47 protein-coding genes (2 of these 47 running past the window's edge) are annotated in these 57,413 nt (G+C 66.9%); 30 read left to right on the plus strand and 17 right to left on the minus strand.

The genetic code is table 11. The features are described 5' to 3' along the window. From AADV74_RS14925 to AADV74_RS14950, 6 genes are all read left to right on the plus strand, one after another. Positions 1-223, plus strand: the 3' end of a protein-coding gene (locus AADV74_RS14925; RefSeq protein ID WP_342115505.1) for a hypothetical protein. Its footprint begins 374 nt before the window's first position; 223 of the gene's 597 nt are visible here — the last part of the coding sequence; its start codon lies beyond the left edge, outside the window; the stop codon is at positions 221-223. A 198-nt stretch (positions 224-421) separates the two neighbouring features. Next, on the plus strand, positions 422-700 hold the full coding sequence (locus AADV74_RS14930) for a hypothetical protein (protein WP_342115507.1): 279 nt from the start codon (positions 422-424) through the stop codon (positions 698-700). A gap of 85 nt (positions 701-785) precedes the next feature. Then, a complete protein-coding gene (locus AADV74_RS14935; protein ID WP_342115509.1) occupies positions 786-1,187 on the plus strand; it encodes a ChaB family protein in 402 nt (133 codons plus the stop codon). 184 nt (positions 1,188-1,371) lie between these two features. Further along, complete coding sequence (locus AADV74_RS14940; protein WP_342115511.1) at positions 1,372-2,352, plus strand: G5 domain-containing protein; 981 nt, start codon at positions 1,372-1,374, stop codon at positions 2,350-2,352. A gap of 29 nt (positions 2,353-2,381) precedes the next feature. After that, a complete protein-coding gene (locus AADV74_RS14945) occupies positions 2,382-3,305 on the plus strand; it encodes an HNH endonuclease (protein ID WP_342115513.1) in 924 nt (307 codons plus the stop codon). 111 nt (positions 3,306-3,416) lie between these two features. Then, entirely contained in the window at positions 3,417-4,223 is an 807-nt protein-coding gene (locus AADV74_RS14950; protein ID WP_342115515.1) for a glycoside hydrolase family 16 protein, read from the plus strand. Between the two features lie 417 nt (positions 4,224-4,640). Here the strand turns inward: AADV74_RS14950 and AADV74_RS14955 are convergent, their stop codons facing one another. The 4 genes from AADV74_RS14955 to AADV74_RS14965 form a co-directional block, all read right to left on the minus strand. Then, a complete protein-coding gene (locus tag AADV74_RS14955; RefSeq protein WP_342115517.1) occupies positions 4,641-7,982 on the minus strand; it encodes a type ISP restriction/modification enzyme in 3,342 nt (1,113 codons plus the stop codon). Continuing rightward, positions 7,979-11,065: a helicase-related protein gene (locus AADV74_RS14960; RefSeq protein ID WP_342115519.1), complete on the minus strand. Its 3,087-nt coding sequence runs from the start codon at positions 11,063-11,065 to the stop codon at positions 7,979-7,981. The genes AADV74_RS14955 and AADV74_RS14960 overlap by 4 nt, the downstream gene beginning before the upstream one ends. Before the next feature lie 283 nt (positions 11,066-11,348). Then, on the minus strand, positions 11,349-12,218 hold the full coding sequence (locus AADV74_RS16915) for a YDG/SRA domain-containing protein (protein ID WP_425287313.1): 870 nt from the start codon (positions 12,216-12,218) through the stop codon (positions 11,349-11,351). Positions 12,219-12,340: 122 nt separating this feature from the next. Continuing rightward, positions 12,341-13,051, minus strand: a complete 711-nt coding sequence (locus AADV74_RS14965; RefSeq protein WP_342116383.1) for a (deoxy)nucleoside triphosphate pyrophosphohydrolase — start codon at positions 13,049-13,051, stop codon at positions 12,341-12,343. A 42-nt stretch (positions 13,052-13,093) separates the two neighbouring features. Here AADV74_RS14965 and AADV74_RS14970 point away from each other — a divergent pair, with 42 nt between their 5' ends. From AADV74_RS14970 to AADV74_RS14980, 3 genes are all read left to right on the plus strand, one after another. Then, positions 13,094-13,738: a hypothetical protein gene (locus AADV74_RS14970; RefSeq protein ID WP_342115521.1), complete on the plus strand. Its 645-nt coding sequence runs from the start codon at positions 13,094-13,096 to the stop codon at positions 13,736-13,738. A 188-nt stretch (positions 13,739-13,926) separates the two neighbouring features. Further along, entirely contained in the window at positions 13,927-15,564 is a 1,638-nt protein-coding gene (locus AADV74_RS14975; protein ID WP_342115523.1) for a DUF885 family protein, read from the plus strand. Positions 15,565-15,662: 98 nt separating this feature from the next. Beyond that, entirely contained in the window at positions 15,663-15,968 is a 306-nt protein-coding gene (locus AADV74_RS14980) for a hypothetical protein (RefSeq protein WP_342115525.1), read from the plus strand. Here AADV74_RS14980 and AADV74_RS14985 read toward each other — a convergent pair whose 3' ends face one another. Next, positions 15,969-17,417 carry a nuclease-related domain-containing protein gene (locus tag AADV74_RS14985; protein ID WP_342115527.1) on the minus strand — a complete coding sequence of 483 codons (1,449 nt, stop codon included), beginning with the start codon at positions 17,415-17,417 and terminating at the stop codon, positions 15,969-15,971. A 182-nt stretch (positions 17,418-17,599) separates the two neighbouring features. On the opposite strand from AADV74_RS14985, the gene AADV74_RS14990 reads away from it, so the two are divergent. The 3 genes from AADV74_RS14990 to AADV74_RS15000 are packed head-to-tail and all read left to right on the plus strand — an operon-like array spanning position 17,600 to position 20,547. Further along, complete coding sequence (locus AADV74_RS14990) at positions 17,600-18,733, plus strand: NAD(P) transhydrogenase subunit alpha (protein WP_342115529.1); 1,134 nt, start codon at positions 17,600-17,602, stop codon at positions 18,731-18,733. 6 nt (positions 18,734-18,739) lie between these two features. Beyond that, entirely contained in the window at positions 18,740-19,099 is a 360-nt protein-coding gene (locus AADV74_RS14995) for an NAD(P) transhydrogenase subunit alpha part 2 (protein ID WP_342115531.1), read from the plus strand. Positions 19,100-19,101: 2 nt separating this feature from the next. Next, complete coding sequence (locus AADV74_RS15000) at positions 19,102-20,547, plus strand: NAD(P)(+) transhydrogenase (Re/Si-specific) subunit beta (protein WP_342115533.1); 1,446 nt, start codon at positions 19,102-19,104, stop codon at positions 20,545-20,547. A 53-nt stretch (positions 20,548-20,600) separates the two neighbouring features. Here AADV74_RS15000 and AADV74_RS15005 read toward each other — a convergent pair whose 3' ends face one another. Then, positions 20,601-21,242: a TetR/AcrR family transcriptional regulator gene (locus AADV74_RS15005; protein WP_342115536.1), complete on the minus strand. Its 642-nt coding sequence runs from the start codon at positions 21,240-21,242 to the stop codon at positions 20,601-20,603. 98 nt (positions 21,243-21,340) lie between these two features. Here AADV74_RS15005 and AADV74_RS15010 point away from each other — a divergent pair, with 98 nt between their 5' ends. Continuing rightward, a complete protein-coding gene (locus AADV74_RS15010) occupies positions 21,341-22,648 on the plus strand; it encodes a glycosyltransferase (protein WP_342115538.1) in 1,308 nt (435 codons plus the stop codon). 166 nt (positions 22,649-22,814) lie between these two features. Continuing rightward, entirely contained in the window at positions 22,815-23,546 is a 732-nt protein-coding gene (locus AADV74_RS15015) for a hemerythrin domain-containing protein (RefSeq protein WP_342115540.1), read from the plus strand. Between the two features lie 37 nt (positions 23,547-23,583). Here the strand turns inward: AADV74_RS15015 and AADV74_RS15020 are convergent, their stop codons facing one another. Then, the gene (locus AADV74_RS15020) at positions 23,584-25,050 is read right to left on the minus strand and encodes an amino acid permease (protein ID WP_342115542.1); all 1,467 of its coding nucleotides are present in this window, start codon (positions 25,048-25,050) and stop codon (positions 23,584-23,586) included. A 336-nt stretch (positions 25,051-25,386) separates the two neighbouring features. Between AADV74_RS15020 and AADV74_RS15025 the strand changes: the two genes are divergently transcribed. Together AADV74_RS15025 and AADV74_RS15030 are read left to right on the plus strand one after the other, a co-directional pair. Further along, positions 25,387-26,277, plus strand: coding sequence for a Rieske (2Fe-2S) protein (locus AADV74_RS15025; RefSeq protein WP_342115544.1), 891 nt, complete (start codon positions 25,387-25,389; stop codon positions 26,275-26,277). Between the two features lie 152 nt (positions 26,278-26,429). Next, on the plus strand, positions 26,430-27,923 hold the full coding sequence (locus AADV74_RS15030; RefSeq protein ID WP_342115546.1) for an HNH endonuclease signature motif containing protein: 1,494 nt from the start codon (positions 26,430-26,432) through the stop codon (positions 27,921-27,923). Between the two features lie 166 nt (positions 27,924-28,089). Here the strand turns inward: AADV74_RS15030 and ppk2 are convergent, their stop codons facing one another. The 3 genes from ppk2 to AADV74_RS15045 form a co-directional block, all read right to left on the minus strand. Beyond that, a complete protein-coding gene (ppk2, locus tag AADV74_RS15035) occupies positions 28,090-28,911 on the minus strand; it encodes a polyphosphate kinase 2 (protein ID WP_342115548.1) in 822 nt (273 codons plus the stop codon). A 52-nt stretch (positions 28,912-28,963) separates the two neighbouring features. After that, positions 28,964-29,950 (minus strand): diacylglycerol/lipid kinase family protein, encoded by a 987-nt coding sequence (locus tag AADV74_RS15040; protein ID WP_342115550.1) that lies wholly within the window; start codon positions 29,948-29,950, stop codon positions 28,964-28,966. 212 nt (positions 29,951-30,162) lie between these two features. Continuing rightward, a complete protein-coding gene (locus tag AADV74_RS15045) occupies positions 30,163-36,093 on the minus strand; it encodes a GH92 family glycosyl hydrolase (protein WP_342115552.1) in 5,931 nt (1,976 codons plus the stop codon). A gap of 228 nt (positions 36,094-36,321) precedes the next feature. On the opposite strand from AADV74_RS15045, the gene AADV74_RS15050 reads away from it, so the two are divergent. Both AADV74_RS15050 and AADV74_RS15055 read left to right on the plus strand, forming a co-directional pair. After that, positions 36,322-37,374: a LacI family DNA-binding transcriptional regulator gene (locus AADV74_RS15050; protein WP_342115553.1), complete on the plus strand. Its 1,053-nt coding sequence runs from the start codon at positions 36,322-36,324 to the stop codon at positions 37,372-37,374. Between the two features lie 49 nt (positions 37,375-37,423). Further along, entirely contained in the window at positions 37,424-38,200 is a 777-nt protein-coding gene (locus AADV74_RS15055; protein ID WP_342115554.1) for an alpha/beta fold hydrolase, read from the plus strand. A 170-nt stretch (positions 38,201-38,370) separates the two neighbouring features. On the opposite strand, the gene AADV74_RS15060 is transcribed toward AADV74_RS15055, so the two are convergent. Together AADV74_RS15060 and AADV74_RS15065 are read right to left on the minus strand one after the other, a co-directional pair. Then, positions 38,371-38,715, minus strand: a complete 345-nt coding sequence (locus AADV74_RS15060; protein ID WP_342115556.1) for a hypothetical protein — start codon at positions 38,713-38,715, stop codon at positions 38,371-38,373. Positions 38,716-38,932: 217 nt separating this feature from the next. Next, positions 38,933-41,146, minus strand: coding sequence for a glycosyl hydrolase 53 family protein (locus AADV74_RS15065; RefSeq protein ID WP_342115559.1), 2,214 nt, complete (start codon positions 41,144-41,146; stop codon positions 38,933-38,935). 383 nt (positions 41,147-41,529) lie between these two features. Between AADV74_RS15065 and AADV74_RS15070 the strand changes: the two genes are divergently transcribed. The 8 genes from AADV74_RS15070 (at position 41,530) to AADV74_RS15105 (ending at position 50,522) form a co-directional block, all read left to right on the plus strand. After that, positions 41,530-41,958 carry a PGPGW domain-containing protein gene (locus tag AADV74_RS15070; RefSeq protein WP_342115561.1) on the plus strand — a complete coding sequence of 143 codons (429 nt, stop codon included), beginning with the start codon at positions 41,530-41,532 and terminating at the stop codon, positions 41,956-41,958. 72 nt (positions 41,959-42,030) lie between these two features. Next, the gene (locus AADV74_RS15075) at positions 42,031-42,525 is read left to right on the plus strand and encodes a hypothetical protein (protein ID WP_342115563.1); all 495 of its coding nucleotides are present in this window, start codon (positions 42,031-42,033) and stop codon (positions 42,523-42,525) included. A gap of 223 nt (positions 42,526-42,748) precedes the next feature. Next, positions 42,749-44,245 carry a DUF222 domain-containing protein gene (locus AADV74_RS15080; protein ID WP_342115565.1) on the plus strand — a complete coding sequence of 499 codons (1,497 nt, stop codon included), beginning with the start codon at positions 42,749-42,751 and terminating at the stop codon, positions 44,243-44,245. A 225-nt stretch (positions 44,246-44,470) separates the two neighbouring features. Then, complete coding sequence (locus AADV74_RS15085) at positions 44,471-45,805, plus strand: L-fuconate dehydratase (RefSeq protein WP_342115567.1); 1,335 nt, start codon at positions 44,471-44,473, stop codon at positions 45,803-45,805. Then, entirely contained in the window at positions 45,802-46,764 is a 963-nt protein-coding gene (locus tag AADV74_RS15090; protein WP_342115569.1) for an aldo/keto reductase, read from the plus strand. The genes AADV74_RS15085 and AADV74_RS15090 overlap by 4 nt, the downstream gene beginning before the upstream one ends. A gap of 136 nt (positions 46,765-46,900) precedes the next feature. Continuing rightward, on the plus strand, positions 46,901-48,427 hold the full coding sequence (locus AADV74_RS15095) for a sugar ABC transporter ATP-binding protein (RefSeq protein ID WP_342115571.1): 1,527 nt from the start codon (positions 46,901-46,903) through the stop codon (positions 48,425-48,427). Then, a complete protein-coding gene (locus AADV74_RS15100; RefSeq protein WP_342115573.1) occupies positions 48,424-49,482 on the plus strand; it encodes an ABC transporter permease in 1,059 nt (352 codons plus the stop codon). Before AADV74_RS15095 ends, AADV74_RS15100 begins: the two co-directional genes overlap by 4 nt. 44 nt (positions 49,483-49,526) lie before the next feature. Next, entirely contained in the window at positions 49,527-50,522 is a 996-nt protein-coding gene (locus tag AADV74_RS15105; RefSeq protein ID WP_342115576.1) for an ABC transporter substrate-binding protein, read from the plus strand. Between the two features lie 67 nt (positions 50,523-50,589). Here AADV74_RS15105 and AADV74_RS15110 read toward each other — a convergent pair whose 3' ends face one another. The 3 genes from AADV74_RS15110 to AADV74_RS15120 form a co-directional block, all read right to left on the minus strand. Next, positions 50,590-51,282, minus strand: coding sequence for a FadR/GntR family transcriptional regulator (locus AADV74_RS15110; RefSeq protein WP_135119163.1), 693 nt, complete (start codon positions 51,280-51,282; stop codon positions 50,590-50,592). A gap of 63 nt (positions 51,283-51,345) precedes the next feature. Beyond that, positions 51,346-52,080, minus strand: a complete 735-nt coding sequence (locus AADV74_RS15115; protein WP_342115580.1) for a sortase domain-containing protein — start codon at positions 52,078-52,080, stop codon at positions 51,346-51,348. A gap of 15 nt (positions 52,081-52,095) precedes the next feature. Further along, positions 52,096-53,016 carry a DUF4397 domain-containing protein gene (locus tag AADV74_RS15120; protein WP_342115582.1) on the minus strand — a complete coding sequence of 307 codons (921 nt, stop codon included), beginning with the start codon at positions 53,014-53,016 and terminating at the stop codon, positions 52,096-52,098. Positions 53,017-53,294: 278 nt separating this feature from the next. On the opposite strand from AADV74_RS15120, the gene AADV74_RS15125 reads away from it, so the two are divergent. After that, complete coding sequence (locus tag AADV74_RS15125) at positions 53,295-54,542, plus strand: low temperature requirement protein A (RefSeq protein WP_342115584.1); 1,248 nt, start codon at positions 53,295-53,297, stop codon at positions 54,540-54,542. 17 nt (positions 54,543-54,559) lie between these two features. On the opposite strand, the gene AADV74_RS15130 is transcribed toward AADV74_RS15125, so the two are convergent. Continuing rightward, positions 54,560-55,282, minus strand: a complete 723-nt coding sequence (locus AADV74_RS15130; RefSeq protein WP_342115586.1) for a histidine phosphatase family protein — start codon at positions 55,280-55,282, stop codon at positions 54,560-54,562. Positions 55,283-55,331: 49 nt separating this feature from the next. On the opposite strand from AADV74_RS15130, the gene AADV74_RS15135 reads away from it, so the two are divergent. Continuing rightward, positions 55,332-56,117 carry an SDR family NAD(P)-dependent oxidoreductase gene (locus AADV74_RS15135; protein ID WP_342115588.1) on the plus strand — a complete coding sequence of 262 codons (786 nt, stop codon included), beginning with the start codon at positions 55,332-55,334 and terminating at the stop codon, positions 56,115-56,117. A 4-nt stretch (positions 56,118-56,121) separates the two neighbouring features. Here AADV74_RS15135 and AADV74_RS15140 read toward each other — a convergent pair whose 3' ends face one another. Beyond that, positions 56,122-56,709, minus strand: a complete 588-nt coding sequence (locus tag AADV74_RS15140; protein ID WP_342115590.1) for a dihydrofolate reductase family protein — start codon at positions 56,707-56,709, stop codon at positions 56,122-56,124. Between the two features lie 190 nt (positions 56,710-56,899). Here AADV74_RS15140 and AADV74_RS15145 point away from each other — a divergent pair, with 190 nt between their 5' ends. Beyond that, positions 56,900-57,352, plus strand: a complete 453-nt coding sequence (locus AADV74_RS15145) for an SRPBCC family protein (protein ID WP_342115592.1) — start codon at positions 56,900-56,902, stop codon at positions 57,350-57,352. Between the two features lie 28 nt (positions 57,353-57,380). Beyond that, positions 57,381-57,413, plus strand: the beginning of a protein-coding gene (locus AADV74_RS15150) for a metallophosphoesterase family protein (RefSeq protein WP_342115594.1). The gene runs 510 nt beyond the window's last position; 33 of the gene's 543 nt are visible here — the first part of the coding sequence; it begins with the start codon at positions 57,381-57,383; the stop codon falls past the right edge of the window.

Genomic DNA, 57,413 nt, shown 5'->3' on the forward strand with positions numbered 1-57,413 from the left:
GCAGACGATCACCGCGAGCTGCGACTCCATTCCGGGGCGCATCGCGACCGGCGGTGGTTTCGGCTGGGTGGGCGGGCCCCTGGACGGATGGAATGTCCTGCGATCCGAGCCGCACTTCGATGCTCAGTCGACGCCGACCGGGTGGGACGTGCAGGTGAACAACCCTGGAGGTGCCCAGCCCGTCACCATCAGGGCGTGGGTGATCTGCGTGCCCATCGGCTGAGCTGAACTCCCTGCCGGTAGTGCGGTGAACCGTCTGCCGGCAGAGCACCGGACGCGGCCGCGGGTCGGCCTGGACGGGCCGAGACATCGGCACGATTCAGCTCCGGATGCAACCCCCAGCCGAGACGCAACGGGTGAGCGCACACTGAAGCTGTCGCCAGAGCGGCGGCGTGATGACGGCGCGATGAAGGAGGGTCCCATGGCGGATCAGGGCGGACTCGGCGACGAGACCAAGGACTATTCAGACGCGGACAAGAGCGCATCGCCGAACGCGACGGGGTTCGCCATGCCGGGAGCCTCCGCTGAGGCGGTCGACAGTGCGGTCGGTGGTGCGGCTGATGATGAGAGCGATGGTGCGGGCGAGGAGTCGACCACCGCAGTCGACAACCGCAGGGCCGGAACGGATGACTCGACCGACGCGGCCGACGACCAGATCGGCGCCGCCGACAGTGCGGTGAACAGGTCGGTCGGGCTGTAGGAACGACGAGGGGTGGCCGGTGGCCGGCGGGCCGCATCCGTTGGCATCGGCGTACCGTGAGCACGAGGAAGCGCGAGGAGGAACGATGCCCGGACGCGAGGAGCTGCCGTCGACGATCGCCCGGTCGCCGAAGCACGCGCAGGAGATCTGGCTCGAGACCCACGATGCCGCGGTGAGGAGTTATGGCGAGGGCGAGCGGGCGCACCGCACGGCGTTCGCAGCGCTCAAGCACCAGTACGAGAAGGTCGGCGATCACTGGGAAGCGAAGGCCGAGTGGGGTGCGAGCGACGAGGGTTCGGCTCAGCCTGGCCCCGCCGGCGACACCGCGGGCGGGGTGGATGCGAACGCCTCCAAACGCCATCTCTACGACCTCGCCAAGCGCCTCGACGTGCCGGGCCGCTCCACCATGACGAAGGATGAGCTGGTCGAGGCGATTCAGAAGGCCAACGATCGCGAGACCCGCCGCAGCCGCGAGCGAGAGGGGTGAGTAAGGGGCTCCGTGGCGTTTCGCGCCCCCCTCTCGCTTGAGAGGATCGCCGCCCGCGCTTAGGTCGCCGCTCGCGAGGCGGGCGATCTTCGCGCGTGCGCGACGCCGTCGCCCCCGGACTGGGACATGAATACGGCCCGCAGAACTCGTTAGCCTCCGGTGCACCCTCCGAAAGGCAATGACAATGGCGAATTCTCCCGCAGGCTGGTTTGACGACGGATCCGGACGCCAGCGATGGTGGGATGGAAACGCCTGGACCGAGCGCTACCTCGACGAGTACGCGACGCCGGTGACTTCGACTCCGACCGCGAAGGTCAAGGCAGCAGGCTCGACCGTCAAGATGCCCGGTGGTCGCTCTCCCAAGCTCCTTCGTAACATCCTCTTCGCCGTCAGTGCGCTGGTGGTCATCATTGTCCTGGCCTCATCCGGATGGGCGGGTCTGCTTCTGCTCATAGGAATCGCGGTCCTGGCAGCAGGTATCTACGCCCTCGTGATCGGCTCGTTCAAGGCGATACGCGTGAAGTCGCGAGCGGGGGCAGTTCTCGTTCTGGTCGTGGGCCTCGCTGTCGTCAGCGCGGGCGGATCGGCGGTGGCCTCGGCCAACCGACCGAGCCAGCAGCTCGCAGCGAGCCAGGTTGAGAGCACGGCAGGACCGACGGCAGCGAAGAAGTCTGCAACACCGACACCGACTCCCACTCCGACCCCGGTTCGCACCACCAAGCAGGTGGAGGAGCGCACTCCCATCCCATACACGTCGTCCACCGTTGACGACGCGAACCTCGACGCGGGTGCGACCGCCGTCGCCGTCGTCGGCGTCGCTGGCGAGAAGCTCACGACCTGGTCAGTCATCTACCAGGACGGTGTAGAGATCTCGCGATCCGTCGCATCCGAGGTCACCAGCGTAGAGCCGGTGAATGAGGTCATCTCGAACGGAACCCGCCAGCCGGCGCCGGCGCCCGTACCGGTCGCCGAACCGGCTCCGGCTCCTGCCCCCGGCGGTGACTGCGACTCTAACTACGCAGACGCGTGCGTGCCGATCTCGTCTGACGTCGACTGCGCAGGCGGCAGCGGCAACGGACCTGCCTACGTGGCGGGGCCCGTGCGCATCGTCGGAAGCGACATCTACGACCTCGACCGAGACGGCGACGGGATCGCCTGCGACTAGATGGGTCGTTCGGGCAACAGCCCGGGTGAGTGCTGATTCCTGTAGGACTGGAGATAGAAGTAGTGCCGTTTCACCCGCAGTTAGTTGTCACTGACGACGTCGCCATCACCGATGTGACCACACTTCCCGGATTGCTCCCGGTTCTTATCCTGGTTCTCGCCGGGGTGTTGATTGCCGGTGTTTGGATCGGCGTCATAGTCCACCGGCGGCGAGTTGTAGCCAAAGCGAGTACTGCTTTGGTCCGTCTGTCGGGGCTGAATTCAACATACGCATCTCAGGTAGTGACGCTGCCGCCGATTCATCTCCACTTCGCCGATGCCGTGAGCTCGAAGGCAAAGTTCGATCGCTACGATCTAACTGCCTTAATGCTTCGGAGCGTGCTCGAACAGGAACATTCGATTCAGGCGGAAATCGGCGCGCGAAACGCGGCAACTAACCATTACGTGGAGTATCAGCGGGAGGTTCAGCAGCTCGTTGTCTCGTCGCTGGGCAGGAGCTTGCACCCTCATGTGTCTGCGGAGCGTTTCGAGAAGATCGAGGCAAGACTTTTCAAACGGCGCCAGATGTCCTTCCCGACCCCCACTGCAAACATTCGGTCTACCGTTCGGTACACAAGTCCTCAGGGAAGGAACTCCTACTCCGGGACATTGAACTGGGACTTTGATGAGCTGCGAAGGGGGCTCGCGGCAGCACGGATGGAGCGAGACAGACAGTCAACCGCCCAATACCTGCGGCAGCGGGAGCGAAGCTTGATGACGCCGAAGGTCCGTTCGGACATCCTGCGGCGGGACGGATACCGCTGCCAGATGTGTGGCGCAACGAGTAGGGAGGGCGCTCAACTGCATATCGACCACATCCTCCCGGTCAGCCACGGTGGGACAACGACACCAAACAATCTTCAAGCTCTATGCCAACCGTGCAATCTTGGGAAGAGCAACCGGTTCGTCGGCTAGAACTCGAGTCCCCCCGAGCCGCTCGTCGAGGGATGCGGGCTGAGGTTCGCACGCGCTGAGGCCCACGTGTTGTGGCGTCCGCGACTGAAGCTCACCAGCCAAGATGGACACGTGACCACTCCCGGCGAATCGTTCCCGAAGCCGCCCACCCGCGCCCCCGACGTGCACGACGACTTCTCCTCACCGACCCTGCGGAGTGACCTGTGGGTACCCGACTACCTCCCCCACTGGACGACCCCCGAGCGATCCCGCGCCCGCTACGAGATGACTGGCGCATCCGGCCTTCGCCTGCTCATCGAGCACGACCAGCTCGACTGGCGGGAAGAGGATGCGCCGCTCCGCGTGTCCAACCTGCAGACGGGCGTGTTCTCGGGGCCGGTCGGGTCCGAGCGCGGAACCCACCGCCATCGCCCCGACGGGCTACAAGTGCGAGCCGAGACGCCCGAGCGGATGTTGTGGGCTCCGGCATCCGGCCACATCGACATCACGGTCAGTGCGAGCCTCAACGACGGATGCATGCTCGCCGCCTGGCTCGTCGGTGCCGAGAACCTCTCGCCGCAGCACAGTGGTGAGATCTGCATCTTCGAGATCGATGCGACGGCCATTGACCCGCACGAGACCCGAGTGCGCTGCGGGGTGAAGGCCCACGGCGACGACTCCCTCGTGACCGACATGGTCGAGGTGAACGTTCCGGTGGATGCGTCTCGTCCGCACACCTGGTCGGTGATCTGGGGACCCAAAGGAACGCTGATCGGATGCGAGGGCGTCGTCGTCAAGCGCTCCGCGCAGGCGCCGGACTACCCCATGCTGCTGATGCTCGACCTCTTCGAGGTCGGGCCGCGGTCGACGGCGGAGGGGGTATATCCCAAGTCCGCGTTCATCCACTCCGTTCGCGGATGGGGAGGTCCCGTTCAGTAGCCCGCAGCACGAGGGTCCGCGGGGCACGCTCTTAGCTCGCCTGATCCGCGCTCCGACTCGTCCACGCGCAGAGAAGTCCCGCCGGATGCGGATACCGCGATGAGCGACGAGGTGGACGTGGTGCTCTTCGACTCGTTCGCGCAGCCGGAATCCGACCACCACGAAATCGCTGGTCTGGTGGCCAACCCGCGTGCGCGTCACGTGGTCGTCTACACCTAGAACCAGCAGGAGCTGATCGACTCCGGGGACCCAGGGTCGCACATGGGCGAATTGGATTGCCCCTATGGGTAATCTGTCGCTCGGGTGGATGACCAATGTAGGAGCGGGACTTCGGACTCCTGAACAAAGATGCGGGGCTTAAGGTGGACCATCCTCCAGACCCTAATGGGCTGCCTATGTCTTCGTGGACTCACCGACTCAGTTCAGCTCATCGGCAGCGAACACCTCGCCGGCGAGGACGCGTTGGAGGAGCTCTGCAGCGTGAGGCGTGAGGTCAATGGTGCGCTGCAGGATGTTTATCACTAAGAGCAACTCCTCGGTGAAGGTCCATTCCTCGTACGTGATCGCATCGAGCGGGCTCGAAGTACGGCCTTGGCGATGGGCCATGCGGTAGCCAAGCCACTTCTGCAGTGGTTTCATCCCGGAAACTTCGAAATCCCAAACTTCGGGCGAGACCGGCGCGATGCTGCCGTTGCCGACAGTTAGCGTCATGGTCGGGGCGTCGTAGGTGAAGCCCTGCGGTTTCCCAGTCACTGGCGAAACTTCGGCGGCCGCACCGGGAGAGAGCGGTGCGATCGTGTATCGCTCACCCCAAGTGTGCCAAGAGAGAAGCTCCTTGCCGAGGGCTACGACCTCGTCGAAAAGGCCACGATCCTTTGTGATAGGCAGGTGGACTGGACCCGCAGCGATAGTGAGCTCCGCTCCGAACTTTTCACTGAACGCGGCGGTGCCTGCGATGCCGTAGAGGTATTGCACGACCTGATCGGCACCAATACCGTCGTCGCCCATCGCGTCCGAGAGTTTCTCGAGAACGTTCGGTCTTAGGTTCGCGTCCGTCGCGTTTGAATCCCGCCACATCGGGAATACGTCCTTCGCGCCCCTCCCTCGGAAATGGTCGAGGTCGGGTACGTATGGCGTCGCGGTTAGCACCGGCCCGCGGCCGAGCGTCGTAGATGTGAGCGTGGTCAGGTAGATCTGCCTCGCACTCCGCACTGCCCATAGCTCCGGGCGTGGGTAGTCGAGGAGGCGCGCATCAGCGAGCAGCAACTGCCGGTCAAAGCTCCGATATGCATAGGGCTCGATAGGCTCGGGAGGGGCATCGACCTTCACGTGCTGCAATGCGGGCAGACGCTTCGCGGAGTTGAGCGCGACCGGCGCCGACCGCAGGGTGCGATCGCGTGTTTCCTTCATCGCTGGCGCGCGATCCGTCGCATTGAGGAGACCTTCCCAACGGTGCTTGAGCACTTCAGCCGATTGCGATATTGGCCAAGTGCGCTTTACCTGCGAGCCGCTGTGCGACCACGGCATGAGGTCGTCAAGGCTCGGCCACTCCGAATAGTCCCCGCCCGCGACTGGGGCAAGCGAATCGAGGTGCGTTCCGGGTATCTCGACGAAGCCGATTGCATCGAAGCCCCGCTCCAGCCAGTCGAACTTATCGGAACGTGTACCGGTAACTCGGACGTAGTACACGTTGCACTTGGTCGGCTTCGAGGTGCGCCGGACGCCAATCCCAATAGCGACCGGAGTGAGGATGTCGAAGACGTTCTCTTCCGTGTTCGCGCCCCGCCCTTCGCCGCCGAGGTCGATGACGTAGAAGTCGTCGAACACGGTACGGAGATGAGCGCGGAGGCCGCTCATCGACTTCCCGCTCAGGTACGAGGACGCTGTGATCATCGCGACGATGCCGGGTCCTTCGCCGAGCTCTTGCGTGGCCCGCCAGGTCGCCCAGCGCCAGAAGTAGACGTAATCGTTGTAGAGGTTCTTGATGTGTACACCTTGGCCGGCGTCACTCATCGGCTTTGTCAGGTCTTCGATGAGCGGCCTGATTCCGGGTACGCCATAGCGCACTACACCGCCGCTGCGCTGTTCGCCAGCGGCAGTACCCTGCTCGCGGTTGTATGGCGGATTTCCGATGACGACCGTGAACCGCTCGCGGGTCTTTAGCTCGTCAGCGCGGGCCGCTTCGATCGCGATCGGATCATCGGGCTCGTCTGCGAATAGCGTGTCAAGGACGAGCGGCGGCTGCTGCAGGGTATCCGATAACACAATTGTCGGCTCAATGTCGTCGACTCCGGCCGCATGGCCCTCGACTGCGAACTTTAGATGAGCGATCGCGTAGGGCGCAAGCATGAGCTCGAAGGCATGCATCGAGGGCGCGACGTGCTCCTCGAAGTGCCTGGCCCAGCCCGCCTCACTATGCTCCTGGAGATAGGAGGCCTTCGCGACACGGATCCACTCCATGAGGTAGGTGCCGGTACCCGTCGCGGGGTCGACCATTGACACGAACGGGCGGTCGGGGACCGTATCGTCGGGGAGCACGATGCCTAGGTGGTGGCAGACACTTGACCAAGGCGACGAGTCGGCGATGCCAAGGGGCAGCCCGAACTTATCCTTCAGGATGTGATCTACAGATTTCGTCATGAAATGAACCACGGGCAGCGGTGTATAAAACGCGCCGGCATCGAGTCGCTGACGTGGGTCGTACTGCTGCAGGAATTGCTCGTAAAGGTAGACGACCGGATCCATCCGCCGATCCTTAGAGCCGAAGTCGGCGAGTATCTGCTCGACATCCGTCTTCGCGAGTTCTGCGGCGAGTTCACCGAGTCCGAGCTCGTCGACATCGAGCTCACCGGCTGATTGCTCTCGGAAACGCGCGTAGATCGAGTCGAGCAAGTCATTGGAGAAGCGGATGCCGAGCAGCGGGCTAGATCCTTCAAAAAGTTCAGGGTGCATGACGCGAGCCGAAAGTAGACCGTAAACCATGGTCTGCGCGTATACGTCGGCGAACTTGGCCGGAGTCAGGTCCGGAAGGAGCCGCTCCTGAAAGTCGACGAGTAGCGTTCTCATCGGCCCGTCGGTGGCCTCAATCTCGAGGAGCTCGACGACTTCTGCACGGAGATCTCGAGCAACGTCGGCCATTCGGGTCGCGAGGGAAGCTGCAGACCTAATCGACTCGCGGTAGGCACCGAATCCCGAACTGCTCGACAGATTCTCGGTGAGGGCGGGCCCGTGGTCGCCCCAACGAAGCTCAGGCAGCCCGCGCTGCTGGATTAGGGCAAGTCGGCCTTCGGTCGAGTCTTGCGCCCATGACAGAACACGGAGCACGCGTCGCTCTCCGTCTCTGCGGATGCCGACTGCGTGCACAGCTTTGTCGTGTGGCGAGATGCAGAAAACGAGGATCCGGTCTTCTCTCCATGCTGGTAGGGCACCGCCGCCGATGTGTCCGCGTGGCTTATAGATGAATCGCTCGATGACGCGTCGGACGGCACCGATCGGGAGGCGTTTGCCGTCGAACTGCATAACCAGGATTCCGACATCTTGCCCAGTCTGGATATTCAGTTGGTAGATCTTGCTGAGAGCGCCGACCTTGTCTGGATCAAGATACAGCGACGCGGGATCCCACTCTGGGACGTCTTCCTGCCACACCAGTCCTGGCGGAATCGGCCAGTTCAGTCCACCAACCAGGAAGTCGCCGAACGCTTCGATTGACTCACCGGCATTGCGCAGTAGATTCTCTTCGCCTGAGTTCGCGGGGCTCATCGCACTTCGATCCAGCAAAGCGTTTCGGGGGCCGGGGCGTCGAGCGGGAGCTGGACATCCTTCCGGAGCTGCTTCGTCTCGGCGCTCTCGAAGCGTCGGAGTGCCGATCGCACGGTTGCGCGGTCGCTGAAGCTCAGGGCCTTCGTGTCCGCGTCCGCCTCGATTGCGGCGTCTATTTTCAGCAAGCCGCGCGCCACTTCACCGGTCCCTTCCAATACCCATTCGATCCGGCCCGGATCCAGGCTCCATTCCGCGTCGCCGTCATCTGTTGGCTTGGTGAGGACGGGAACGCGACGGCAAAGGAAGATGCCCTTGGGGTCGCCGACTTTTGCGACCGAAATGCCATCAGGAAGGCGGCTGACCAGGTCGTCAAGTGACGGGTCTGCTTTCGTGAGCTCGAGCCATTTGAGGCGGAGCTCTTCGATCGGGGCGATGTCGCCGTTGTACTCGTCCTTGAACGCCTGGAATACCTTCACATCGTCATAGAGATCCGTCTCATCTATGAGCTTTCCCCCGGGAATGCCGAGCGTCTTCGAAATCATCAAGGTCTTGCCCTGCACCCGGTTGTAGAGCCTGATCAAGCTCTCGATCTCGGCTGGCGGAAGAAAATTGCGGATTTGGATATGACCACGTGATTTCTTTACAGCCGGGTGCTCCTTGACGAGGGCGGCTTCGATCGCCGGGTTCATCCGGCGGTCGACACGGCCGATGCGCTGCATAAGCCGGACGGGGTTCCAGTGGATGTCGTAGTTGACCAGAAGTGTGCCGTCTTGGAGATTCACGCCCTCACTGAGAACATCGGTCGAGACAAGTACGCGAAGCGGTTGGAGTACCTTCCGACCGTCCGCATCAACCTTGTTATAGAACGGCGCAAAGCGTTTGATCATTGCGTAGCGGTCATTCCCACGGGTGCCGTCGATGCGGTCCACATTGGTGAGGCCGTCGGCACGAAGCCGCTCCTCAAGGTAGCGTGCGGTGTCGGCGAATTCGGTGAAGACGATTACCTTCTCGGTCTGGAATTCACTCGTGAAAACCGCCGCGTCGAGCGCAGCCTTCCCCGACTTCGCCGAGCCGAGAAGGAGAGACCGCAACTGAAGGTACTTGTCGTCGACGCCGGCGCCAGCGAGGACGAGATCCATGAATCGCTGCAGCTGGTCGAGGTCGCCGAAGGCGGCGTCGACCATCTCGCCGAGGTTGAAGCTGCCGCCGACGAGGTTGTACTCGAGCTCTTCCAGTTCCTCCTCGGTGAGGTCCTCTTCATGCCAGACCTCCTCGAGAGTGGAGCGGTAGGTGTCATGGATCTTCTTAAGAGTCGGCTCGTTCGCTGCGCGCCAAGCGGCGAGTTTCGCCTCATTCGGGGTGTCGCCTTTCACGTTCACGTCGAGCCACCTAAGGACCTTCGCCGAGAGGTCGAGGCAGGAGCCGGCGAATGCGGCGAGGCTTGACTCGAAGCGCTTGAGGAAAATCGTGCGGATTAGGGCGACCACCTGTTTTTGCCGGTTCTCGGCAATCGTGTCGATCTTGGAATCCGTTGAGAACGCGAGCGGGTAGTACATCGGTAGGACAAAGAGCGGCGTCGATCGGTTGAAAGCTGCTTGGATCTCCTTGAAGAGCGGCCCATAGAGAAGCCCAAACTCGTAGGGCACCACCTTCGGTACCTGGGTCTCCGGGAAGATCACCTCAGCTCCTCCAGCGAGCTTGGCGCTATCGATCGCATATCGGCGACTGTTCTGGTGGATGATCGCCTGGAACAGCTTGTCCTTCGCCATGATCGCGTCGATGGCGATGTGGTCGGGAACCGCATTCTTAAACGGTTTTTCGAGGTCGACAATGTATTTCCGGAGGCTGTTGACACCGACGCTTGCGAAATGGCTATCCGCATCCACACCAGTGAAGAGCTCGGCCTCGTGAACAAGGTCGAAGAACGAGTTGTTGATCGGCGTCGCCGTCAATAGGAACACGGTCTTGCCCTTGCAGATCTCTTGCATTCGCCACCATCGAGAGCCCCACGGGTTCTCTTCAGTAGGTTTCGCTCCGTGATTCCTGAAGTTGTGCGCCTCGTCGATGATAATGATGTCCGCACGCTTCGCGAGGTGCTCGATCGCTTCCGCACCGGTCTTGGTAGTCAAGTCTGTGTGCGCCTTGACGATGACATTCGAGAATTGGCCGCCGTACAGATCCGGCAACCTGTCCTTGATCTCCGGGTTCCATACCGCATCCTGGCCGGTCTTCGTCGCCATGATGAGGACATTCTTTCGCTGCCGGACAGCGAAGTACTCAGTGAGCATGAGACCGACAAAGGTCTTGCCGAGGCCGACGCCGTCTGTCAGGAATCCACCGCCCCACTGCTTCGCCATCTCGATGAGCGAGTGGAACGCTTCCTGCTGGTACGGGGCGAGCTTCGGGTAGATGACAGACTCGGATTCTTCCCAGCCCTTGTCGGTCGGATCGGCATTCGCAGTTAGCGCCTGGAGCGCCTTCGCATAGACCTCAAAGGGGGTGAACGCGCGAACGTTGTGGTTGAGGATCGCGAGCAACTCCGGGTTGACCGGGGTTGCCTGCGCCCAGTGCTCCTCATACCAGGCTTGCAATTCGACGACTTCGGGACCCTGAAAGCGGACATTTAGCTCGACGTTCCTGGTAAGCCCGGGGCCGGTGAAGTTGGACGATCCGACGAGCGCCGCTGCGCCCACGACCGGGTTACGCGCGTGGGTAATGTATGCCTTAGCGTGAAACTTTCGCGGTTTATAGACACGGATTTCAACTTTGCCCGTACGGATGCCGTCGACGACCGCGTCTGCGCCGGTGAGGAAAGCGTCACCATTCTGCCGCTCAATTTTTATAGAGTTGTCGAGCGCCGCAGCGATCGCATCGGCCGTCGTGCGGCTCGTCTCGCCGCCGATAAGTAGCCGGATCTTGTCAACTTTTTGCCATTCGCCGTCTAGGGCGAGGAAAGCGCCAATCTCGAAATGACCGGTCGCAATGTCGATCGCACTGCTGAGCTCGCACCACGCGCGGACATACTCAAGGGCCCTCCAATCCTCGCTCGTATTGTCAACGATGAAGCTGTCTGGTGTCGCCATGTTTCTACCCTCGCTCAGGCCAGTGTCCTTAGAATCACTCATTGGGAGTGACGGTCGCCACACGCGCTACCTCGTGGTGATCGATGATCGGCCCGCCGTGAAAGTCATGACCGCAGCGACGCGACACGGTCCAGGATAGCGGCGACCTCCGACGGCAATTCTTTGCCTCCGATGGAATTGCGGTTCCTGGTCGTAGCGCCCTCGGAAGGCGCGATGGTACAGGTGAATTGGCCGCCGCATGAATTACTCCGAGCCTCGGTCGGATCGTGATTCAAACAAATGATCACCGCGTCCATATGTCCCGGTGGTATCGCGCATTCTCTGGGTCAAGCCGATGGCTACGCCGCCAGCCAAGCTCCGAGATCTCGTCGCCATTAGCTGAGTCGATGACGACCATGTCGTTGCGGATGACGATGCCTCCGACGTCCAGCTGGGTGTGGTGGTTAGGACATAAGCAGAGGAGATTGGTCGCTGCATCGGCGCCGAGGTGAGGGCGACCCAACGGTCGTACGTGTGCTCCCTCTGAATAGGGCCGGCCCTCGAACCCCACAATCTGAGTCCCGCACATCTGACAGCTGTCGTCGTAGAGCCTTTTCAATTCGCGGGACAATGCTGAGTCTCGGATTCGGCGGACCACCGTTGTAGTGGCGAAGGCGGGGTCATACTCAATAGCGATTTCCGCTAGGAGTGGTGGCTGTTCGTCGAGGCGATCGAGTCGGAAGCGCACGATCTGGAAGCCAGCTTGTCCACGAACAAGCTGCCAAGAGGTGACCAGATAGAGACCGGAGTATCTAAATCCAATGTCTGGCGCATAGGGTGACGCCTTGCTCGCACCGCGAACTACTCGCACCGGCAGACCCTCAACCATGCTCGTAATTAGACCGGCATTTCCTGGTGATGCTGGAGTTTGATCCATGATCTGACGACTAGTGTTCTGATCTCTACCGCCGTGCCCTGTATAGAAGATGTACTCGCCGTGATCTACGTCGTCTGCATAGCCGCCCGAGACAACTATCGAGTCTGCGCCTTCCAATCGGGTTCCGCTAATTCCGGCCTGAAGGGGCCGATGAACACCAGCGTCGTGCAGTTGTCGCCTGTCAGCGAACCACTGCCCGACGGTGATCTCACCAGGCGTGCCAAAGTACCGTGCCACGTGGTCCCCCGATTGTTGGATGTTAGCCCGAGCATGGCAGCGTCCACGGGCCCACGAATACTCCCCCGATCGGGACTAACCATTCAGACGCTTGCTGGTCTCGGATCGAGCCACAGTGTGCGCTAAGCCAGGCCGGCACTCACTAGCCGCATGGCGGGGACGTCTGCCGGAGCCCAAACAAGACGGTGCAACTCCGTCGGCGGAAGCCACGTGACGGCCGCGTGCTCGGTCAGTTGAGGGCTGCCCGTGACCACGGTGCAATAGAAGGTGGTGAGGCTTACGATGCCGAAGCCATACTCATGCGTTGTCGTAGTCACGCGTTCGCCCACTTTAACCTGGCAGCCCAGCTCCTCCGCGATCTCCCTTTCGAGTGCTTGTCGCGGGGTTTCGTCGACTTCGACCTTCCCCCCGGGAAACTCCCACAGGCCGGCGAGGCTTCCATCTCCGCCACGTTGGGCGCAGAGAACTCGTCCACTGTCAACGATTACGGCTCCCACTACCGTGAAATGTCTCTTCACCCTCTGCCACCCTCGCTCGAGGATCAGCCTAGGGTCGCGGGGCATTTTTCGAGGTTGTTGCGGCTGGACTTTTCGTGCTTCTTGGGAGTCTTGGACCCACCTAGGCGTCGCGGAACACGTCTTCTGGATCGAGCCGCAGGTGTTCGCCCACGCAGTGCGAATCGCCGGTGGTCTCGCCGAAGCCCGTCTACCCCTTGTTGTCGATTGACGATAGGTACATTGTCTGGCGCGTCGGGTAGGGCTGCCGGCGCGCCCGAGCGCTGAACTCAGTGTCCATCGCCCGAGTCTCAAAAGCAGTTGTTTCGCGGCCATCATGGTCAACGCGGCTACCGTTGAGGCGAGATATAGGAGTTTCAGATGGAGCCAGGTTCGATCGCTGATTGGGTGATGGTTGCCGCAACCCTCGGCGCAGTCGTCGTCGCCGGTATTGCTCTACGGTTCAGCCGCAAGGCGAACCAGTCGAGCACAGAGGCGAATCGGATAGCCCAGGCGGTGTACGCCGACGACGTTCGCGCGCGGAACGAAGCTCAGGCGCGGCTCGTTTTCGCCTCCACTCTCGGAGCCTCGGTCTATCGGAAGGATGAGCCGATCCCACAGCACGACGGAGAGCACTCGATGACACAGGTGGGCGGAGGTGTCCTCGGCACCTCAAATCGTCCGGGCGAGTTCGTCGCGCTCGAAGACATGCAGATCATCGACCTAGAGATCTTCAACGGCAGCACCGAGGTGATCGGCGCATTTCAGACGCAGTTGTACGACCCTAGGAACCAGACGATCGTGCCCGGTTCCGTTGGCTCGGAGTTCATTCGACCGGGGGAGAAAACCCCGCGCATTCGCGTAGCAGTTCCGGGGGTCACGAGTCACTATGTCCCCGAGATTTCATTCCGGGACTCCGCGGGGCTGTTCTGGTCGCGACGGGGGTATGAGCCAGTGCAACCGCTCGATCAAGCCCGCCGCGATCTGTTCGACAGCTTGGATCGCCTGCGTGGAGGACGCTTGTAGACCGGGATGCTCGCGACTGAAACCCCGCCCGACCTCGTACCGTCGTGGATTGAGGCGATTGCGACCCTCGTCAGTATCGACATCCCAGGTCCCGTTTGGGGTTGCCCCGAGGATGAGCCGAGTAACCGGGCCGGCCCTGCCGCATCACCCCTGCCGCCGCGATCGGCGGCGCGCAATACGCTGATGGCATGTCTGCGACGACGGATCTCGACCGGCTCGGCTCCGAATTCTGGGGATGGAAGGCGGCGAACGGCTTCCACACCTCCGACGACGTTCCGCGGATGGCACGGCCCGCGGGGTGGGTGGCGTCGTTCGACGCCGCATCCGTCGCGGAACGGATTGTGCAGCTGCACGTGTTCGTCGACCGACATGCCGCCATCGACGTGAGCGCCGAGCCCGTCTCGGTGCAGGTCGACCATCGGCTTCTCGGCTCCGCCCTCGCACGAGTGCACTGGGAGCTCGACGTGCTCCGCAACTGGCAGCGCGACGCGGTGTTCCTCTTCGGCCAGATCGTCGGCCCGTGGTTCGACCTGCTGCTGCAGCCGCTGCCCTTCCATGCCGAGCGCCGAGCCGACCTCGTGACGGTGCTCACCGCGGTTCCGGATGCCGTGGACGGGGCGATCGCCAACCTCGCCGAGCATGGCGTCGCTTCGCTGGCCCACGTGGCCATCGGGATGCTGGACGACATCGGAGATCGCATCGAGGCATCCGTCACGGCAGTCGCCGAGCAGGTCGACGACGAGACAACAGTTGCACTCATGGCAGCGCTCCCGGCCGCCCGCGACGCCCTCGAGCACTATCGCGCCTGGCTCGAGCGGAACGCCGACGGCCTCGGGCCCGACGCAACCGTGGGCCGGGAGGCATTCGTCTGGTACCTGCGCCATGTCGCACTGATCGCCAGCGAGCCTGAGGAACTGGTGCGCGCTGCCGAGCAGGACTATCGACGCGCGGTAGCAGCTGAGGCAGCCGCTCGGGCGAGCTTCACGGGGGAGCCGGACCCGCTGGTCGCGGCATCCGTCGGCGAAGAAGTGGCGGCCCAGATCGATGCAGAGCGGGAGGTGCGGGCGTTCTATGAGAACCACGATCTGCTCAGTCAGCCCGAGGGCTTGCGGCACTACGAGTTCGCCGCGACGCCCGCCTACCTGGCGCCCTTCGCGATGTTCGGCGTGACCGACGACCTCGGCAGTCATGCCCGGAACGAGACGGCCACCTCGTACATCCCCGAACCGTCGACCGACCTGCCCTACTTCGACGCAGCGAACGCCCGTGATCCGCGGCTCGGCATCATCCACGAGGCCGTGCATGCCCAGCAACTCGCGCTCTCCTGGGGCAATCCGCGGCCGCTGCGGCGTCACGTCTACGATTCGGTGCCCAACGAGGGCCTCGCGCACTACAACGAAGAGCTCATGCTCACCGCCGGACTGTTCGCCGACGCCCCGCACTCGCAGGTGATCGTGCACAACTTCATGCGCCTGCGGGCTTTGCGGGTGATCGTCGACGTCAACCTCGTCACCGGTGTCTTCACCCACGCGGATGCTGTGCGCTTCTTCGTGCAGCGCGTGCCGATGGATCTCGCCACGGCAACCGAAGAGACTGCCATGTACGTCGCGACGCCGGGGCTCGCGATGTCGTACAACGTGGGCAAGCACGAGGTGCTGCGGTTGGTGGCTGATGCGGCCGTAGCGGGTGGTGGTGGTGGCGATGCCTTCGACCTGCGTCGCATGCACGATTTCCTGTGGGAGAACGGCAACGTGCCGATGTCCCTCCTGCGCTGGGAACTGCTCGGTGATCGCTCGGATGTCGACGTGCTCGACGCTGCACCGTGACACGCCTCCCTCGGACGGGCGAAGGCGAGCGGATGAGGTGACCGCGAACGGGGGCGAGAGATGCGGCGGGCCTGCTCGCTAGCATCAGACCCGTGCGGATGACTCGACCTGCGGCCGTGGCCCTTCTGATCGGTATCGCGATGACGTCTGCGGGGTGCAGCGCCGGCGTCGCCTCGTGGGGCGTCAACGGTGTCGATCCTGACGCCCCCGCGCCAGCGCCCGCGGCATCCGTCTGGACGTGCAGCTACCTGCCGACGATGGACGACGACTGGCACAACGACGTGCTCTGCACCAACGGCACTGAGGAACAGCGGCCCTACCTCCTTGAAGGCGACGACTTCATCACCGAGGACGAGATCATGCAGGCGGCCCGCGAATACGAGACTGTGCTCAACGGAGGCTGATCAGAGCGCCGCTTCCCCGCTCGGCGCCGGAACCGTCACCGTGCTCGCATACTCGGGCCCCGTCAGCGTGAGGGAGTAGGAGGCACCGTCCGCGCTCACCGCGTAGGCGGCTGTCGTTCCGTCGGGTAGGTCGACCAATGTCACCCCGGCATCCGTCTGAAGTACGGATGCGCCCGGCGTCACGATGAGTGCAGTCGGGCGTATGCCGTCTGGGCTGTTCGCGTCGAGGGCTGCGGCAGCAGACGATGCGGCCGTTTCAAGTGCGAGCTGCTCGGCACTCTGAGAGGCGAACTGTTGGGCGGTGACATCCTTCTGTGCGTTATTCGACACGGATGACACGACGCCCCACACGATGAGTAGGACGACGAAGCCGCCGATCATAGAACTGGGAGAAGACTCCTTCTTCTTGCTCTTCTTACGCTGTCTATTCGTCGGTCGCGGCGGTCGTTGAGTCGTCGGCCGAGCCTGACGAGACGGCCGGGCTTGCGACGGCGAACGAACCGTACGCGGTGCCGGCATAGGTACCGTGCCGATATACGCATGGATGCGCTCGAACTCGGCGTTCAGTTCGGCGCCGGTCGCGGTCGAGAGGGGGTCACGCGACCACGTCTCGGCGCGGGCCGCCGCGGCGGCGATCTGGGCAACCTGCTCGTCGCTGTAGTTCCGGCGGTGCGTGCGGAGGAAGGAGAGGAGCTCGTCATCACTCACCACGTCCACGAGTGCCCCGTCGACCTCGGGCTCGGCGCGAATCGTCAGATTTGCCCCGACAACGACGATGATGCCGAATACGTCGACCGAGAGCCCTCCTGCGTGGGAGAGTAGGCGCTCTGCACGTCCTGCTTCGTGTGCCGCGTTCGTGAGGTAATGCTGAGGCCGGTTGCTGACTCGGAACGCACGCCCTGCCACCCATACCGCTTTGCCCGGGTGGTGCTTCGTGTTGAGGGTGAAGACCCCGGGTGGGCCAATCAGCACATGGTCGATGTCGCTTCCGTCGGAGCCGACGGGAACAGAATGCAACACGGTCCATTCGGGTCCGAGCTGTGACAGAACTCCGGCAACACGGCGCTCGCCGATCGCACCTGTGTGCCACGATCGCATCTCCGCGTACTGGCCGGCGTCCCGAAGTTCGATGAGCTTCTCGATCACTGCGTGGGCTGGTATCCGGGCGCGAAGATCGTTCGGTGCGAGGGAGACGGATTGCGCCACCACGCGAGGTTCGGTCGGCTCGTTCTTCGCGGGTGCGGCCGGTGCATAGTCGGCACCGACATCAGGATCACGTGGAGACCGGTAGTCCGCCCAAGCCGCACCGGTCCACCAGCGCCACTGTGACGCATCCGTCTGGTCCGTGTACCAACCCTGAGGCGGTCGTGGGGGCAGCGGCGACTCGAGCGCGAGCGCCTCGTCTGCGACGTCATCTTCGACTGGAGCTGAATGACGACCGGGAGGCATCCGCCCACGCTATCGACGCCTCCGTCGAACGCGCTGGCCCCAGAGCGGGCGACTTACAGAGGTTTTACAGCAGGTGAACTGGGCCTTCCTAGGCCGTGCCTGGCCACCATCCTTTGTTCATCGGAAGCCCGCATCGGCCGGTCTGCGCGGAGAGTGCGCTCGCACAGCGTAGGAATAGCACTATGAACAATGAGGTTTCATCGCTCCGCATCGGAGTGGTCCGGGAATCGGCCGCGGGTGAGAGGCGGGTGGCCCTCGTGCCGAAGGCCGTCGCCGGGCTCGTCGCGAAAGGGCTCGAGGTCGTGGTCGAGGCGGGCGCGGGCAAAGGAGCGCTCATCGACGACGCGGCCTACGCGGCGGCGGGCGCGAGCATCGGCGATGCGTGGCAGGCCGGCGTGGTCGTCAAGGTCGCTCCCCCGAGCGACGCCGAGATCGCGCGGCTCGCTCCGGGCACCACGCTGATCGGCTTCCTCGCTCCGCGCAACGCCGACACGAAGGTGCCGGCGCTCGCCGCGGCCGGCGTGCAGGCCTTCGCGGTCGAGGCCATCCCGCGCATCTCGCGGTCTCAGGCGATGGATGCGCTGTCGTCGCAAGCGAATGTGGCGGGCTACAAGGCGGTCATCCTGGCGGCATCCTTGTCGACCCGCTTCTTCCCGATGCTCACCACCGCTGCCGGAACCGTGAAACCGGCGATGGTGCTCGTGCTCGGCGCGGGGGTGGCGGGCCTGCAGGCACTCGCCACCGCGAAGCGGCTCGGTGCCCGCGCGACCGGCTACGACGTGCGCCCCGAAGTCGCCGACCAGGTGCGCTCCGTCGGCGCCCAGTGGCTCGAGCTCGGCATCGACGCCCGCGGAGACGGCGGGTACGCCCGCGAACTCACGGGGGCCGAACGTGCAGAGCAGCAGGTTCAGCTCGAGAAAGCGATCTCGGGCTTCGACGTGGTGATCACCACCGCCCTCGTGCCGGGCCGCCCCGCCCCACGGCTCGTGACCGCGGCGGCCGCCCTCCGAATGAAGGCGGGCAGCGTCGTCGTCGACCTCGCCGGCGAGACCGGCGGCAACTGCGAGCTGACGGTGCCCGGGGAGACCGTGGTGCGCGACGGCGTGACGATCGCCTCGCCGCTCAACCTGCCCTCGACGATGCCCGAACATGCCAGCGAGCTGTACTCGAAGAACGTCACGAACCTGCTCGAGCTGATGCTCGACGGCAACCGGCTCGCCCCCGATTTCTCCGACGAGGTGCTGGCGGCATCATGCGTCACGCGCAACGTCAGCGCACCGGTCAGCCCATCCGTCACCCGAATAGAAGGCAACTGAATCGCCATGGATTACACCGGATTCCTCGCGAACATCGCCATCCTCGTGCTCTCGGGTTTCGTCGGATTCGCCGTGATCTCGAAGGTGCCCAACACCCTGCACACGCCGCTGATGAGCGGCACGAACGCCATCCACGGCATCGTCGTGCTCGGCGCTCTGATCGTGCTCGGCACGGTGCGTGACCCCGACCTGCTGATGAGCGTGATCTGCTTCGTCGCCCTCGTGTTCGGAACCGTCAACGTCGTCGGCGGCTTCGTCGTGACCGACCGGATGCTCGCGATGTTCAAGCCGAAGCCGGGAACGGATGCCGCACGCTCAGGTCGCGCAGCCATCGACGGCGCCACCTCGGCGAAGGACGGGAAGTAAGCATGGACGACACCCGGTACCTCGTCTACGGCCTATACATCATCGCCTTCGCGATGTTCATCTACGGCCTCATGGGCCTCACCGGGCCGAAGACCGCCGTTCGCGGCAACAAGATCGCCGCGGCCGGCATGGTGATCGCCGTGATCGCAACGCTCATCCAGATCCGCGACACCGGCAACTGGATCCTCATCATCGCCGGCCTCGTCGTGGGCGTGGCACTCGGCATCCCGCCCGCGCGCCGGGTGAAGATGACCGCCATGCCGCAGCTCGTCGCGCTCTTCAACGGCGTGGGCGGCGGAACGGTGGCGCTCATCGCCTGGGCTGAATTCATCGAGACGGATGGCTTCGCCGGACTCGACACCGCGGAGTCGCCGGTCGTGCCGATCATCGTGGCCTCGCTGTTCGCGGCGATCATCGGCTCGCTGTCGTTCTGGGGCTCGGTGATCGCCTTCCTCAAGCTGCAGGAAGTGCTGCCCGGCCGCCCGATCAGCCTCGGCCGCCTCCAGCAGCCCGTCAATCTGCTCCTGCTCCTCGGTGCGATCGCCTGCGCGGTCGTGGTGGGCGTCGGCGCCGCATCGGGCGGAGCGCAGATGGTGTGGATCATCGCGGTGCTCGTGCTGGCCGGCATCCTGGGTCTCGCCGTGGTGCTGCCGATCGGCGGCGCGGACATGCCCGTCGTGATCTCGCTGCTGAACGCCCTCACCGGCCTCTCCGCCGCCGCAGCCGGACTCGCGTTGAACAACGTCGCGATGATCGTGGCTGGCATGATCGTGGGCGCATCCGGCTCCATCCTCACGAACCTCATGGCGAAGGCGATGAACCGCTCGATCCCCGCGATCGTCGCGGGCGGGTTCGGCGGAGGAGGCGGTACGGGGGCCGGTGACGGGGCCGGTGCTGGGGAGGGCCTCGAGGGCCGCACCGTCAAGGCGACCTCGGCGGCGGATGCTGCGATCCAGATGGCCTACGCCAATCAGGTGATCGTCGTCCCCGGTTATGGTCTCGCGGTGGCGCAGGCGCAGCACGCCGTGAAGGACCTCGCGAAGCTGCTCGAGGCGCGCGGTGTCGAGGTGAAATACGCCATCCACCCCGTCGCCGGACGGATGCCCGGGCACATGAACGTGCTGCTCGCCGAGGCCGATGTCTCCTACGACGCGATGAAGGAGATGGACGAGATCAACGACGAGTTCGCCCGCACAGACGTCACCCTGGTGATCGGTGCCAACGACGTCACGAACCCGGCGGCGCGGAACGACCCGTCGTCTCCCATCCACGGCATGCCGATCCTCAACGTCGACAAGTCGAGGTCGGTGATCGTGCTGAAGCGATCGATGAACTCGGGGTTCGCGGGCATCGAGAACCCGCTGTTCTTCGCCCCGACCACCTCGATGCTCTTCGGTGATGCGAAGGCGTCGGTCGCGCAGGTGGCGGAGGAGCTCAAGGCGCTGTGATTGCGGGTTACGCCCGGTTCAGGCGAATCGGCGCCAGAGCGGATCAGCGGCACTCACTCCACGAAGTGTCTCCGCGCCGCGGCGGCGAGCCAGTGCTCGTAGCGGCCCATCGCCCACCCGCCCTGCAGCACGAGCTGCTGGTGGCCCTCGGGAGACCAGAGGAACGACAGGGTGGCGGCGGCCGACTCCACGTCGTCGACGCCAGTCGCGATGCCGCGCTGGATGAGCTGTTCGACGACCCCGCGGTAGTCCGCTCGGCGCCGGGCGAGCAGGTCGTCCAGAGCAGTGGCAACTAGGCCGTCAGCGTTGGCCGCCGCCAGGAACTCGATCCAGAGCACGCTGGTGCGGGCGTTGGCTGCGGCGACGAAGGAGGCGGTGGCGGTGAGGAAGGCATCCGCATCCGTCATCGCCAGAATCTCCTGGGCGGGATCGCTGGAGGCGACGGACGCGGAGCCCTCGGTGCCGGCGAAGGCCTGCTCGAAGGCTCCGAGGAGGAGTTCGCGCTTGGGGCCGTTGTTCTTCACCGTCTCGGGGGAGACGCCGGCGCGGGCGGCGATGTCGGCGAGCGAGGTGCCGCTGTAGCCGTTCTCGGTGAAGCAGGCGGCCGCGGCCTCGAGGATGCGCCGGCGGGTGGTCGCCGCCTGCTCGGTGCGCAGGGTCGAGACGTAGCTGCGGGTAGGGGCTTTCCCTGACATGTCGCCACTCCTATTGCTTAACCCAAGAGGGTGGTGAATACTGCGTGAGGCAGTTCAATCGTAGCCGCCTTCCACACGACCCGAGGAATTTCGCAACCATGCCATCCGTGCTCATTACCTCCACGCCCGTCCACGGGCACGTCACACCCCTGCTCGCCATCGCCGCCTCACTCGTCGCCGCGGGCGACCGCGTGCGCTTCCTCACCGGTGCGCGCTACCGCGATGCCGTGGTCGCGACCGGCGCCGAGTTCCTGCCGCTGCCGGATGCCGCCGACTACGACGACAGCGACATAGACGCCGCGTTCCCGGGGCGACGTGGGCTGCGCGGGCCGGCGGGCATCCGGTACGACATGATCGAGATCTTCCTGAAGCCCGTGCCCGCGCAGCTCGCCGCCGTGCGCGAGGCTCTCGCGGCTGAGAAGACGGATGCGATCCTCGCGGAGTCGATGTTCGCCGGCGCCGCGATGCTCAGCGGGCTGCCGCGCTCGCGACGTCCGCTGCTGGTGAACCTGGGCATGATCCCGCTGGGTCTCAAGCACCCTGACATCGCACCGTTCGGCCTCGGCATCAAGCCGATGCCCGGCGTTCTTGGGCGAGTGCGCAATGCGTTCCTGACCGCGAGCGCCGAGAAGGGCGTGTTCGCGCCGGTGCAGCGCTACGCCAACGAGATCGCGCGCGCCGAGATCGGTCGCGACCTGCCGCGCTTCTTCCTCGACTGGCCGAGCGGTGCCGACCTCGTCGTGCAGTTCACGGTGCCCGAGTTCGAGTATCCGCGGGCGGGTCTGCCCGACACCGTGCACTTCGTCGGGCCGGTGTCCCGTTCTCGTGCGTCGACGGTTCCGCTGCCCTCGTGGTGGGGCGATGTACTCGCTGCCCAGGGTGTGCGCCCGGTGGTACATGTGACGCAGGGGACCGTCGCAAACTCGGACTGGAACCTCGTCGAGCCGACGGTGCGGGCGCTCGCCTCTGCGGATGCGCTCGTCGTCGTGGCGACAGGCGGCCGACCGGTCTCCTCGCTACCTGACTCGCTTCCTTCGAATGTCCGAGCGGCCTCGTTCCTCCCTTATGACCAGCTGCTGCCGCTCACCGATCTCATGGTGACGAACGGCGGGTACGGCGGCGTGCACTACGCGCTCGAGCACGGCGTTCCGCTGGTGGTCGCTGGCCGCACCGAGGACAAGACCGAGGTGAGCGCCCGCGTGGACTGGGCAGGGGTCGGCGTGAATCTGAAGACGGATACGCCGTCGGCAGCGAAGGTGGGCGCCGCGGTGCGGCGAGTGTTGGGGGACCATCGCTACCGTTCGCGGGCGGCTGCAATCGGCGAGGCGATCCGGCGCTCGCCGGGTCCGGATGCCGTGCACGGGATCATCGCGGAGGCGCTGGCGAAGAAGCGGCAGGTCGCCTAGAGCACTTCGACCGCGGGCTTCGCCCGGGCCTCTGCGAGCGGACGTGGGGCGACATCAGCCATCGAACTCTTGCGCTCGGTGCAGCATCCGGAGTTCTCTTACAGGTACGGATGCCGCCACCTCGGCGTCCGCGACGTTTCGTTCTCCGACCCGAATGGAGTTCTTCATGTCTGCAACGATTCTTCCGCCCAGCGGTGACGTGCCCGAGCGGCCCGGCGGCGCTGCCGGGCCCGGTTCCCGAGGCGCAGCATCCGTCACCTGCGATGCCTCGGGGATGGAGGAGATCCACCGGATGTTCCGCGCCGGCTTCGCCGAGGGGCCCGATCTGGTGGCAGCGGTGGCCGCCGGCGATGTCGCGCATGCCGGGGTGGTCGCCGATCACCTGGCGCTGCTGTCGACCGGGCTGCACGCGCACCACGAGGGCGAGGACGCGGCGCTCTGGGACAAGCTCGAGCAGCGGGCGCCCGCGTGTGCGGCCCACGTCTCGCGCATGAAGGCGCAGCACGCCGAGATGCTCATCTACCTCGACGTGCTCGACGAGGTGCTGCCCGCCTGGCGGGCGAGTGCATCGCCGACGGATGCCGCCGCGGTGCACGGAGCGCTCGACGGCGTGAACGCGGCGCTCGCCGTTCACCTCGGCGACGAGGAGGCGAACATCGTGCCGGTGATGGAGACCACGCTCACCCAGGAGGAGGTCGACTGGTTCGGTGAGCACGGGCGAAAGGCGACGCCGAAGGGGGCGATGTTCCTGCAGCTCGGCGCCATCCTCGCCGCCCAGCCCGACGGCGGTGTCGAGTGGCAGCACAAGCACCTGCCGGCGCCGGTGCGCGTGATCTGGAGGGTCGTGGGCAAGCGGAAGTACCTGGCGAATCGGGCAGCTCTGGAGGGGAAGCGCTGACGCAGGTGGCGCCGTGAAGGATCGGTGCGAGCGACGCTCAGCGCTTCTCGTCGGCGTTGGATGCGGCATCCGGAGTCGCCGCATCCGGACCCGACGGAGCCTTCTCGCCGAGCCGCAACCGCGAGTGGCGGATCGAGTACGCGAAGTAGATGATGAGCCCGGCCACGAGCCAGCCGCCGAACCGCACCCAGGTCTCCCACGGCAGCTGCGCGATGAGGTAGCCGCAGAGAAGGATGCCGATGAGCGGCACCACGGGCGAGCCAGGCACCCGGAACGGCCGCTTCATGTCGGGGCGCGTGCGGCGCAGGATGATGACGCCGACGTTCACGAGCACGAAGGCGAACAGGGTGCCGATGTTGACGAGTTTCACGATCTCGTCGAGGGGCACGAGCGCGGCCAGGATGGCGATGAGCACCCCGAAGCCGAGCGTGAGGCGGGCCGGGGTTCCGTAGCGCGGATGCACCTTCGCGAGGCGGCGCGGAAGCAGTCCGTCGCGGCACATGGCGAAGAAGATGCGCGTCTGGCCGTAGAGGAGCACGAGTATGACGCTGGTGATGGCGATGAGCGCGCCCGCCGCCAGCACGCCGCCGGCCCACGGGATGCCTGCGCCCTCGTTGAGTGCTGTGGCGAGCGGGGCGTCGCTGCCCGACAGGGTGTCGACGGTGGCGACGCCGACGGCGGCGATGGCCACGAGAACGTAGAGCACCGTGGAGATGAGGAGCGACCCGATGACGGCGATGGGCAGGTCGCGTCCGGGGTTCTTCGATTCCTCGGATGCGGTGGTCACGGCATCGAAGCCGATGTAGGCGAAGAAGATCACGCCGGCCGCTGAGGCTATGCCGCCGAATCCCTCGGGGGCGAACGGTTCGAAGTGATCGGACTGGAAAGCCGTGAACGCCACGACGATGAAGAACACCAGGATGAGGATCTTGATGACGACCATGACGGCGTTGAACCGCGCGCTCTCGCGGGTGCCGAGGGTGAGCAGGATGCTGATGAGCATCACGATGAAGACGGCCGGAAGGTTGACCACGCCGCCGTCCGACGGGGAGGTCGAGATGGCGGCGGGCAGCTCGATGCCGAGCACGGAGTCGAGGAACTCGTTGAGGTTGCCGCCCCAGCCGACCGCGACGGCCGCGACGGCGACGCCGTACTCGAGGATCAGGTCCCAGCCGATGATGAACGCGACGAACTCGCCGAGCGTGGCATAGGAGAAGGTGTACGCGCTGCCCGAGACGGGCACGCTCGACGCGAGCTCCGCATACGAGAGTGCCGAGAAGCCGCAGGTGATCGCCGCGAGGATGAAGGCGAGGAACAGGCTCGGGCCCGCCAGCTTGGCGCCTTCGCCGATGACCACGAAGATGCCGGTGCCGATGATCGCGCCGACACCCAACGCCGTGAGCCCCACCGGCCCGATGCTGCGCCGGAGTCTCTCGTCGCCGTACTCGGTCTCGTTGATCAGGTCGCTCACGGAGCGGGTGACGAACAGGTCCTTGACTCGCATGGCGGTTCCTCCCGGTGAGGTCGAGCGCTCATTCCGCCGCGCGGTCGGGCGCGCCGATGAGTGCGCCCACGCTGCCACCGTTCGGGGTGCCACCGAAAGGGGCTTACCTGACGGATGCTCAGGTGCGTAACATTGTGGGGCTGCGTGGGGGCTGCGCTTGGCCGGGCGAACGGATGTGGCAGCACGCGGATGCCGCGGCACGGGGCGCTTCGGCCGCGGCTTCGCCGGGCCTCAGCGAGCGGGTTGGGCGATGGGGCATCCGCGCGGGCCAGCCACGGGGAATCGGCGCTCGTCAAGCCCCTCACGGCGCAGGTTCGCGAGGCCTATCGTCACAACATGCTCAGCGCCAGCGCCAATCGCATAGTGACGAAGATCTTCGCCCCGGTGGAGAACACGACCGCGCTCGATCCGCTCATCTCCGGCCTGCAGAAGGTCGTGCGAGCTCTCGTGCCGCCGGGGGAGGTGCGCGATGTGCTGCACGGAGTTCCAGCGGGGCATCCCGTGCATCCGGTGCTCGTGCAGATTCCCCTGGGAACGTGGTCATCCGCCGCCATCCTCGACCTGATGCCCGGAACCGAGACCGCGAGCAGAAGGCTCATCGGGGTCGGCGTGCTGGCGGCCGCACCGGCAGCATTGGCCGGCGCGACCGACTGGTCGGAGCTGCACGAGCAGCAGATGCGCACGGGCGTCGTGCACTGGGCGGCCAACCTCGCGGCCGTCTCCCTCTACGCGGCCTCGTATGTGCAGCGCCGCCGCGGTCGGGATGCAAGGGGCAAGGTGCTCTCCTACCTCGGACTCGCCGTCGCCTCCGCCGGAGGATTCATCGGCGGCCACCTCGCCTACCACCAGGCCGCCGGCGTCAATCACGCCGAGGAGGTTCCGCACGTCATCCCGACAGGGTGGAACGCGATCGGCACACTCGAGGACTTTCCCGAGGGACGCGTGACGAGAAGCGCGGTGGGCGACGTGTCGATCCTCGTCTTCCGCGACGGAGAACGCCTCTCCGTGCTGGCCGATCGGTGCAGCCATCTCTCGGGTCCGCTGAGTGATGGCGAGCTGGTGACGGATGCCGACGGCTCGCGCTGCATCCAGTGCCCGTGGCACGGCAGCACGTTCTCACTCCTGGACGGCAGCGTGCGGCGGGGGCCGGCCACCGCGCCACAGCCGACGATGCAGGCCCGCCAGACAGGTGGACGCGTCGAGGTGAGGATGCCCGACGCCGGGTGACGAGTCTGCGCGGGGCGACGAGTCCGCGCGGGTGGGTCCGTCTGACCGGTTTGGCTGAGTCGGTTCTTCGTTCTAATGAAAGAGAAAATCGGGTTATCCACATTCGAAGAAGAAGTCGAGGAAATGTCAGTGGGTCGCGCCAGAATGGTGTCATGAAGAACCACTTCCGGCTCCTGCGCAACAGCCTCGCGGCGTTGCGTTCGGCGTGGAGGGGTGCGCTGCCCGAGGTGCTGATTCCCGGCTCGGATGCTGCTGCAGCGGTGCGGTCGATGAGCGACGCTGGGCTCGTGCGTGTGGTTGATGCGTTGTCGGCGTTGGCGCGGGCGGTGGGGGCGTTGCAGGTGCTCGTCGCCGGCGAGGTGGCGCGCCGGTCGCGGCCGGAGCTGGGTGCCGAGGGGTTGGCGAAGGTGCAGGGGTTCTCCTCGCCAGCTGGGCTGTTGGCGGCGAGTGCGGGTGCGTCCGTGGGGGATGCGACTGCTTTGATCACTGTGGGTGAGGCGACCGCGGGGCGGGAGTCGTTCACGGGCGAACGGATGCCGTCGAAGCATCCGTTCCTGCAGGCTGCAGTGGCGGCGGGTCATATCAGTGTGGCTGCGGCGGCGATGATCACGCGCATGCTCGACAAGGTCGCGCTCCGGGCCGACCCGCAGCTCCTCGCAGAGACGGAGGAGACACTCACAGTCGCGGCGGCTGAGCTCAGCCTGGGCGGGTTGTCGGTGGCGGTGAAGTACGCCGAGGGTCGACTCGATGCTGACGGCGTCCAGCCGCGGGAGGACGAGTTGCGGGCGGGGAGGTCGTTGTCGATCGTGGAGGAGAAGTCCGGCGCCGTGGTGCTGCGCGGCCACTTCGCGCCCGTCGAGGGCGCCGCCATCACCGGAGCGATCAACGCGCTGGTATCGGCCGAGCTGCGGCGGGCGCGTGACGCGTTCGGACCGTCCCACACGTGCAGTTGTCCAGACGGGACACCCACCGACGCGTGCACGTGTGCTGATCCGGCGATCGTCGAGCAGCGCACCCTGGCGCAGATGCGCGCCGACGCCCTGACGGATATCGCCCGGCACGTGATCGGCTGCGAAGAGACCACCATCGATGCGACGACTGCTGTCGTCGTTCGGATGGACGTGGACGACCTCGCCGATCCCGACAGTGTCGGAGTGGCAACGATCGATGGCGTCGCCCAGCCCATCTCAGCCGCAACGGCCCGCTGCCTGGCGGCATCCGCCGGCATCATCCCGTTGGTCCTGGGCGGTGACTCGGTTCCGTTGGATCTGGGCCGGTCGCAGCGGTTGTTCTCGAGGTCGCAGAAGATCGCCCTCGCCGAACGGGACGGCGGATGCGCGTTCCCCGGCTGCACCCGCCCGCCGCAGTTCTGCGAAGCGCACCACATCCGCTGGTGGGACCGACACCACGGCAGAACGGACATCGCCAACGGTGTGCTGCTCTGCTCGTACCATCACCATCTGCTGCACCGCGAAGGATGGGCCATCCGGGTGGTCGAGAACCGCACCTGGTTCACGCCACCGGTGCACATCGACCCAACTCAACGACCGAGACCCGGCAACAATCTGCGACGGCTGCTCCCGCGGCCGATGGTTCCCGGCGCGGGCGAGAACGACGCGGGTGCGGCTGATGAACGAGCGGCGTGACCTTCCCGCTCGCTGAGGCCCGGACGAAGTCCGCGGTCGAAGCGCCTCGAGGAGAGCCGCTTCGGGCGGTCGCTGCGCTCGGCCCTCTGCGAGCGGAACTCGGGCGGTCGCTTCGCTCGGCACTCTGCGAGCCACGACGGGAGCGAGCGGTTAGGGCCGAGCGCCCCTACAGTGTCGCCGCGTGGTCCGGCACGAACTTGTGCTTCTCGATCGGCGGGCGCACGGCTTCCGCCGCGACAGGCCTCTCGGGGAAGTGCACCTCTTCCGGGTCGATGGTGTCGTAGGGGATCTTGCTGAGCAGGTGGTTGATGGTGTTGATGCGGGCGGCGCGCTTGTCGTCGCTGTCGATCGTCCACCAGGGAGCGTCTTCGGTGTCGGTGACGTCGAACATGGCGTCCTTGGCACGGGAGTAGTCCTCCCACTTGGTGATCGACAGCAGGTCGGTGTCGGAGAGCTTCCAGCGGCGCATCGGGTCGTTGAGGCGCGAACGGAACCTCTTCTCCTGCTCGATGTCGGAGACCGAGTACCAGTACTTCAGCAGGATGATGCCGTCTTCGACCAGCATCCGTTCGACCGTCGGAACCTGCACCAGGAAGCGCTCGTACTCCTCGTCGGTGCAATAGCCCATGACCCTCTCGACGCCGGCGCGGTTGTACCAGGAGCGATCCATCAGCACGATCTCGCCCTTGGTGGGCAGCCGCTCGACGTAGCGCTGGAAGTACCACTGCCCCTTCTCGCGCTCGCTCGGCTGCGGCAGCGCGACCACGCGCGCTGTGCGGGGGTTGAGGTACTGCATCACACGCTTGATGGCACCACCCTTGCCGGCCGCGTCACGTCCTTCGAAGATCACCAGGATTCGGGCGTCGGATGCCGTGACCCACTGCTGCATGGCGACCAGTTCGATCTGCAGCCGCGTCAGTTCCTTCTCATAGGCCTTCTTGTCGACGCGCTTGGACTTCTTCTTCGAGTGCTTCTTCTTGTCGGACATGGGACTCCTCCAGTAGTACGTGGGTGCGACGCGTGCGTGAGCTGCGGGCGGGTCAGGCGGCGGCTGCGTCGGCCGGAACACGCACGTTGAGTGCGCCGGGTTCGATCCAGGCGTTGAATGCCGTGGCCTTGCCGAACTCGTCGCCGTCGAGCTCGATCGTCTCGGGACGCGACAGGCGGGCGGTGAAGCGGGTGCAGGTCTCGTACTGGAGGTCGCCGTCGTTGCGGCGTTCGCCGGCGAGAGCCCGACCGGCCTTGGTGCGGCGCACGACTCCGTTGGTCCAGGCGACCTTCAGCCAGACGCGGATCCAGCCGAGCGCGCCGCCCGGGCGCATGAGCATGAGGTCGAACAGTCCGTCGTCGACGACGGCATCCGGCAGCAGGAGGATGTTGCCGGGGAGCGACCCGCAGTTGCCGAGGATGACCGTGTGGACGACAGCGCGCTTGGGCTGCTTGTCGTCGAGGCGCAGACGCAGGTGCAGTTCGTTCGGATCGCGCAGCGACGCGACGATCGCCTTGATGTAGGCGGCCCAACCGGCCTTGGCCTTCAGGTCCTCGTCGGTGTTCTCGATCATCTTCGCGTCGATGCCCATGCCGGCCATCACGACGAACACGTGCTCGGTGCGGCTCTTGTCCTCGCGCTCGATCTCGAGGACGCCGAGGTCGATGCTGCGGTCGACTCCGCTGAACGCCGATTTCACCGAGCCCGGCATGTCGTCGAGGGTGAGCTTGAGGTTGCGGGCGAGGAGGTTTCCCGTGCCCGACGGGAGAAGCGCGACGCTGACGCCGCTGCCGCGCACGGATTCAGCGACCGCACGCACTGTGCCGTCGCCGCCGGCGGCGATGACGAGGCTCGCGCCATCCTTCAGGGCCTGCGCGGTGACGCCCTGGCCGACGTCCTCCTTCGAGGTCTCGTACCAGGTGGGTTCCGCCCAGCCTGCTGCGCTCGACTCGGCGATGACCGCCTCGCGCAGGGCGTCGAGGTCGACCTTGATCGGGTTGTAGATGACAGCAGCTGTCTGGGGCTTCTCGTCGGTCACGCTTGTCTCTCGTCTTCTCTTCGGTGCGGGGGCAGGGACCGGCGCGTTGTACAGCAAACTCCAGTCACGGCAATCGAGTGATGGCCTTGCCGGGTGGGGGCTGGGTGGGTACCCTGCTTCGGCACACGCGAAGAGCCGGCGCCGACACCCGAAGTCGACGCCGGCTCGTTCCGCGAAGCGGAGGGCGGCTGAGTGCGCCGGAGCGCTCGCTCCTACACCTCCGTCTCGCCGCTGTTTCCCGCAGCCCGGCGGCGGCGCACGAACAGCAGCACAGCGCCGAGGAGCACGAGCAGCCCGGCCACCCAGCCGGCCGTAGCCAGCAGGGTTCCGTTCACGCCGGTGCTGCTCAGCGAGCCCTGCGCCACGACCGACGGGTTCTTCGGCCCATCGGCGCCCGTGCTGCCGTCACCGGGAACCTGGGGCGCGAGCACCTCGAAGGCGAACGACACCGGAACGTCCGAGGTCTCACCTGTCACGACCACCTCGTGGTCGCCGACGGGAATCTCCGGCACCTCGAAGGTGAGGCTGAACGCACCCTGCGCTGTGGCTACCGCGGTGCCCACGACCACGGGGTCGGAGCGCATCTCGACGGTGATCTTCTCGCCGGGGGCGAAGCCCTCGCCGGTCACGGTCACGTCGTCACCGGGACGACCAGAGGTCGCGTCCGAGTGCACCTGCGGCGTGTAGACCGGTGTGGTCTCCTCCGGCACCACGTTCACGGTCGCCGTCGCGGGCATCCGTGAGTCGGCTCCCGTGGCGACGAGAGCGTAGACGCCGGGAGCGGCATCCGTCGGCACGGTCACCGTGGTGGCGATCGTGCCATCGGAGCCGGCCTCGACCGTGGCCTTCACCGGCGTCGCCGTCTTCAGCTCGACCGTCACGGACTCGCCGGCCTTGAAGCCGTCGCCCGTCACCGCGATGTCGGTGCCCGCGAGCACCTCGTCGGCGGGGTCGGCCTTCACCGTCGTGGCGTAGACCGGGGCAGAGGCGATCTCGGCGGCGAGCGTCAGGTGCGTCGTGCGTGCTCCATTCGCCACGGTCACCGAGACCGTGTAGCTCCCGGCCGCCGCGTAGGTGTGGCCTCCGGTGACGGTGAGTCCGTCGTCGGATGCCGCGACCTCGGCGTTCTCGGTCACGGTGCCGTCGCCCCACTGGACGCGCACGATCGGCGCATCGGCAGCGGCATCCGCCTGGGTGATGCTCGCCAGAGTGGCATCGAGAGCCTCACCGGCGGTTCCGGTGATGTCGTCGCCGACAGTGGCCTCGAAGTCGAGATCGGGCTGCGCGCCGTTCGACGCGATCGCGAAGACGTGCACGCGGCCGGTGACTCCGGGCTCACCCGGCTGGACCGGCATCGTGATGCTCTCGACGGTCAGTCCTTCCGGGATCTCGTAGGGAACCGTGGAGAAGAAGTACGACGCCGTGTTCGAGGGCGATGCCCCGACGAGACGGTACGCCGACTTCACGACCTCGATGTTGCCGAAGGGCGCCGTGGCGTTGGCGTTGCCGCCCTTCGTCCAGTCCGAGAACTGCAGAGGGGTGGTCGCGGTCGTGCCGTCGGTGAAGTTCACCGTGACCGTCGTGTCCTGGTTCTTCTCGGTCGCCGCTCCGATGAAGGAGAGCTTGGTAGCAGCATCGCCCAGGTCGAGGGCGATGGTCTGGCCTGCGCCCGTCGCGTTGTCGGGAGCGCCGACAGGAACAACGGGCATCGTGAAGGTGAGGTCGGTTCCCGGCACGTCGTGCTCGACCCCGGCGGTGAGACCGCCGTCGGCCAGGCCCTGGCGGGGGTACGAGATGCCCTTCGCGTCGCAGTTGCCGCCCACGCCCTCATCCGCGATGCAGACGCTGTCGAACGCCGCGCGCAGTCCACCGGGCTCGACGTAGTCGACGGTGATCGGAACGGTTCCCGCGAAGCTCGACACTCCGTCGGTCGCGGTGACCCTGGCCTGGTAGACACCGGGCTCGGCGTAGACGTGGTTCGCCGACACGGGGTTGTTGCCCAGCTGGGCCTCCCCGATCGTCGCGGCCTCCGCGTCGGAGCCGTCGCCCCAGTCGACCGAGGCCGCGTATCCCTCGGCCACTCCGCCCGACAGGATTCCGAGGGCGAAGTCGCTCGCGATGCTCGAGGTGGCTGTGAGGCCATCGCTCGGGCTGAACGTGAGGGTGTTCGCCTCGGCTCCGCTGCCGTCGGTCAGCAGCTCGAACTCCGCGAGGGAGATCGCGGCGTCTCCGCCGGTCACCGACAGGCGGAACTGCTGGAAGGCCGCGGGGTGCGCGATCTTGAACGGCACGGTCTGCGAGCGGTTCGCGAAGTCGCGATCCGTGCGGGAGTCGACCTCGGTCCAGGTGGAGCCGTCGTTGCTTCCCTCGAGCGTCCACGCCGAGGGGTCGGCATCCGTCGTCGCCCCTGCGGTGATCGTGTAGAAGGTCGGCTTCTGCTTGGCGCCCTTGTAGGCGACGGTCACGGCCGGGGTCGCGTCGGCGAAGGTCACCTGCGTGCGCGAGGTGTTGTCGACGAGCGCGGAGGCGTTCTCACCGCCGCGGCTCGTGACAGTGGCGAGCGACGGGTCGGTGGCGTCGACGAGAGGCTTGGCCACGTCGTCCCCTGTGGTGAGTGACGGCAGGCCGTCGTCGACCCCGGTGCCCCAGGCGCTCGGCTCAGACCCCATGGTGAAGTCGAGCGTGGCGCCGTCGGAGAGGATGCGCGAGTCGATCGACGTGGAGGAGTGCTCCTCGCCGTTCACTCGCAGCGACTGCACGTAGACGTTCTCCGTGCTGTTCTCGGGGGCGTTGATGACGAGCTGCTTTCCGCCGGCCAGGTTCACCGTGGCCTTCGTGAACAGCGGCGAGCCGAGCACGAGCTGGGTCGAGCCCGTCTGCATCGGGTAGAAGCCGAGCGCGTTGAAGATGTACCAGGCGCTCATCTCGCCGTTGTCCTCGTCGCCTGCGTAGCCCTGGCCGATGGCGCCGCCGGCGTAGGAGCGCTTCAGCGCCTCACGCACGATGGCCTGTGCCTTGGCGGGGGCTCCGGCCTCGTTGTACATGAACGGGATGTGGTGGCTGACCTGGTTGCTGACGCCCCACTGGCCGTAGCGGCCGTCGCGGGCCTCGACCTCCTCGTGGATGCTGCCCGTCGACGTCTCCGGGGTGGCGAAGAACTCGTCGAGCTTGTCCTCCAGGCCCTGGTCGCCGCCGTAGAGGTTGGCGAGGCCCTGCGGGTCCTGAGGGGCGTGGAACGCGAAGTTCCAGCCGTTCGTCTCCGTGTACGGACCCCACCACGACTTCGGGTTGTACTGGTCGGCGGGGGTGGCGAAGCTGCCGTCGGCGTTGCGCGCCTGGAAGAAGTCGATCGCGGGATCGAACAGGTTCACGTAGCCGGTCGCCCGGTCCAGGTAGTACTCGCTGTCCTCGCGGAGCTGTTCCACGCGGTCGGCAGGGGTGTTCGGGTCGTCAGCGAGGGCGGCGGCCATGTTGCCGATGCCGAAGTCGTTGATATAGCCCTCTGTTCCCCACGACACGCTCTCGCCCTGAGAGGCCGGCGTGAAGCCGAGGAAGGTCGACGTGGCGAGGCTCTTGCGGCCGACGCTGTCGTTGCTCGACGGTGTGGTGGCGTTCTTGACCGCCGCGTCGTAGGTCGCGAGGGCGTCGGGCAGCTCGACACCGCGCAGGTACGCGTCGGCGAAGGCGACATCCGAGCTGGTGCCCGTCATGATGTTCGCGTAGCCGGGCGATGACCAGCGGGCGATCCAGCCGCCGTCGCGGTACTGCTGGGTGAAGCCGTCGACCAGTTCGCCGGCGAGCTCGGGGTAGAGCATCGAGTAGGCGGGCCAGGTGGTGCGGTAGGTGTCCCAGAAGCCGTTGTTGACGTACATCTTGCCGTCGACGACCTTCGCGCCGGTCTCGGTGGCGGTGCTCGCACCGACCTGGGCCGACACGGGGCTCGCGTACTTGTACGTGGGAGCATCCGCGGTTCCGGTGTTCTCGAACTGCGAGTTGGGGTACAGGTTCAGTCGGTACAGGTTGCTGTAGAGGGTGCGCAGCTCGGTCTCGGATGCGCCCTCGACGGCGATGACGCCGAGGCGGTCGTTCCAGGCGGAGCGAGCAGACTCGCGGATGCCGTCGAAGCCGTCGCCGCCCACCTCGAGGGCGAGATTTTTCGAGGCCTGGTCGAGGCTGAGCAGCGACGTCGCGAAGCGCAGCTCCACGGTCTTGTCGCCCGAGGTGTCGAACGACGCGTACTTCGTGAGCGCGCGGCCGCCGGATGCGGTTCCCGTCGCGGTGGGGGTGGAGTCGAAGCGACCCGAGACGAACATGCGGGTGCGACCGGTGCCTCCTGCTGCGCCGTTCTCGATCCAGCCCGTGACGGTGCCGTCGGCGGCGATGGTGAAGCTGCCGTCGTTGTTCGGAGCGTCGAGGACGACGCTGTTCGCGGCTCCGGTGAAGGTGAACTTCATGAGAGCGGCGTGATCGGTGGGCGTCATCTCCGCCGTGACGCCGTTGTCGAGCTCCACGCCGTAGTAGTCGGGCTGCGCCGTCTCGTTGTCGTGGCCGAACGTCGCCGCCCGGGTGTGCCAGTTGCCGTTCGGTGCACCGGCGCCGGCGACGGGCATGACCGAGAACAGGTTGCGGTCGCCCATCCACGGGCTCGGCTCGTGCGAGATGCCGAGGCCCTCGAAGCGCGTGCGGTTGGCGTCGGTGTTGTCCTGCTGCCACGAGTACTCGCGCGAGGTCGCGCTGGCGTTCGTGACGGGAACGAGGAAGTTGAAGCCGTTCGGCATGGAGGTGATGGCCTCGTTCGAGCCGCGCGAGAAGGCGCTCGACGAGTTGGTGCCGCGTCGGGTGTCGACGAAGTGCGTCAGGCTCGAGCCGTCGATGGTGGCCGGCTCGGCCACGATCGCGATGTCGTCGACGTAGCCGCCGAAGGCCGAAGCATCCGCTCCGCCCGGGTTGTCATAGGAGAACTGCACGGCGGTGATGGTCTTGCCGGTGGCCACGGGGCCGAGATCGATCTCCACCTGGTTCCACTGGTTGGGGTAGAGCACCTTGCCTGCACCCTGGCCGAGCGCAGTCGCGTCGATGCCGTAGACATCCGTCGGGGCGAGGTCGCTCAGCTCGGTGCCGTCGCTGAAGCGCAGGTTCACGGCGGAGTAGGTCGACGGGTACTGCAGGTCGTTCGCCGTGAGGTCGGGGAAGATCATGTACGACAGGCGGGTGCGCTCGCCGACGGGGATGTCGACGTCGAAGAGACGGTTGGTGACGGATGCCGCCCCGTCACCGCTGTGCTCGCCACCGAAGCGCAACGAGTGCGTTCCGGTCCAGCCCACGCGGGCCTTCATGTTGTAGCCGGCGCTCGGGCCGGTGCCGATGGTGGTGGTGATGGGCGCTGCGGGAGCGTTCGGGTCGACAGCGGTGACGAGATCCCAGTCGGCGAGCTGGATGAGCCCGCCGGAGTGGTTCACGATGCCGTCGAGCCGGTAGTAGCTGTACGCGGCCGGCGTCGCGACGGTGAACGACTTCTTCACCTTGCGGTCGGCGTCTGCCCAGGTCTGGTCCGTCTGGGTGTCGAGGGTGGTCCAGGTGGTTCCGTCGTTCGAGCCCTTGAGCACCCAGTTCTTCGGGTCGCGCTCAGGGGCGTCGCCGCCCGAGGTGAGCGAGTAGGTGACGGCGCTGGCCGCAGCGGAGAGGCGGTACTGCAGCCATCCGGTCGCCGAGAACACGAGCCACTTGGTGTTGGGGTCGCCGTCGGCCGCCCAGACTGCGGCCTCACCGGGGGCGTTCTCGCCGCTCGCCGTGACGGTGGTCACGTTCGGGAGCACGCTGCCGCCGCTCGTGCCGTGCACGTTCTGCTGCAGCGGGGCGCCGTCCTCACCGCCCTCTCCGATGCCGAGCTCGACGCGGTTCGCGAAGGGGGCCGTGGCCTCGCCCGGCTCGAACGAGGTCGACCAGTCGTCGGCTGCCGCGGCCGGTGCCGCCACCGTCGCCGCGGAGGCGGGTGACGCCACAGCCAGCGGGATGGCCGCGGCCACGAGGGCTCCGGCGAGCAGGGGCGCGGTGATGCGGCGCAGGAGAGCCGGCATCGGGCGACGAGGAGTGGAGGGTGTGCTGATCGCGGCGGTGAGGCTGCGGGTGGTGCGCTCCGGCATGCGGGGCCTTTCGACACTGAAATGGCTGGGATCGGATGCACGAGGGGCATCCCTGCGAAAACCTAGCGAGGAATCATCGGGTATGTCAACGTTGTCCTATTGATTCGGGGGACAGAAAAGGCCCTTCTGCTCGATCTCAGGTCACTTATGGCCTACGGATGCGCGGGATTGAGCGATTTCGTATGACAGCGCTGTCCTACGGCGCGTCGCGCCCGCTATCCTGACGGGATGACGTCGACACCCCATCGCGCTCGCGCGACCATGAGCGACGTCGCCGCTGCGTCCGGCGTGAGCCTGAAGACGGTGTCGCGAGTGGTGAACGGCGTCGGCTACGTGAGCGCCGAGACCCTCGAGACCGTCCAGGCCGCGATCGAGCAGCTCGGCTTCCGCCGCAACGAGTTCGCGCGTCAGCTGCGTCAGGGCACAACGGCCACCATCGGGCTCGTGCTCGAAGACGTGGCCGACCCGTTCTACTCGGTGCTCACCCGCGCCGTCGAAGACGTCGCGCTCGCGCAGGACTACCTGCTGCTCTCGGCCTCATCGGCCGAGGACGCCGCACGCTCGCGGCGCATCATCGAGTCCTTCTCGTCTCGCGGGGCGGACGGGCTCATCATCGCCCCGGCCCGCGGCACCGACCCGGCGTTCCTGCAGGCCGAGCTCGATGCCGGCTGCTCGATGGTCTTCGTAGACAGGCCGGTTCCCGGCATCCGTGCCGACACCGTACTCGCCGACAATCGACGAGGCGCCGCGAGCGGAGCGGCTCACCTCATCGGCCACGGTCACCGCCGCATCGCCTTCTTCGGGGACGCGGCATCGGTGTACACGGCGACGGAACGTCTCGCCGGTTATCGCGATGCCCTGACCGCTGCCGGCATCGACCACGACGACCAGCTCGTCGTGATGGCGGTTCCGCACGCCGAGGGCAATGCCGCGGTGATCGACTCCGTACTCGACCAGGACGACCCGCCCACGGCGATCTTCGCGGGGAACAACCGCTGGAGCGTGCTGCTGCTGAGGCACCTCAAGGCGCGGGGCACTCGGCCGCTCCCGGCGTTCCTCGGCTTCGACGACTTCGAGCTCGGCGACGTGCTCGACCCCGGCATCACCGTGATCGCGCAGGATCCAGCGGCGATGGGCCAGCTCGCAGCAGAGTTGCTGCTGCGCAGGGTCTCGGGCGACGACCGCCCCACCCAGCACATCCAGCTCGAGACGCGGCTGATCGCGCGCGGCTCGGGGGAGATCGCCGGGCCGTTCACTGCGAGGCCGTCCAGCGCGAGCTGAGGTCTTCGCACCCTTGCCTGTGTCGGCGGGTGGTGGTCTGATGGTGGGCATGCAGCACGCAACGTCAGCGGATGGCACACCGATCGCCTTCAACACCGTCGGGGAGGGGCCGCCTGTCGTCATCGTCGGCGGCGCGTTCTCCACGGCGGAGGCTGGCGGTCCGCTTGCTGCGGCGCTTGCCGATGCCGGGTATCGAGGCGTCACCGTCGATCGACGGGCGCGCGGTGAGAGCGGCGACACGACGCCGTACGCGCCGGAGCGCGAGGCCGAGGATCTCGCGGCCGTGATCGAGGCCGTCGGCGGGGAGGCATCCGTTCTCGGCCATTCGTCCGGTGCAGTGCTGGCGTTGTTCGCAGCCGGCCAGGGCGTTCCGATCAGCCACCTGTTCCTGTCGGAGCCGCCGTTCCACTTCGGTGAGGGCGAGCCGGCCGACGACCTGCCCGAACGGCTGCAGACCCTCGTCATCGATGGTCACCCCGACGAGGCCGTCACCCTGTTCCAGCGCGAGGGCGTCGGATTGCCCGAGGCGATGGTCGAGCAGATCAAGGCGAGTCCGATGTTCGCGACGCTCGTACCGCTGGCCCAGTCGACCGTCTACGACGCCCTGTTGACCCAGGCCGTCTCGACGCCGACGGATGCCATGACTTCAGTGAGCCAGCCCGTCACGATCTTCCGGGGAGAGCCGACCTTCCCGATGCTCGTGCGGGCGGCCGACCTGTTGGCCGAGGCGATTCCGGGCGCCGAGCTCGTGATCGTGCCGGAGTCGCACGACCACAGCGTGGATCCGGCAGGGACGGTGCGGGAGATCGGGAAGCGGCTGGGGTAGGGCTGAGCGCGCTGCTCGCCCGCCTACCCGTCAGGTGCGCGAGCGCCACGCGCCATTTCGCGGGGTAGCGCGCCACCCTATGAGGCGCACGCGCCCACGAAATGGCGTGGCGCTCCATACCGATGCCCCGCGCAGGTGCCCTGTCTTCCGCAGGGCTGCCGCCTGGGGCCTCAGCCGGAGCTGCGGCTGAGGCGAGCCAGCGCCAACCCGAGTGCTGAGACCAGGGGAATCGCGACGGCGATCAGTGCGATCGGGTTCGGGCGGAACGTCGGCCCGTCAGGTCCGCCGACGTAGGCGCCGATCGGCAGCGCGTAGCCGCCTCCGCCACCTCCGCTCCCTTCGCCCCTTTTGTCGGCATCCGGCAGGTCGCCAGACCCCTCGCCGCCGCCGAAGCCGAACACGACGACGGCGACGGGGAGGATCTCGTGGCCGTCGAGCGTGGTCTTGTCGCCGTACGCCAATTTCGCACCCCAGCCGGGCACGGATTCAGCCAGTCTCTCGATGAGGTTGCTCATGGCACGACGGTACGCGCGTTCGTACTCGACCGGTAGATGCAGGGTGCGGGGGCGAAATGATCTGACACGGGTGCATCGGCTCGATCCGCCGAGGTCGTGCCCGGCCGAGCCCCGCCCAGCGCGCTTCGGCCGCGGACACACTTCGAACGCGAACTTCGTTCGGTTCTCAGCGCGAGTCGTCCGGGCCTCAGCGAGCGGGGCTGCCCTCAGCGAGCGGCTAGATCCGCTTGAGCTTCAGCAGGGCGGCAGTCACCAGGAGCGAGCTCTTGATGACGTCGGTCTTCGTCGCCTTCGGGGACGTCATCACGACGGTTCCGATCGCGATCGCCTCGTTGAGGTTGGCGATGGAGGCCGGCGTGAACTTCGCGGGCTTCACTGCGGCGGCCACGGCGAGCAGTGCCTTGATCGGGCGCTTGTCGACCGTGCTCGCCGGCTCCACCTTCACGAGGCGCACGTCGTCGAGGACTCCCCACGCTCCGGCCGAGAGCGAGAAGTTCGCGGCGATGGTGACTGCACCATCGGTACCGACGACGACTGCCGGCAGCGTCGCGGTGTGCAACTCGTTCCACGCCGTGAACTCGAGCGGAGCGCTCCACGTGCCCGCTGACGTCGCCGCCGAGAGCGTTCGCACATCCGTCGCCGGAGAGTTCGTCCCCTGCGTCGTCGCCTGCAGCGTGTAGGTGCCGGCCGGAACGCCCGTGAGCTTCTGCGTCGCCGAGGTCGTGTAGGCGGTGCCGTTCCAGAAGGTGACGGCGAAGTCACCCTCGGAGCCGTCTGCCGTCTGGGTGCGGGCGGCCGGGCCGGTGAAGGTCCAGGCGCTCGTGTCGGCGTCCTCGAAGCCGTGGTTCTTCACGAAGTTCTTCGCGAGCACGGTGACGGATGCGGTGACGCCGATGCCCGTCGAGGTCGTGCCCGGGATCGCGTACGTGCCGGGACCACGGATGTAGCTCGCGGCCTTGCTCCAGGCGACTGTCGGGTGTTCGGTGGTGCTGTCGTTGTAGGTGACGGTGATCGTTGCGGGGAGTACGAGAGGGGCGCCATCCGTCACCGAGATCGCGACCTTCTCGACGGACACGATCTCGCGCGGGGCTGCGGCTCCGGTGCGCACGTACTCGAAGGTGCGGAGAGACTCGAGCGCGGTGCCATCGAAGGCGAAGAGCGCCTGGTTGTCCCACGAGGATCCGCCGTGGAAGTCGCCTACGTTCACGGGGTCGTAGCCCTTGGCGAAGCTCGTGGCCCAGCCGGATCCGTCACGCTCCCAGAGCACCTTGTTGGCGTCGAGCGCGCTCGGCGGGCCGACCGGAATCCACGCGGGCTCCCAGTAGAAGACGCCGATGCCGGCGCTGCCGACGGCGGCCACGGCCGCGATGACGTCGCGGAGTTGGGTGGCCTGGCCCTGAACGCTGGCCGGGTAGGCGTCGGTGATGGTGCCCGCTCCGATGGAGTTGCCGAATCCGTCACCGTCGTCGAGGGTGTGCGCCCACGAGGTCTCGGCCACCATCACCTTCTTGCCGTAGGTGGTGGCGATCTGGCTGAGCACGGCCGTGAGGTTCGCCGGGGTACCGTGCCAGTAGGCGTAGTAGGAGCTGGCGAAGACGTCGTAGTCGACCCCGAACTGCTTCAGGCCGGCAGCGTAGGTGGCGTAGCGTCCAGCGGTCTCGGGGTTGGTGAAGTGCACGGCGACGAGGGCGTCGGGAAGTGTCTCCCGGGTCGCGGTCGCGCCTGCTTGGAGGAGAGCCGCGAACTGCTGGTCGATGGCCGTGCCCGCGCGGGTGTAGCCGGCGATGGCGTTGTTCGTCTCGTTGCCGATCTGCACCATGCTGACGTCGACGTCCGCTGCCTTGAAGGCCTCGAGTGCGTCGGCGGTGAAGTCGTGGAGGGCTGTTACCGTGTCGGCCGGGCTCAGGCCCTGCCAGGCCTTCGGAGCCAGCTGGCGTCCGGGGTCGGCCCAGAAGTCGGAGTAGTGGAAGTCGACGAGCACGCTCATGCCGGCGGCCGTGGCGCGCTCGCCGATCTCGACGGCACGGGGAACGTCGACGGTTCCGCCGCCGTAGCCGTTGCCGTCGGCGTCGTACGGATCGTTCCAGACACGCACGCGCACGGTGTTGACGCCACTGTCGTGGAGGGTCTCGAGGATGTCCTGCGGGTTGCCGTCGGCGTCGCGATAGACGACGCCGCTGGCTTCTTCGGAGAGGACGCTCGACACGTCGACGCCGTTGACGAAGTCGGGGGAGAGGTTCTCCACCTTGTTCACGAAGATGCCGGCTTCGACGGGGCCGTCGGCGTTCGCCGTGTCTGGCGCGTCTGCGGCGGATGCTGCGGTGGCTGCTCCGGCCGGGATCGCGATGGCTGCGGCCAGTGTGGCGGCCAGCGCGCCGAGCGCGAAGCGCCCGCTCGTGCGCCGTCGGCTCCGGCTGCTTCGTGTCCTCACGTTCGACGTTCTCACGTTCGACGTTCCTCTCGAGTCGTACAGCCCGAGCGGGACGCCTCCTGGACGGAGGCGGTGGATCCGCGGCGCTGCGGGGGTGCATCCGTTCGCCCGGTCATGCGACGAGCGGATGCGGTTGGCTGATGGAAGTGCACGAGTGACTGTGTGCGCTCCCAGTTCTATCACACGGATTGTGCTGTGAACAGGGGTGTACTGAGGAGTGCGTTGCGAAACTTGGCAGGGTTTCCTCGGAGCGCTCACAGCGACGGGCGCCTGGTGGGACTGGGGCTGGCGAAGCAGCGGTGCGAAGCGCCAGCGCGGGACGGGGGTGACCGAGAGCTCCGAACTGTGGGCCGAAATCCAGCCATCGCTCGTAGGCTGTGCCCATGAGTCACACCTTCCAGCAGGAGCCGCAGGGCGCCGAGCCGACGCGGCCGACCACGACCCGCCGCGTGGGCGCAGCCCTTGGTCGGGCCACGCGCAGCGCTGCGCACGGAACCCGAGAGACGATCCGCCGCAATCCGACGGTCGACAAGGCCTATCGCGCCGGCGTGGGTGTCGTCGGCGGAGGCACTCTCGCACTCGGTATCGTGATGATCCCGCTTCCCGGTCCGGGCGCGCTCGTCGTTCTCGGCGGGCTGGGCATCCTGTCGACGGAGTTCGACGGAGCCAAGGCGGTCAGCTCGAAGGCGAACGAGGTCGTGAAGAAGGGCGTCGACGTGGCCAGGCACGCGCGCGATCGACGGCGGGCGGCGAAGGATGCCTCTGCCGGGCGCACTCCCGAACCCGAGGTGTGGGTGCAGCAGAAGAGCTGACGCCTGATCGGCTGTCGTCTGGACGCCCGCCCGACCTTTCGCCCGCTCGAGTCGAGTGCCACTATGAGGACTATGGAAGACAGTCTGTGGGTTCTCAAAGACGACGAGCTCGACCTCATCCGTGAACTCGAGCCCGAGCGGCTCGCCGAGCTCGACGAGGACGGCCTGCTCGCCCTCCACAAACGAGTGCGGCGGGCGCGCAACAAGCATGTGAAGCGCTATCGGCGCGATGCCGCGAGCAGGGTCGAGGAGGCCGGGGGGCGAGGGGCGGCGGCACCGACATCGGACAAGGCGCGGCTTCGGGCATCCGTCTTCGAGGAGGCGCTCGCGCGGATCAGCGCCGAGCTGGCACGCGTCGCCCACGAGGAGGCGGAGACCCTCAAGGACGAGCGGCTGGCACGGGCACGCGAGGGCCGATGGGCCGGACCGCAGAGCCAGACCTCGCACACCGGCGGCGTCGGGTCGGAGGGCCGAGCGCGCGAGCATCAGAAGACGAGCGGCGGTGTGAAGCGCGATGCGTCGAGCGCAGCCCAGGGTGCCAAGCGGCAGGCGAAGCGCGACTCCTGAGGTGCGGCGGCCAGTGCTACTGCCGATGTTGCACCGATTGTTGCTGCAGCACCGGTTGCTGCTGTTCTGAGGTGGCGCCGAGCACCTGGCAGCGGTCGAGGTGGTGGTGCGCCCGAGTGAGGTTGGTGATCGTACCTTTGTTCCCCACAATGGGCGGTATCGGGTTATCCACGTTCGAAGAAGAAGTCGAGGGAATGTCAGTGGGTCGCGCCAGAATGGTGTCATGAAGAACCACTTCCGGCTCCTGCGCAACAGCCTCGCGGCGTTGCGCATGGCGTGGAGGGGCGCGCTGCCTGCGGTGTTGATTCCGGGGGCGGATGCTGCTGCTGCTGCGGTGCGGTCGATGAGCGACGCCGGGCTGGTGCGTGTGGTTGATGCGTTGTCGGCGTTGGCGCGGGCGGTGGGGGCGTTGCAGGTGCTCGTCGCCGGCGAAGTCGCTCGCCGGTCGCGGCCCGAGCTGGGTGCCGAGGGGTTGGCGAAGGTGCAGGGGTTCTCTTCACCGGCTGCGTTGTTGGCGGCGAGTGCGGGTGCGTCCGTGGGGGATGCGACTGCGTTGATCACGGTGGGGGAGGCGACCGCGGGGCGGGAGTCGTTCACGGGTGAACGGATGCCGTCGAAGCATCCGTTCGTGGAAGCCGCGGTGGCGGGTGGATGCATCAGTGTGGCTGCGGCGGCGATGATCACCCGCATGCTCGACAAGGTCGCGCTCCGCGCCGACCCGCAGAGGCTGATCGAGACGGAGGAGACACTCACAGTCGCGGCGGCTGAGCTCAGTCTGGGCGGGTTGTCGGTGGCGGTGAAGTACGCCGAGGGTCGACTGGATGCTGACGGTGTCCAGCCGCGGGAGGACGAGTTGCGGGCGGGGAGGTCGTTGTCGATCGTGGAGGAGAAGTCCGGCGCCGTGGTGCTGCGCGGCCACTTCGCGCCTGTTGAGGGCGCCGCCATCGTCGGAGCGATCAACGCGCTGGTATCGGCCGAGCTGCGTAGAGCGCGTGACGCGTTCGGACCGTCCCACCCGTGCAGTTGTCCCGACGGGACACCCACTGAGGCATGCACGTGTGCCGATCCGGTGCTGGTCGAGCAGCGCACGCTGGCGCAGATGCGCGCTGACGCCCTCGCGGATATCGCCCGGCACGTGATCGGGTGCGAGGAGACCACGATCGATGCGACGACTGCTGTCGTGGTGCGGATGGACGTGGACGACCTCGCCGATCCCGACAGTGTCGGTGTGGCCACGATCGATGGCATCGCCCAGCCGATCTCTGCCGCGACCGCCCGCTGCCTGGCGGCATCCGCCGGCATCATCCCGTTGGTGCTGGGCGGCGACTCCGTCCCGTTGGATCTGGGTCGATCGCAGCGGTTGTTCTCGAGATCCCAGAAGATCGCCCTCGCCGAACGGGACGGCGGATGCGCGTTCCCCGACTGCACCCGCCCACCGCAGTTCTGCGACGCGCACCACATCCGCTGGTGGGACCGACACCACGGCAGCACCGACATCGCGAACGGGGTTCTGCTCTGCTCGTACCATCACCATCTGCTGCACCGCGAAGGATGGGCCATCCGGGTGGTCGAGAACCGCACCTGGTTCACGCCACCGGTGCACATCGATCCGGCTCAACGACCGCGGCCGGGCAACAATCTGCGGCGACTGCTCTTGCGGCCGATGGTTCCCGGTGCGGGCGAGAACGACGCGGGTGGGGCTGATGAACGAGCGGCGTGACCTTCCCGCTCGCTGAGGCCCGGACGAAGTCCGCGGTCGAAGCGCCTCGAGGAGAGTCGCTTCGGGCGGTCGCTGCGCTCGGCCCTCAGTGAGCGGTGGGGCGCGCCGAACATCGGAACTCTGAAGCTGGGAGAGCGGCATCCGGTGACCAAAGCGACGGAACCGAAGCGCTTGACAGCGTAGACATCAGATGTCTAGGCTCGGCATCGCCCTCGAAAGGACATCATGAGCACCATCGTCAGCGTTGACACCCGGGACATCCGCTTCCCCACCTCCCTTGAACTCGACGGTTCGGATGCGATGAATCCCGACCCCGACTACTCGGCCGCCTACGTGGCGATCCGCACCGATGCCGAGGACGGACTCGAGGGGCACGCGTTCGTGTTCACGATCGGCCGCGGCAACGACGTGCAGGTGGCGGCACTCGACACGCTGCGTGGTCACCTGGTGGGCCGCGACGTCGAGGATCTGCTCGCCGATATGGGGGCGGCGTCCCGCCTGCTCATGCACGACTCGCAGCTGCGCTGGCTCGGCCCGGAGAAGGGCGTGATGCACATGGCGATCGGCGCGATCGTCAACGCCCTCTGGGACCTTCGGGCAAAGCGCGCCGGCCAGCCGCTCTGGCTGCACCTCTCGACCCTCAGCCCCGAAGAGCTCGTCTCGGTCGTGGACTTCCGCTACCTGAGCGATGCACTCACGCCGGAGCAGGCGCTCGAGATCCTGCGGGCAGCCGAACCCACTCGCCAGGAGCGCATCGCTCACCTGGTCGAGGCCGGCTACCCCGCCTACACGACCACGCCGGGCTGGCTCGGCTACTCGGACGAGAAGCTCGACCGCCTGTGCCGAGAGGCCGTGGCCGACGGCTTCCCGCAGATCAAGCTCAAGGTCGGCGCGAACCTCCAGGACGACATCCGTCGCCTCGGCATCGCGCGGGAAGCGGTCGGACCCGACTTCCCAATCGCCATCGACTCGAACCAGCGCTGGGACGTGGCTGACGCCATCGCCTGGGTGAACGAGCTATCCAGCTTCAACCTGGCCTGGATCGAGGAGCCGACGAGTCCGGATGACATCCTCGGCCACGCTGCCATCGCCCGCGGCGTCGCCCCGGTGCGGGTGGCGACGGGCGAGCACGTGCAGAACCGCATCGTCTTCAAGCAGCTTCTGCAGGCCGAGGGCATGCAGGTGATGCAGATCGACGCGACCCGCGTGGGCGGCGTGAACGAGAACATCGCGAACCTGCTGCTCGCAGCGAAGTTCGGTGTTCCGGTGTGCCCGCACGCCGGCGGCGTTGGACTCTGCGAGGCCGTGCAGCACCTCTCGATGTTCGACTACGTCGCGGTGTCGGCCGACATGGACGGCCGCATGATCGAGTTCGTCGACCACCTGCACGAGCACTTCGTGACGCCGACGGTGATGGAGCGCGGGCGCTACCTGGTGCCGTCGGCCCCGGGAGCCGGCACCGAGATGCTGCCGGCGTCGATCGACGAGTACACGTGGCAGGGCACTTCGGCGGCGGTCGCGGCCACGGCTGCCACGGCTGCCGCGGCGGCCACGATATGAGCGTCACCTCGGCGCGGCGCCTCGGCCCCGTCGGGTTCGGCGGCGCGCCCCTCGGCAACCTCTACCGGGCCGTGAGCGATGCGGATGCCGCAGCCACTGTCGCGGCGGCGTGGGAGAGCGGCATCCGTTACTACGACACGGCTCCGCACTACGGACTCGGGTTGTCGGAGAAGCGACTCGGTGCGGCCCTCCGCGACAAGCCGCGCAGCGAGTTCACCATCTCCACGAAGGTGGGACGGGTGCTCGAGCCGAACCCGGCGTTCGATGGCGGCGACGACCTCGCTGATGCCTACGCCGTGCCGAACGAGCTCGTGCGGCGGTTCGATCCGAGTGAGGCCGGCATCCGGCGCAGCATCGAGGACTCCCTCGAGCGACTCGGCCTCGACAGCATCGACATCGCCTACCTGCACGACCCGGACGTCTACGACCTCGACCGCGGACTCGCCGAGGGCCTTCCCGCCCTGCAGCGGCTGCGCGACGAGGGCATCGTCGGCGCGATCGGCATCGGCATGAACGACGCGGATGCTGCAGCGCGTGCCGTGCGCGAAGGCGACATCGACCTGGTCATGATCGCCGGCCGGTACACCCTGCTCGAGCAGCCGGCGCTGACCGAGCTGCTGCCGCTCTGTCTGGAACGGGGCGTCGGCGTCGTGGCCGCGGCTCCCTACAACTCCGGACTGCTCGCGACCGACGAGCCGCACGCCAGCGCGCACTACGACTACGCCCCAGTCGGCGACGCGGTGCTGGAGCGGGCGCGACGGATCGCGGCGATCTGCCGGGAGCACGGGGTGCCGCTGCCGGTGGCCGCGATGCAGTATCCGCTGCGGCATCCGGCGGTCCGCACCGTCGTGGTGGGCTCGGCGCGAGCGGATGCCGTGCGCGAGAACGTGGCGCGAGCGAAGGCCGCCGTGCCCGATGCGTTGTGGGACGCGCTGCGCGACGAGGGGTTCGCCCCGTGAGCGCGCGTAGTGGAGTCCAGATCCGACCTCTGGGGGCATTCCGCATCACAGATCTCGGAATGGCCTCAGAATCGGCCACAGACATCCGACGAGTAGTACACTCGAGCACACCCATCTCAAGGAAGAGAGGCCCCCAGTGAGCGCGGTACAGACGCCACCACTTCTCGAGCTCGAGGGTGTCAGCAAGGGCTTCCCGGGAGTGCTCGCCCTGGACGACGTGCGACTCGATCTGCGTCACGGCGAGGTGCTCGCCCTCGTCGGCGAGAACGGAGCCGGCAAGTCGACTCTCATGAAGCTGCTCGCCGGCATCTACACCCCCGACGCCGGCGTCTTCCGCATGAACGGCCAGGAGCTGGTGATCGACGGCCCGCGTCACGCGCAGGAGCAGGGCATCAGCATCATCCACCAGGAGTTCAACCTCATGCCCGACCTCACCGTCGCGCAGAACATCTTCATCGGGCGCGAGAAGCGCTCGGCCGGCCTGTTCCTCGACGAGCGCGCCCTCAACGCCCGGGCGCAGGAGCTCTTCGACCGTCTCGGCCTCGCGCTCGACCCCGACGAGCCCGTCGAACGGCTCACCGTCGCCCGTCAGCAGATGGTGGAGATCGCCAAGGCGCTCTCCTTCGACGCCAAGGTGCTCATCATGGACGAGCCGACGGCCGCCCTGAACGACGCCGAGGTCGACGTGCTGTTCGACCTCATCCGCCGCTTCCGCTCGCCGGACACCGGCGTCATCTACATCTCGCACCGCATGGAGGAGCTCGCGCGCATCTCCGATCGCATCTCGGTGCTGCGCGACGGCCGCTACATCGACACGCTCGAGACGGCATCCGCCGACCAGAAGCAGGTCATCTCGCTCATGGTCGGCCGCGAACTGCGGTCCGAGCAGCGGCCGGGCCCTGTGGCGGCATCCGACGCCCCGGTGCTCGCTGTGCAGGGACTCTCGACCAAGCGGCTGCTGCGCGACGTGAGCTTCGAGGTGCACGCCGGCGAGATCCTCGGGTTCGCCGGACTCATGGGCGCCGGACGCACCGAGGTGGCGCGCGCCATCGTCGGCGCAGACCGACGGGACGGCGGCGTCATCACGATGCGCGGCACGCAGGTCGACATCCAGAATCCGGCGGATGCCGCACGGCTGGGCATCGGCTACCTCTCCGAGGACCGCAAGCAACTGGGCGTGCTGCTCGAGCGCAGCGTGCGCGAGAACATCGTGCTGGCCTCCCTCCGCGACTACGTGAGCGGTCTCGGCTTCGTGAACAACAGGCGCATCGAGGCGACGGGCAAGGAGTACGTCTCGAAGCTGCGCATCAAGACGCCGTCGACGGCGCAGCTCGTGCGCAACCTCTCGGGCGGCAACCAGCAGAAGGTCGTCATCGCCAAATGGCTGGCGAAGGACTGCGACGTGCTCATCTTCGACGAACCGACGCGCGGCATCGACGTCGGGGCGAAGGAGGAGATCTACGCGCTGCTGCGTCAGCTCGCCGATCAGGGCAAGGCGATCATCATGATCTCCTCCGAGCTTCCCGAGGTGCTGCGGCTGTCCAACCGCATCGCCATCATGGCCGAGGGCCGCCTCACCGCAGTGCTCGACAACGCCGACGCCTCTCCCGAGGCCGTCATGGACTACGCCACCCGCTTCAGCGCCGAAGGAACGATCGCATGAGCCCCACAACGACACCGACAGCGAACCCGAGCGGGCGACCGAACGCCGATGCGCAGACGCCGTCGACCTCCGCCTACGCGGCGATCGACGCCGGCAAGCCGCGCTTCGCCTGGGTGCGCGGATCCCTGCAGCAGGTCCTCGCCGCCGCCAGCCTCATCGTGATCGTCATCTTCTTCTCGGTCGCCAGCACGCACTTCTTCACGGCCAACAATCTGATCTCGATCCTGACTGCCGCGACAGTCACCGGCATCCTGGCGCTCGGAACGACGTTCGTGATCATCACCGGCGGCATCGACCTCTCGATCGGTACGGTGATGGTGCTCTGCGGCGTGATGGCCGGCGTCTTCCTCACCTACTGGGGCTGGCCCCTGTGGGCCGGCGTGCTCGCGACCATCGTGTTCGGCGGCATCATCGGCCTGATCAACGGCGTGAACGTTTCGGTCCTCGGCATCCCGCCGTTCATCGCGACGCTCGGCATGATGCTCATCGCCGCCGGCCTGTCGCTCGTGATCTCGGGCACCAAGCCCATCTACTTCAACGACACCCCCGAGTTCCAGCAGATCATGAACCTGTCGATCATCCCCGGCGTGCGCTTTCCCCTCGGCGTGGCCATCTTCATCGTGATGATCGTCGTCGCGGCCATCCTGCTGTCGCGCACCATCATCGGTCGCTACACCTTCTCGATCGGCTCGAACGAGGCGGCCACGGCCCTCTCCGGCGTCAACGTGCGCCGCTGGAAGATCATCATCTACACCCTCGCCGGCCTGTTCGTCGGCCTCGCGGGAGTGCTCAGCGCCTCACGTCTCTCGTCGGCCCAGCCGACGGGCGGCATGGGCCTCGAGCTCGAGGCCATCGCGGCCGTCGTGATCGGCGGAACCTCGCTGCAGGGTGGCAAGGGATCCATCATCGGCACCGTCATCGGCGCCCTCATCATGGCCGTTCTCACCAACGGCCTCCGCATCATCTCAGTCCCCCAGGAGTGGCAGTCGGTCGCGGTCGGCATCGTCATCCTGGTGGCCGTCTACCTCGACATGCTGCGGCGGCGCCGGGACTGAGACATCCGTAACACACAGCGAACCAACAACACAAAGGAGTGACCATGTTCACAAAGCGCGCGATGGGGGCCGTCGTCGGCCTCGCGGCGGCAGCGCTCATCCTCTCCGGATGCGCCAGCGACGGTGGCGGAGACAGCTCGGGCGGCAGCGGTGGTGGCGACGGCGACAAGCCGTACGTCGCGCTCGTCTCCAAGGGCTTCCAGCACCAGTTCTGGCAGGCAGTGAAGTCGGGGGCCGAGCAGGCTGCCGACGAGTTCGGCGTCGAGCTGACCTTCGAGGGACCCGACACCGAGGCCGATGTCGACCAGCAGATCCAGATGCTGCAGACGGCGCTCGACAAGAGTCCGGCCGCGATCGGATTCGCGGCCCTCGACAGCCAGGCCGCCGGCCCGCTGCTGCAGCAGGCGAAGGACTCCAACATCCCGGTGATCGCGTTCGACTCCGGCGTCGACAGCGACATCCCTGTCACGACGGCGGCGACGGACAACACCGCTGCCGCGGCTGAGGCCGCCAAGCACATGGCCGACGCGATCGGCAACGAGGGCAAGGTCGCTCTCGTCGTGCACGACCAGACCTCGGTGACGGGTCAGGAGCGTCGCGACGGCTTCGTCGACTACATGGAGAAGAACGAACCGAACATCGAGATCGTCGACATCCAGTACGGCGGCGGCGATCAGGCGAAGTCGGCCGACCTCGCGAAGGCCATCATCGCGGCGAACCCCGACCTCAAGGGCCTGTACGGCTCGAACGAGGGCTCGGCCATCGGCGTGGTGCAGGCAGTCAAGGAGCTCGGCATCGACCCCACGAAGCTCGTGGTGGTCGGCTTCGACTCGGGCAAGGCGCAGATGGACGCCATTCGTGACGGCCAGATGCTCGGTGCGATCACTCAGAACCCCGTCGGCATCGGCTACGAGACCGTGAAGGCCGCCGTCGAGGCGATCGACGGCAAGGATCTGCCGAAGTCGATCGACACCGGTTACTACTGGTACGACAAGGACAACATCGACGACGAGAAGATCGCCGCCGTTCTGTACGAGTAGGGCGCACGAGGGGAACGGGAGAGGCGTCGACGAGAGTCGGCGCCTCTTCCTCGTGGTGTCGACGCCTCTAGAGCCTCGGCGCCTCGGGCCCGAGCGCACTCCGCAGCCACTGCTCGACACCCGAGACGTGCACGACGGTGAGGGCCGAGGCCAGGTCGCCGTCACCCGCCGCGATCGCATCGAGGATGGCGTGGTGCTCCTGCAGGGTGCGGCCGACAGCGTTCTCCTGCGTGATGCCGCGCCAGATGCGTGCACGCACGGTGTGCGAGGACAGCGAGTCGATGAGGCTCGCAAGGTAGGCGTTGCCTGCCGCCTCGGCGATGCCGCGGTGGAACTCGAGGTCGTGCTCGACGAGGCCGGCGACATCCGCCGCCTGATCCACGCTGGCCACGACCTCGCGCAGCTTCTCGAGGTCGGGTTCGGTCGCGTTGCGGGCGGCCAGCGATGAGGCTGCAGGCTCGAGGATGCGACGAACAGCGAAGATCTCGAGCACGGAGTGGTCGTCGTGCAGGTCGACGACGAACGACATCGCCTCGAGCAGCAGTCGCGGCTCGAGGCTGGTGACGTAGGTGCCGTCGCCGCGCCGCACGTCGAGAACCCTGATGACCTCGAGGGCCTTCACGGCCTCACGGAGAGATGACCTGGAGAGACCGAGGCTCTCGCTGAGCTCCTTCTCGGGCGGGAGCCTGTCACCTGGGGCGAGAGAACCCGCAATGATCATCTCTTTGATCTTCAGGATCGCTTCGTCGGTGACCGCCATGCCCCGATCGTAGCGTGCGACCGTGAAGACATCCGATCTCTCACAGGGCCTCTTTTCCCTGTTCTATCCGGGCGGCACCAGCGATGCGAACACCACGAAGTTGTTGGCGTACGACAGCGCAGCATCGTCGTAGGGGCCGTTGCAGGTGATGAGTCGCAGCTGCGCATCGGGCGTCGGGCCGTAGACCTCGTCGGTCGGGAAGGCGACCTTCGACGTGTCGAGCGCTGAATCGACGGCGAAGGTGGCCTGCCTGCCGTCGGAGAGCGTGACGACGATGGTGTCGCCCGCCGTCAGCTCCTTGAGCCGGGCGAAGACGGCGGCCCGCTCGGTGGTGTCGAGGTGCCCGGCGATCACGGCCGGTCCGACCGATCCAGGGAGCACGCCGGCGCTGTACCAGCCGGCATCAGCCCACTCGGTCGGAGGCTGCAGGATGCCGGTGTCGTCGCGATCGATCAGCTCGACGGCGGCGTCGACGTCGATTGCCGGGATCTGCACCCTCTGGACGGTGACCCCGCTCTGGTCGGCCGGCGAGGTGGCGGCGACGGGGTCCTGGATGCGACCGGCCGATGCAGAGCCCGAGGCATCGGCGGCGGTGCTCAGTTCGGGAGTCGCCGGTAGCGGAGAGGAGACCGCGGCGGGCGCGGCATCCGGCGCCAGCCGTGTCGTTGCGATCCAGACTGTCGCGATGCCGCCGACGGCCAGGGTCGACGCGGCGATGACGGCCGTCACCAGCAGGCGGCGTCGGCGTCGGTGTTGCCGGCGACGTCGTGGACGGAGGAGTGGGGTCGGGTCGGTCATGATCGCAGCGTCGGGTCAGCGCAGCGCGGCCGCGGCGGCCTGCGCGAGGCCGGCGAGGAAGCCCGCGATGAGGGTGAGGGGGTCGGTCGCCGTGGTGCTGGTGGCGTCGTCGGCGTCGGCGGCGCCGAACGCCCCCGCGCCGCCGGCGTCGCGCAGGGCTCCTCCGCCGGTGTCGAGCGATCCGTCGGGGGCGTCGCCAGCGGCCGAGCTGTCGAGCACGGGCACGATGGTGAGTCCGCCCGAGGCGTTGTCGAGGACGAACAGCGTGCTGACGGTGCCGGGATCCACAGTGACCGAGGCGTCATAGCTGGCTGCGGCGGGCGTGGTGACGACGAGGTCCCAAGGTCCGTACGGAACGCTCGCGTAGTCGGTGGCCGTGCCCGATGCTGCGCCGGTGGCGATGGCCACGCCGGTGGTCGTGGCGACGTCCACCGAATCCACCTGGATCGATGCCGAGACGACACGGATGCGGGCCTCCCCGGATGCTGGGCTGGTGAGGTCGTCGCCCAGTGCCATCGTCTGCAGGTCGTCGTTCAGGCCGTAGGCCGCCACGGTGCCGGCCTCGCCGGCCGAGATCGTGACCTCGGCCGCGATGACGGGCGTGGTGTCGGCTGGCGCGCCGGCCGGCACCATCGTGAGCTCGTAGTCGCCGGCGGGCAGGGCGGCGTACGGCGACATCTGGCCGTAGGTCACATCGTCGAGCTCGAGCGCTGCCGCGCCGCCGCCGGATGCCGGAGTGAGTCGCACGTCGACCGCGGAAGTGTCTGGCGAGAGGTGTCCGACGCGCACCCAGCCGGCGTCGGCGACGGCCGTGCGGGTGGCAGCCAGCGCTGGAGCGGCGCCGAGGGCGAGGCTTGCGAGAGCGGTTGCTGTGAGGGCGGCCGCGCCTGCGATCAGCAGGCGTCGCGCCGGGGTCCTTCGGGTCGTCCTTCTCATGAGGAGCTTCTCCTTGGTCAACGCTGAGTGGTGGAGCGAGCGGGTCGTGCCGTACTCGAGTGGTGCCGTGCGGCAGGTGGTTCGGGCCACCTGACGCAGCACTGAGATGGAGCTTCAGCGGGCCGCGGGCGAAGAAGGGCAGGCGTCTGCGGTCGTAAGGTGATTCGGAGGCGTCGCCCGATCGGTTTGCGCCGTCTCCCTCAGCTGTCGGAATCCGGCATCGGTGGCCTGGGATCGAACTCTGGACGCCGAAGCGGCGCCGCGCCTAGGCTGCCGCCATGACGGGTTTCCGGGCGATGGTCACGGGCCAACTCCTCACGGCCGAGACCTCCCGCGAGGGTGACAGGGTCACCACGCTGGAGCTCTTCTTCGACCTCGTCTACGTGTTCGCCTTCACCCAGGTGACGCAGCTGATGGCGCATGGGCACAGCGCCGAGAGTGTGCTCCAGGGGCTCGCCGTGCTCGCCCTCATCTGGTGGTCGTGGACCTCGTTCGCCTGGCTCACCAATCAGGCGCATGCCGACCGTGGCATCGTTCGTGTGGGAATCATGCTCGCGATAGCCATCATGTTCATCGTGTCACTCGTGATCCCCGAGAGCTTCGACGATCTCGAGGGTGGCCTGTTCGCACCGATGGTGTTCGTGGTCTGCATCACGCTGGTGAGCATCGTGCACGCCGTCGTCTACTGGATCGCCGCGGGAGCGGATGCCGCGCTCCGGCGTCAGATCCTCCGCAGCGTCGGCATCACCATCGTGCCTGTGCTAGCGCTGACCACGGTGGGCGCGCTCGTCGGCGGTCCGTGGCAGGCGTGGATCTGGCTCGGCACGGCGCTGCTGCAAGGGGTGATCATCTTCGTCACCTCGCACGGCGGCGACTGGCGCATCTACTCCATGGCCCACTTCTCGGAGCGGCACGGGCTCATCGTCATCCTGGCGCTCGGAGAGTCCGTCGTGGCGACGGGCGTCGGGGTCGCTGAGCTCGCCATCAGCGTGCCGATCATCATCGGCTCCCTGTTCGCCATCACCCTCGCCGTGGCCATGTGGTGGAACTACTTCCACCATCTCTCCGGTGGCGTCGAGCATGCACTGCAGCAACGCGAGGGGCGCGACAGGGTGGATGCCGCCACAGACGTGTACACCTACCTGCATCCGTTCGTCGTCGCAGGCATCATCATCGTCGCGCTCGGTGTGGAGCAGTCGATGCACGACGTCGAGTCCCCCGAGGCCATCGGCTACTTCGCGGCCTGGGCGTTGGGCGGCGGCCTGTCGCTGTACCTCGCGACCACGGGCTTCATCTGGGCGCGCGTGTCGGGCCAGTGGTCGCTGCTGCGCTTCGGCGCGGCGGTACTGGCACTCGTGCTGGTGCCGGTGATCGCCGAGCAGATCGCGCTGGTGGCCCTACCGATCCTCGTCGTGGTGTCGGTGCTGCTGGCCGTGCTCGAGGAGGTGCTCGGGCCGCGAGCCAAGGTGCGGCGCCGCCCGCGACCGGGCACGGCTGCAGAGGCCGGGATCGCCACCGCCGACTGACCGACTGGGGATGGCTCTCAGTCGACGGCTGAGCCCGAGGGATGCGGCAGCTCGGCGATGGTGCGCTTCATCGGGTCGACTGCAGACTCGTCCACGAGGTGCGCTCCCATGATGGGCTCGGCGTGCCAGTCGACGAGGGTCCACCGGCCTTCGGCATCCGAGTCGAGAGTGACGAGGCCCGTGTTGTCGAGCTCGTGCGTAGCGGCGTAGTCGCCATCGATGTTCTGCGCGCGCAACCCGGCCCAGGCGCGGATGGCCATGCCGTGGCTCACGACCAGCGCGCAGGAGGCGCCGGAGGCCACGACCTCGGCGATGGCGGCGTCGAAGCGGGCGAAGAACTCGTGGCCGTCGGGTCCGTCGGGTATGCGCCGGTCGAGGTCGCCGGCGGCCCAGGAGAAGGCGGCTTCAAGGTACGTGCGCACGGATGCCGGGTCACTGCGGTCCTCGAGGGCGCCGGCCTCGACCTCCCGCACGCCGGGCAGCACAGTGCCGCGCAGGCCGAGGTGCTGGGCCACCGGCACGGCGGTCTGCTGGGTGCGGAGAACCGTGGAGACGAAGAGCGCGTCGGGAACCCGGGCATGCGGGAGCTGCAGGCCCGGCGCGTGGCCGGCGAGTGCACCCGGCACCTCCTTGGCCTGTTCCTCGCCGAGCTCGGTGAGGCTGGGCCCGGGGGCATCAGTGTCGAGCAGGCCGAGCACGTTCGAGGATGTCTGGCCGTGGCGGAGGAGGAGCAGACGCATGGTGCGAGCGTAGACCCGGGGATTGCGACGTGGTGACCGTGGTGTGAGCATGGCGGTTGAAGAGAACGAGGAGGATCGGATGCTGCTCGAGAACAGGGTCGCCATCGTCTACGGAGCCGGGGGCTCGACCGGCCGCGCCGTTGCCACTGCCTTCGCGCGCGAGGGAGCCATCGTGCACCTTGCGGGGCGCACTCTCGAGTCTCTCCAGGGGCTTGCGGCCGAGATCCGCGAGACCGGCGGGCGAGCCGAGGTCGCTGTCGTCGATGCGCTCGACGAGGCACAGGTCGACGCCCATGCGGCCGCGGTGGTTGAGGCATCCGGCAGCATCGACATCTCGATCAACCTGATCGCCATCGGCGACGTTCAGGGCACGCCCCTCGTCGAGATGACGCTGGCCGACTTCGAGCAGCCGATCCACGGGGGAGTGCGCACGGCGTTCCTGACCGGGCGTGCGGCGGCGCGGCAGATGGTGACGCAGGGATCGGGGGTGCTGCTGTTCTTCGGTGGCGTCGGGGATCCGGTGAGGGATTACAGCATCGGCGGCTTCCAGGTTGCACTGCATGCCGTGGATGCGCTGCAGAAGCAGTTCGCGGCGGAGCTGGGTCGCAGCGGCATCCGGAGCGTGATGATCCAGACCGGCGGCATCGCCGAGACCCTGCCCGCCGAGATGCCCGGGCGCGAGGAGATCATGGCCATGCTGACCGAGCCGACGATGCTCGGGCGGGCGGCGACTCTTGCCGACGTCGGCAACGTCGTGGCCTTCGCCGCATCGGACCGCGCGGCGGCGATCACGGGCTCCGCCATCAACATCTCGGCGGGGTCGATCCTGCCGTAGGGGTTCAGCGACCGGAAGGCGCGTACCTCGCCAGCGTGATGCCCGTCGCGGTGGTCATGCTGCTGAGAAGGGTGAGGTTCTGCTGCACACCCTCGAACATGCGCTGCCCACTGCCGAGCAGCACCGGGTGGATGATCAGCACGTACTCGTCGATCAGCCCGGCGGATGCCAGTGCTCGCACGAGCTCCCCGCTGCCGAGGATGGAGAGGTCGCCGCCCTCGGTCGCCTTGAGCTCCGCGACCGTATCCACGGCCTCGCCGGCGAGCAGCGTTGAGTTCTGCCAGCTGAACTCGAGCGACGGGTCGCGGGAGACGACGATCTTCTCGGTGCGGTTCAGGTGCTCGGTGAACGGGTTGGGGTCGGTCTGGTGAGGCCAGAACGCCGCCATGTGATCGTAGGTGCGGTGGCCGAAGAGCATCGCACCGGTGCGGGCCATGCCCTTGCCCATCTCGGCGCCGAGCTCGGGGTCCGCACCGCCGCCGAGGGCCCAGCCGCCGAGGGTGAAGCCGCCGCGGGAGTCCTCCTCCGGCGACATCGGCGCCTGCATGACGCCGTCGAGCGAGATGTTGTTCGTCACCGAGATTCTGCGCATGGGTCGAGTCTCGTCCTCCGGCGGTGCGAGCACCAGAGCGCCCAGAGCACCCGAGCGCCGGAGCGGCACCGGGTGGCTGGGAAGTCAAGCCCTAAAGAGCGAGACGCTGCGCCCGTAGCGTCGTGAGCAGAGGCATCCGGTGCCGAGCGCACCGACTTCAGGCAACACCTACGGAAGAGATACGCACATCATGGCTCAGGTAATCGAAACGATCGACGTCGACGTTCCCGTCACGACCTCGTACAACCAGTGGACGCAGTTCGAGTCGTTCCCCCAATTCCTGCACTACGTCGACTCGATCACTCAGACCGACGACACCCACACGCACTGGACCGTCACCATCGCCGGCCAGACCCGCGAGTTCGACACCGAGATCACCGAGCAGCACCCCGATGAGCGCATCGCGTGGAACAGCATCAACGGCGACGTGGACCACGCCGGCGTGGTGACGTTCCACCGTCTCAGCGACACCACGAGCCGCGTGACCGTGCAGCTCGACTGGGAGCCCACCGGCGCTGCCGAGAAAGTCGGATCCGCTCTCGGCTTCGACTCGCGCGCCGTGAAGAAGGACCTCGAGAACTTCAAGGATCTCATCGAGAAGCAGGGCGCGGCCGAAGGAGCCTGGCGCGGCGACGTCGCGTAGTCAGCGACCGGGTCGCCATGATGGACTCATGGCGACCCGGATGCTGCTCATCTCCGACACG

It is taken from the genome of Leifsonia stereocauli (assembly GCF_038432415.1).
Lineage (GTDB): Bacteria > Actinomycetota > Actinomycetes > Actinomycetales > Microbacteriaceae > Orlajensenia > Orlajensenia stereocauli.

What these genes read in the sequence shown, in the direction of transcription:
- AADV74_RS14930 (WP_342115507.1), top strand. Translation starts at nt 422, where the DNA reads ATGGCGGATCAGGGCGGACTCGGCGACGAGACCAAGGACTATTCAGAC.
- AADV74_RS14935 (WP_342115509.1), top strand. Translation starts at nt 786, where the DNA reads ATGCCCGGACGCGAGGAGCTGCCGTCGACGATCGCCCGGTCGCCGAAG.
- AADV74_RS14940 (WP_342115511.1), top strand. Translation starts at nt 1,372, where the DNA reads ATGGCGAATTCTCCCGCAGGCTGGTTTGACGACGGATCCGGACGCCAG.
- AADV74_RS14955 (WP_342115517.1), bottom strand. Translation starts at nt 7,982, where the DNA reads ATGAGCCCCGCGAACTCAGGCGAAGAGAATCTACTGCGCAATGCCGGT.
- AADV74_RS14960 (WP_342115519.1), bottom strand. Translation starts at nt 11,065, where the DNA reads ATGGCGACACCAGACAGCTTCATCGTTGACAATACGAGCGAGGATTGG.
- AADV74_RS14965 (WP_342116383.1), bottom strand. Translation starts at nt 13,051, where the DNA reads ATGATGGCCGCGAAACAACTGCTTTTGAGACTCGGGCGATGGACACTG.
- AADV74_RS14970 (WP_342115521.1), top strand. Translation starts at nt 13,094, where the DNA reads ATGGAGCCAGGTTCGATCGCTGATTGGGTGATGGTTGCCGCAACCCTC.
- AADV74_RS14975 (WP_342115523.1), top strand. Translation starts at nt 13,927, where the DNA reads ATGTCTGCGACGACGGATCTCGACCGGCTCGGCTCCGAATTCTGGGGA.
- AADV74_RS14980 (WP_342115525.1), top strand. Translation starts at nt 15,663, where the DNA reads ATGACTCGACCTGCGGCCGTGGCCCTTCTGATCGGTATCGCGATGACG.
- AADV74_RS14985 (WP_342115527.1), bottom strand. Translation starts at nt 17,417, where the DNA reads ATGCCTCCCGGTCGTCATTCAGCTCCAGTCGAAGATGACGTCGCAGAC.
- AADV74_RS14990 (WP_342115529.1), top strand. Translation starts at nt 17,600, where the DNA reads ATGAACAATGAGGTTTCATCGCTCCGCATCGGAGTGGTCCGGGAATCG.
- AADV74_RS14995 (WP_342115531.1), top strand. Translation starts at nt 18,740, where the DNA reads ATGGATTACACCGGATTCCTCGCGAACATCGCCATCCTCGTGCTCTCG.
- AADV74_RS15000 (WP_342115533.1), top strand. Translation starts at nt 19,102, where the DNA reads ATGGACGACACCCGGTACCTCGTCTACGGCCTATACATCATCGCCTTC.
- AADV74_RS15005 (WP_342115536.1), bottom strand. Translation starts at nt 21,242, where the DNA reads ATGTCAGGGAAAGCCCCTACCCGCAGCTACGTCTCGACCCTGCGCACC.
- AADV74_RS15010 (WP_342115538.1), top strand. Translation starts at nt 21,341, where the DNA reads ATGCCATCCGTGCTCATTACCTCCACGCCCGTCCACGGGCACGTCACA.
- AADV74_RS15015 (WP_342115540.1), top strand. Translation starts at nt 22,815, where the DNA reads ATGTCTGCAACGATTCTTCCGCCCAGCGGTGACGTGCCCGAGCGGCCC.
- AADV74_RS15020 (WP_342115542.1), bottom strand. Translation starts at nt 25,050, where the DNA reads ATGCGAGTCAAGGACCTGTTCGTCACCCGCTCCGTGAGCGACCTGATC.
- AADV74_RS15025 (WP_342115544.1), top strand. Translation starts at nt 25,387, where the DNA reads ATGCTCAGCGCCAGCGCCAATCGCATAGTGACGAAGATCTTCGCCCCG.
- AADV74_RS15030 (WP_342115546.1), top strand. Translation starts at nt 26,430, where the DNA reads ATGAAGAACCACTTCCGGCTCCTGCGCAACAGCCTCGCGGCGTTGCGT.
- ppk2 (WP_342115548.1), bottom strand. Translation starts at nt 28,911, where the DNA reads ATGTCCGACAAGAAGAAGCACTCGAAGAAGAAGTCCAAGCGCGTCGAC.
- AADV74_RS15045 (WP_342115552.1), bottom strand. Translation starts at nt 36,093, where the DNA reads ATGCCGGAGCGCACCACCCGCAGCCTCACCGCCGCGATCAGCACACCC.
- AADV74_RS15050 (WP_342115553.1), top strand. Translation starts at nt 36,322, where the DNA reads ATGACGTCGACACCCCATCGCGCTCGCGCGACCATGAGCGACGTCGCC.
- AADV74_RS15055 (WP_342115554.1), top strand. Translation starts at nt 37,424, where the DNA reads ATGCAGCACGCAACGTCAGCGGATGGCACACCGATCGCCTTCAACACC.
- AADV74_RS15060 (WP_342115556.1), bottom strand. Translation starts at nt 38,715, where the DNA reads ATGAGCAACCTCATCGAGAGACTGGCTGAATCCGTGCCCGGCTGGGGT.
- AADV74_RS15070 (WP_342115561.1), top strand. Translation starts at nt 41,530, where the DNA reads ATGAGTCACACCTTCCAGCAGGAGCCGCAGGGCGCCGAGCCGACGCGG.
- AADV74_RS15075 (WP_342115563.1), top strand. Translation starts at nt 42,031, where the DNA reads ATGGAAGACAGTCTGTGGGTTCTCAAAGACGACGAGCTCGACCTCATC.
- AADV74_RS15080 (WP_342115565.1), top strand. Translation starts at nt 42,749, where the DNA reads ATGAAGAACCACTTCCGGCTCCTGCGCAACAGCCTCGCGGCGTTGCGC.
- AADV74_RS15085 (WP_342115567.1), top strand. Translation starts at nt 44,471, where the DNA reads ATGAGCACCATCGTCAGCGTTGACACCCGGGACATCCGCTTCCCCACC.
- AADV74_RS15090 (WP_342115569.1), top strand. Translation starts at nt 45,802, where the DNA reads ATGAGCGTCACCTCGGCGCGGCGCCTCGGCCCCGTCGGGTTCGGCGGC.
- AADV74_RS15100 (WP_342115573.1), top strand. Translation starts at nt 48,424, where the DNA reads ATGAGCCCCACAACGACACCGACAGCGAACCCGAGCGGGCGACCGAAC.
- AADV74_RS15105 (WP_342115576.1), top strand. Translation starts at nt 49,527, where the DNA reads ATGTTCACAAAGCGCGCGATGGGGGCCGTCGTCGGCCTCGCGGCGGCA.
- AADV74_RS15110 (WP_135119163.1), bottom strand. Translation starts at nt 51,282, where the DNA reads ATGGCGGTCACCGACGAAGCGATCCTGAAGATCAAAGAGATGATCATT.
- AADV74_RS15115 (WP_342115580.1), bottom strand. Translation starts at nt 52,080, where the DNA reads ATGACCGACCCGACCCCACTCCTCCGTCCACGACGTCGCCGGCAACAC.
- AADV74_RS15120 (WP_342115582.1), bottom strand. Translation starts at nt 53,016, where the DNA reads ATGAGAAGGACGACCCGAAGGACCCCGGCGCGACGCCTGCTGATCGCA.
- AADV74_RS15125 (WP_342115584.1), top strand. Translation starts at nt 53,295, where the DNA reads ATGACGGGTTTCCGGGCGATGGTCACGGGCCAACTCCTCACGGCCGAG.
- AADV74_RS15130 (WP_342115586.1), bottom strand. Translation starts at nt 55,282, where the DNA reads ATGCGTCTGCTCCTCCTCCGCCACGGCCAGACATCCTCGAACGTGCTC.
- AADV74_RS15135 (WP_342115588.1), top strand. Translation starts at nt 55,332, where the DNA reads ATGGCGGTTGAAGAGAACGAGGAGGATCGGATGCTGCTCGAGAACAGG.
- AADV74_RS15140 (WP_342115590.1), bottom strand. Translation starts at nt 56,709, where the DNA reads ATGCGCAGAATCTCGGTGACGAACAACATCTCGCTCGACGGCGTCATG.
- AADV74_RS15145 (WP_342115592.1), top strand. Translation starts at nt 56,900, where the DNA reads ATGGCTCAGGTAATCGAAACGATCGACGTCGACGTTCCCGTCACGACC.